Origin of the sequence: Psychrobacter sp. FDAARGOS_221 (assembly GCF_002313155.2) — a bacterium.
Lineage (GTDB): Bacteria > Pseudomonadota > Gammaproteobacteria > Pseudomonadales > Moraxellaceae > Psychrobacter.
Genome location: NZ_NWFK02000001.1, coordinates 3,114,261 through 3,160,997 on the forward strand (window position 1 = coordinate 3,114,261; position 46,737 = coordinate 3,160,997).

The window sequence follows — 46,737 nt, forward strand, 5'->3', positions numbered from 1 at the left end:
CGACCATCCAGAATCGAAGTGCTCTAGCCATAGATGATACACCGCAAGTACTGCGTGTGGCCTTTTTTATCTCTGATGGGACGGCTATTACTGCTGAGACATTGGGACGTTCTATATTAAGTCAGTTTGCCAGTGTGCCTTTTGAAACCCGAGTCATTCCATACGTCGATAGTATAGAGATGGCGCAAGCTGCAGTAACGCATATCAATCAGGCTTATCAGAGCACCGGTATTTTGCCGTTGGTATTCGACACCATTGTCGATCCAGATATTCGCGAAGTGATTAATTCCGCTCAGGCCTGTAATTTAGATATGTATGAGGGCTTAATTGGGCGTATTACTGATGAAATTGGGGTAGAGCCTGATGGACATTCAGGGCATGCGCACGATGATGTTGACTCGGAGACTTATAAGTCGCGCATTGATGCGGTACATTTTGCCTTAGATAATGATGATGGTGCTCGTACTCGACATTATGATATGGCTGATATTATTTTGATTGGGGTATCACGCTCAGGTAAAACACCGACCTCTTTGTATCTGGCGCTACAGTTTGGTATTCGGGCGGCCAACTATCCATTGACAGAGGATGATTTGTTCGATAACCAGCTGCCTAAAGCGTTGCAGCCACACAGAGACAAACTGTTTGGTTTAATCATTGATACCGAGCGTTTACAAAAAATCAGACAAGAGCGTCGTGCCGGCAGTCGTTACGCCAGCTATCGTCAATGTGAGGAAGAGCAGCGTGCGATTCAGGCCATTTATATGACTCAGAATATTCCAAGTTTAGACGTCTCTGAGATGTCGGTTGAAGAGATTGCAACTCGTATTTTACAAATTACTGGCTTAAAACGTCGCATTGGTTAGGCAGATAAATATTATTCCGCCTGCTCTAATTTTTGATTAGTACTCATTAATAACTTTTAATTTTCGTAAGTTAGGTTTCGAATCAAACAAAAAACATCGCTACAACAATCGCTTGTGGCGGTGTTTTTATTTTTTTACAGTGAATGGTTGCTTTAATGTCATTCAACCGGCTTTTACCATGACCTTATTGGGCTAACTTGGTATAATGCCCGTTAATGACCTTTTTAACACATTTTTAAACGCTTTTTTGAAAATCGAAGCACTAACGTCATAGTCATAATAAGAGGGTAGTATGTCAAAAAAACGCAAAAGCGACGAATCTAATGAAGCAACTGATATTGATAATATGAATAATACTAATAAAGAAAACGACGAGTTAACCGCAGATAGCGCTAATGCTAACGACAAGCAAGCGGCAAAAAGCGACACCTTAAGCAAAGCGGCTAAAGACATAGCAAGCTCAATTGATGAAAGCCTATACCATCCTAACCTAATTAGTCCATTAGACAGTGATCGTATTCGTATTAACTCAGGATTCACTCGAGATTCAATACGCATCAAAACTGATGAGCATGACTTTGAATATGACGCGGTCATTATTGGTGCCGGTCCTGCTGGTGAAGCGGCTTCAATGAAGCTTGCTAAAGCCGGTAAAAAAGTAGTGATGGTTGATGCCCGTAATCAGGTGGGTGGTAACTCAACTCACGTGGGTACCATTCCAAGTAAAACCTTGCGTCAATCTGTGTTTAACTTGATTAACTATCGCCGTGACCCTTTATTTTCACAAGGCTTAGACTACTATCAAGTACCACTAAATAAGGTGCTGACTAAAGCCCGTAAAGTAGTACGCAGTCAAGTTGAGACCCATACCCGCTTTTATGAGCGTAACCAGATTGAAGTGCGTCATGGTTGGGCCAGCTTTATTGATAAACATACTCTAAAAATAGAGCTGGGTGATGGTCTTGGCTTTGAAACCATTACCTTTAACAAAGCTATTATTACGGTAGGTAGCCGTCCATACCGTCCAGAATTGTTAGACTTCGATCACCCACGTGTGTTTGACTCTGACAAAATCCTACAAATGGATTATGTGGTCAAAAAGATCATTATTTATGGTGCTGGCGTGATTGGCTGTGAATATGCCTCTATCTTTACCGGTCTTGGTTACAAAGTTGATCTGATTAATAACCATGATGAGTTATTGAGCTATCTTGATAAAGAAATTAGTGATGCATTGGCGCACGACTTCCGTCAGTTCGGTGTATTAGTAAGACATAACGAAGAAATTGAAAAGCTTGAGACCCATGATGATTATGTAGTGCTGCACTTGAAGAGTGGTAAACGCATTAAGTCAGATGCCATCTTATGGTCGAACGGCCGCTCTGGTAATACAGAAAGCTTGAACTTAGAGGCGGTTGGACTAAAAGCCAATAATCGTGGTCAGTTAAAAGTTGATGATACTTATTGTACTGAAGTAGATAACATTTATGCCGCCGGTGACGTTATTGGTTGGCCGTCACTAGCATCAGCTGCTTATGACCAAGGTCGTTGTGCTGCCGCCTTTATGATTGGTGATGAAGATGCTGAGCCAGTATCTAGCGTACCAACCGGTATCTATACCATCCCTGAAATCTCTTGTATTGGTAAGACAGAGCAAGAGCTAACTGATGAAAAAGTACCTTACGAAGTGGGCCAGGCATTCTTTAGACATCTGGCGCGTGCACAGATTATCGGTGAATTAACCGGCGTATTAAAAATCTTGTTCCACCGCGAGACGTTAGAGATTCTGGGTATTCACTGTTACGGTAACCATGCCTCAGAGATTATCCACATTGGTCAGGCTGTGATGAAGTCAGGTAATTCACTTGAGTACTTTGTGAATACCACCTTTAACTATCCAACCATGGCTGAAGCCTATCGTGTGGCTGCGCTAAATGGTTTAAACCGAGTGTTTTAGAGTTAATTTATCACGCTAAATAAAACGTACTTTTTTCAAATACATTATTAGCTGGCTAGGGTTTTCTTAAATAATTACTCGTAAACGCACAGCTATTAATCCAGTGACCGTTTACCATAATGGTCCACTAAAAAACCGCTATTCTGTTATCTCAGAGTAGCGGTTTTTTATTGCTGTCTGTCATAAAATTTTAATAGCGCTTTGTGATAATCGCCATCTCATTATCAAGTTATCAGATTATTAGGGCAAATTATTAATACCGTTATTAATATGACAAGGGCTGGAGAGACATATGCAGAGCCATACCAATCAGGGTAAGACAGTTGCTGTAGGTTCTACTAAAGTAAACCTATTCTTTGGGATACTACTTGCTGTAGTCACCGCTTATTTTATCTGGTGGGGGCTAGAATATACCAATAACTATCCAATTATTTTCATTACCGCCACTGTGTTTGGTGTGTTCATGGCGTTTAATATCGGCGGTAATGATGTTGCCAACTCGTTTGGTACTTCTGTAGGGGCAGGCACCTTAACCATACCACAAGCATTGGGCGTAGCAGCGGTATTCGAAGTCAGTGGTGCGGTCATCGCTGGGGGTGAAGTGACGGATACTATCCGTAAAGGTATCGTTGACTTAAATCCATTATCCATTGAACCGATGCAGTTTGTGTTCTTAATGATGTCAGCGTTGGTTGCAGCCGCATTTTGGCTATTAATAGCGACCAAAAAAGGCTGGCCAGTATCGACAACCCATTCAATCATTGGCGGTCTGGTCGGTGCCTCAATGGTGCTAGGCTTTCAGATAGCCGGCTTTGATGGCTCTGTTGCTACGGTAAAATGGGATAAGATAGGACTGATTGCGGTATCTTGGGTGTTATCGCCGTTATTGGGTGGGGCAGTGTCTTATGCGCTGTTCTATCAGATTAAAAAATACATTTTAAGCTATAACGATTCAGCCGCTGAAGTATTGCAGCGATTGCATGAAAAGAAACGTTTGATTAAACAAGAAGATAAAACTGCTTTTGAGAAATTAAATGAAATTCAAAAGCTAGCCTATACCAGCGCTTTAGCGCGTGATGCTCAGATTTATACCGATGAAGATCTGACTGAAGACGATCTAGATACTGAGTATTTCAAGAAGGTGTATCGACTGGAACGTGAGCGTTATGAAGTCGATGCTTTTAAGGCGTTACAGACTTGGGTCCCTTTAGTTGCAGCCTTTGGCGGAGCAATTATTAGCGCCATGCTGTTGTTTAAAGGTTTAAAAAACCTGCATTTAGGGTTAACGACTTTACATAATTTCCTGATAATGGGTATGGTCTCTGCTGTGATTTGGATGGCGGTATTTATCTATGCCAAATCGCTTGAGAATAATAATAAAAACTTGCCTAAAGCAACCTTCATTCTGTTCAGTTGGATGCAGGTATTTACTGCAGCAGGCTTTGCGTTCAGTCATGGCTCGAATGACATTGCTAACGCCATCGGTCCATTTGCTGCGATTTTAGATGTGTTAAAAACCAATACTATGAATCAGCAGGCAGAGATTCCAACCATAGCCATGGTTACCTTTGGTGTGGCATTAATCGTGGGGTTATGGTTCATTGGTAAAGAGGTGATTCAGACCGTTGGTACTAATTTGACAAAGATGCATCCGGCTTCAGGATTCTCAGCAGAGTTATCGGCCGCAGCGGTGGTGATGGGTGCCTCTTTATTGGGTTTGCCGGTATCAAGTACCCATATTTTAGTGGGTGCGGTACTTGGGATTGGTTTGGTTAATCACAATGCAAACTGGGCACTGATGCGTCCGATTGCCATGGCATGGGTTCTAACCTTGCCAGTAGCGGCGATACTTGCGACCGTGTCGTTTTTACTATTAAACCTGGTGTTTTAACAGCTAGGTTATTTATTAATAAATCAGCTTTAAAAGGACTGCCAATTATCGGCAGTCTTTTTTTATCACTGCGACTTGCACGGTTATCAACTTGAAAAATATTGGTGGTTAGTGTTGAATAACAACGGAACTATAAAATTAGTTGAATTAAGTCGATTTAAATGTAGTAACTAACTTTTAACCCAGTAATTAATTAAATAACTATAAGGAAATATTATGACGATTCAAGCTTATGATGACAGCAATGTGTTTGCAAAAATGTTAGCTGGCGAGATTCCGTGCCACAAAGTATATGAAGATGATAAGACGTTGGCGTTTATGGATATCATGCCGCAAGCAAAAGGCCACGTTCTGGTTATCCCAAAACAAAAAGCGGTTGAGCTTAGCCAGTTAGAGCCAGAATATGCACAAGCGGTGTTAATGACTGCCAAAAAAGTGATGCAAGCACAGCGCACCGTATTTCAACGTGAAGGGGTGATTCAAATGCAGTTAAATGGCGCAGAAGCCGGTCAAACCGTGTTTCACTACCATGTGCATTTAATCCCATCAAACTTCCATGAGCTAGGTAAGCATGCGACTAATCAAGCGGATATGGCTGAGCTGGCAGAACAAGCCAAACAGCTTAGAGAGGCGATTGACGCAGCTTAGTTCATCCCATGGCACAGTAGCGATACGATACATTGATAGACAGTAAGTACAGCCTTACGTTACAGAATAGCCTAAGTATTGTGGCTACTGTGCTCTCATCAGGGTGTTATAAGCATTGAATAGTGTAGATGATGATTTATTAGCTGTATGTTTATACGGATAATTTTATGCTTAATATCCCTATAACCATGATTCATTACTTATGATGGGGTTCTGTTCGGTTGAATAGTAGAGTCGCACAAAGGGGCAGGCTTATTAATCACAGGATGGGTTAATGCTGCTGTTAACGTGATTACTATTAGATTTGTGTGGAGGAAAGGAGTCACTCTTAATATCAACCCATGTTGGTTGAAGCTCGGTACAAAAATAGAGTGTCAGTAATGCTGGCACTTTTTTGAATGGTGTCTTTGGCTGCTATCAGGTTTTGTCATGTAATGTGATTTTTGAGGAAATAAATTAAATGTTTAAATCTTCCAAATCAACCATACTTATACCGGTCTTTGTACCAGCAGTCATTGTGTTGCTGTTGATGGTTTTGGGTACCATAGCGAATCCAGAGCTAGCAGGGGAACTGTTTAGTCAGGCGTTGACCTATACGACTTCAACTTTTGGTTGGTTCTATATGTTGGCGGTTGCCTTATTTTTGATGTTCGTTGTGGTATTGGCGTTCTCATCCTACGGCAACATTAAATTAGGTCCTGATCATGCTGAGCCAGAGTATGACTTCTTAGAGTGGTTTGCCATGCTGTTCTCTGCAGGCTATGGTATCGCCTTACTGTTTTATGGTGTCGCAGAGCCGGTGATGCACTTTTCAGCACCGCCAAGCTCACAGCCTGAGACCATAGCGGCTGCTAAAGAAGCGATGCAAATTGCTTATTTCCACTGGGGCTTTCATATTTGGGCAATTTACGGACTCACCGGTTTGGTGTTGGCCTATTTTGGCTATCGCCAAGGGTTACCCTTATCTATGCGTTCAACCTTATACCCGTTAATTGGGGATAAGGTTTATGGGCCTATCGGTCATATTGTCGATGTGGTTGCGGTACTGGCTACTATTTTTGGTGTTGCCACAACCTTAGGTTTATCAGTAGCACAAATTAACGCCGGTTTAAATTATCTATTGCCGGATCTGGTACCGATAGGCACAATGCCTCAGATTATCAGTATTGCTGCCATTACTGGTGCCGCACTGCTTTCAGTGTTGGCAGGTATGGATAAAGGCGTTAAGCGTTTGTCTGTGTTAAATATGGTATTGGCTACCTCATTAATGGCGTTCGTTTTCGTAGTAGGCCCAAGCGTATTTATCCTAAATGCATTTATGGAAAATACAGGCAGCTATTTAGGCAATATTGTCGAGCGTACGTTTAGCTTACAAGCTTATGTACACAGTGATTGGATTGCCAGCTGGACCTTGTTTATTTTTGCTTGGACCATTGCGTGGTCGCCATTTGTGGGTATGTTTATCGCTAAGATTAGCCGCGGACGTACCATACGTCAGTTCGTGGTCGGGGTGCTTTTTGTACCGACTATCTTTACCTTTTTATGGTTTGCTGTCTTTGGCGATACCGCACTACATCTGATTATGGAACAAGGCTATGACAAGCTAATAACCGAGGTTCAGGCCGACCAAGCGATTGCCTTATTTAAGCTGTTTGAAGTGTTACCTTTTACTCAGCTTATCTCAGCACTAACTGTATTATTGATTATCACCTTTTTTGTGACCTCATCTGATTCAGGGTCATTGGTTATTGACTCTATCGCCTCAGGAGGTCGTCCGACGCCAGCGCTACAGCGTACGTTCTGGGTAGTGATTCAAGGAGTGTTGGCTTCTGTATTATTATTAGCTGGCGGGTTGTCAGCGCTACAAACGGTTGCCATTGTCAGTGCGTTACCTTTCGCTGTGGTATTGTTGATTGCTATGGTAGGGATGTGGCGTGCGCTTGTCATCGAGGAGCATCGAACCGACAGTTTGGCACAAGAAAATCGTTTGCCGCCGCATTTGTTAAATCCAAGCTCATGGCGTGATCGCTTAGACTATTTAACCGACCAACCGACCAAAAAAGAAGTGCTGACTTATATCAAAAAAGTCGCTCAACCTGCAATGGAGCAAATAGCGGGTAGACTTAATGAAAAAGGTTGGGAAGCGGATGTAGAGTATGATGAGGTCAATAGCCGTGTCTATCTAGATCTGAAACGCGGAGAAGAGGTCGACTTTTTATACGAAGTACGCTTGGCTGAACATGAAATTCCAGCATACTATGATAACGACGCAGTAACCGCGGCTCAATCACATCACTATCGTGCAGAAGTATTCTTACGTCGTGGCGGTCAAACTTATGATCTTTATGGCTATAAATCTGATGCAGTGATTAATGATATTATCGATCAACTTGAGAAATATCTACACTTCTTGAATGTATCACCGGACAGTCTGCCATGGCGTATGGAAGAGCATGACGAGGGGTTAGTGGTTGAAACCAAAAGTGAGTTTGACAAATAACATTTGCTCGCATGATTAAACCTAATTAAGCTTGAGTTTTAACGCTCAAGCTTTACAATACTGGCTTATCCTTTGACTCAAAGGGTAAGCCTTTTTTGTTTGGATTTATCATTATCAGTCTAAACTCAAATATTTATTACCATCACTTCAATTATCGATGTAGACTACCATTATGGATCATAGCTTGTTGCAAACAATGACCTCACAGCCTCAGACGTCGCATCCTCTATTAGAGCCGTTGTATATTGGCGGCCTAGAGATACAAAACAGATTGATGGTTGCGCCTATGGCAGGGGTAACGGACAATCCGTTTCGCCGACTGTGTAAGTCTTTTGGTGCCGGGCATGCGGTCAGTGAAATGATGACTGCTGATGCGACCTTGTATGCGCACAAAAAATCATTGTTTAGAGCCAACTTTGATGGTGAGATTGCGCCAATTTCAGCACAGATTGCTGGTGCAGATGTGGACAAAATTGCAGAAGCTGCCCGCTATCAGATCAGTAATGGCGCCCAAATTATTGATATCAACATGGGCTGTCCGGTCAAAAAAGTATGTCGTAAGCTGGCAGGATCAGCGTTACTCAAAGATGAAGAGCTGGTTGCTCGTTTATTAGACGCAACGGTTGCTGCGGTGGATGCACCGGTCACCCTAAAAACACGTCTTGGCTATGAAAACGGTCAAGAAAACATTTTACGCATTGCCAAAAGAGCAGAGGAAGCTGGTATTGCCGCCATTGCTATTCATGGCCGCACACGCGAAGACAAGTATGGTGGTGAAGCCCGCTATGACTTGATACGTGAGGTGAAGCAGCAAGTATCAATTCCGGTGATTGCCAACGGTGATATTGATAGTCCGCAAAAAGCAATTGAGGTGTATGAGCAGACGGGATGCGATGCGATTATGATTGGCCGTGCTGCTCAAGGTCAGCCGTGGTTGTTTCGTGATATCGCTCACTATTTGCAAACCGGTGAGTTATTGGAATCGCCGACTATTGAAGAGTTACGTGAGATTGTGTTGACTCATTTGGAAGAGTTATATAATTTTTATGGTGAGTATTCTGGCTGCCGTATTGCTCGTAAACACATTGCTTGGTATACCACAGGTATCGAAAATTCAAACGCTTTCCGTCAGGCTATGTATAGTGAAGAAACCACAGCCGGGCAGTTTAAAGTGGTTGACAGATTCTTATCGTCACCGCATTTAAAACAAAGTTTTTAAAGCTTATTCCTATCAAAAAAAAGCAGCAACCTGTCTAAGACGAAGTTGCTGCTTTGCTTACAGTCTAAGTATCAATAATAGATATTAGGCAGCGACTGAAGTGAACTGAATCATCTGATTAGGATTCATCGACGAAACCTGCATATCAGAGATTAGTCTGTTATCAGAATTAGAAGCGAAACTGCTAGTAGAACTAATCATCTTATCAAGACTAGATAATGTACCTATATCAGTCAAACCTACGCTTGTTTTCTCGATTAATAGATTATCGAAGCTATCACCTTCTTTGATGGTTTTGAACTCAGAAAGTGCTTTCGCTTGTTTCTCAACATACTCATCAACCACTTTACCAATTTCGTCTTTAGAAATAGTGCTTTTATTTTTAAGTAAGTCATCAATCTGTTGAGCAGTGATTCGCTCACCATTTTTACCAATGATTTCTTCGATTTTCAAATCGTCAGTTTTCTGATAATTTACATAATTTTTAGCATTATCATCTTCTAAGAACCATTGAGACACGGTAATAATTTTTTTATCATTGTGCTTGATAATGAGGTTTGAGCCTTCAACCCTCTCAAAAGTAATCTCTTTTAAGTTGATATCTGCTAAAGACAACTTGTCATTACCGCCGTTATCGGAGATAGAGTCAACCCCATCACCTGTACGATAAACAAAGATATCATCGCCTTTACCACCTGAAATGACATCGTCACCTGTGCCCCCGTCGAGGAAGTCATTGCCTTCACCACCGTTGATGTAGTCATCATCAGCACCGCCGAATAAATAGTCATTACCAGCGTGACCATCTATTCTATCAACACCCTTACCGCCATGGAAGACGTCGCCAAACTTACTACCGTAGAACATATCGTTATATTCTGAACCGATAATCTCTTCAATAGAAGTTAGTTTGTCATTGGTATAGTAGCCGGAATGCTGTTTATTATTACCATGACGGAACTGTATGAGTTCTTCACGTGATCCAGCTCTGACAAGGTGATTGCCAATAACTTCGTGAGCTGCTCTGCCTTCACCAACCCAGCGTTTGACTTCATAGCTACCTGCTGTTGTTTCATTAGTAGCATCAATCCATAAAGCGCCATAGTTACCTCGGCTATAATGAACTTTATCGTAGCCTTCACCGCCGTCAACTTCTAGACGACCACTACCAACAAAGACATTATCATCACCTTTACCTAAGTTAGCAATAATTGTTGTCTCTTTACTTTCAAGAACGTTTCCTGCTTCATCTAATGTAATACCAACACGTTGTAGTACATTGGTGAAGTCAAAAGTAGAGCTTGCATCGCCATCAGTTACGGTCCACTGATTGACACGATTGACGTGAATTTTAGTGATATACGAGTGTTTACCTGTCTTGATACGTTCGCGAGTTTCTGTACCTGCTGTTAGCAATGGTGTGGTAAATAGAATACTTTGGGTTTTTCTTTTAGTTTGACTAACATCGATAACACCGTTAGTAGCATCTAAAACAACAGATTTATCCGCTTGTAGATGTTTGCCTTCTTCAAAAGCATCAACATATGATTTTCCGCTCTTAACATGGGCGCCGAGTCGACTAATACCTGCCAAATCACCGATATTTCTATCCCAGTGTTGTTGAGTAATTGCCACAACTCTTTCGGCTTCTAATACTTTGTTTAAGCCCAAGAAAAATTCCATATTGCTTTCTAAATTGGCTAAATGACGGGCATCATAGCCATTTTCAAAGTAGTTTTTACCGTTTTTAGCTTCCCATTCTAAGATTTTAGAATGTACTTTATCTGCCACATGCTCGAACATAGGCTGTTTGGTGTATTCTAAGATGGTTGTTACCAAACTTGCGACACCAGTGACCAATAAAGCAATTGGCGCACCCACTAAAGTTGCTGAAGAGGCGGCACCAACCCCAGCAGAAATAGCAGAAATCGCGGTGTTAATCGTTGTGACTGAGGCATCAATTGTGCCAGTTTCACGCTGGAAGTCAGCTAATAAAGAATCACCTTCATAGCCAAACTTTTTGAAGTTTTTGGCAAATTCATCAAGCATATTTGCTTGTTTAAATTTATCAGCAACGTTTAAGAAGGCAAGTGGACTAATAGCCATTGCAACGGTTGAGCCAATAAATGCGGCTATTGGGCCAGTTGCAGTTAAACCTGCTGCTGCTCGTTGAGCGATCATATATGAAGAGATGGCTTTGGTCACTGTCCCTAAAGCTTGAGTAGTAAATTCAAAGCCAGCAGCAACTTTTGTATCAGTAGAGGCGTTTTTATCGGCAAGAATAATGGCAATAGAGGCGCTAGATAATAAGCCAGAGATCACATCAAGACCATTAGAGGCATGCTTTAAGACATTGAGGTTTGGATTTTGTAATTTATTACCAAGCCCTCCTAAGCCTTTGATATTTTGTAGTTGTCCACCTATTTTACCAATTTCTTCAGAAAACGTATCGAAGGTTTTTACACCATTTGCTAAGTTATTGATAATAGAGTTGGTAACATCTAGACCTGCACGCGCCAGATCTTCTTGCGCACCACCCTTGCTAATTAGCGTATTTAGACCTTGACCTGCAGAAACCGTTCCTAAGATAGATTTAACACCAGATAAGAACGTATTGAATCGGTTAATCTGGTTTATAGTGCCAGCTACAGAGCCAATTGTATTATATACATGACTGTTTTTCTTTAATAAGTTCTCTAACTGTGGGGCAAATATCACTAACCCGCGCTGAGAAAATCCTAAAATACTTTCGGCTGTAGCAACGCTATTCTTGGCAATAGCAACACCATCTTTACCTTCTCTTTGAACTTCAATACCTAGTTGATTTGCAGAATCTATGATTTCTTTTAATCCATTACCAGTGTTGATATCGTAATCTTTAGGAATGTATAAAATGATTTGTTGAGTACCAGACTTTAAAGCCTGTCCTGTTTGTATTGCCCCATTTCTAATATATCCACCTGCTTGATAGGCACCATTTAGCAAATATTGACCTGCCTTAGTACCACCTTGTTGCAAGGTATATTTTGCTTTGTTAAGATGATCTCTGATGGAGTCAGCAATGTTAGTGGTATTTTGTTGAGATGTAGCCATTATTAAATCTCCTTCATTTTATTCTTAGTATTGTTTTGACTACTTAATTGATTGAATTTTTAATTGATTGACTTTTTTTTCTGCAAGGCAATAGCCAACTCATTTTCATATTGAGCAAACTTTTCCTTGGCATTTTTTACTTTACCTCCTTGAGCATACATTACTCTACCAACGTTTTTATTCTTATCAGTAGATACTCGAATGGCTCGGAATAAGTCTTGGGGGAATAGCTGACGCATATGCTTATAAAGCAAGTCAGAATCACCGAAAGGCGCTATCCAATCAATAATCCATTTTCTATCTCCTGACACCCAATCATCTACGCTTAGTGGTGCAGAATTTGTTACATATTTAACTTCATTTTCAAGATCGAGCAAAGCCCAGCTACAATAAGCAATGGGATAACCATCTCTCATTAATAGTACGAATTGTTGGTTTTCAATAGCAGGAATAACATGCTGTGTGAGGGTGGTAATAGACCAATCTTTATGCATGGGGGAGCTGCCCCATAACCAGGCAATATTGCCCAGTAGGTCAAATGAGTTATTCATGAGGGTCGTCTCTAAACAAAACCATACAGGACGTAGGGTTTATGGGAATTATAAAATATAACAATAGGTTATGACAATAAAAACTTATTTTTTTAGTATAAAAATTTACTTAAAAACGTGTATTTTTTGAGCATTTCCGCCAAACATTTAAACTTATAGAAGTTACTAATTTTTCAAAATTAAGCTTGTCTATGGAAAATTAGTATACTAAACATGCTATGTATAAATATATTTACTAGAATAAATAACCTTATTTAATTCTATAAATTATAAAGAGGTTATTGATGCCTGTTGCTATTGATTTGATCGATTATGCACATTACAACAGGCTCAATGACCTCTGTATTTTTGAGAGGTCTAGCGTTCTTTTAAGCTCTCTGAGAAAGACTCCTCTAGTGGACTGAGTAAGTAGCTAATGACACTACGCATACCCGTTTTAATCTCGACAGTTGCAGTCATACCAGAGGTCAATTCAATCTCATTGCCTTGAGCGTCTATAAGCTTATTATTATCTAAGCTAATAACTGAGCTGAAAACAAGTCCAAGCTGTGGGTGCTCTATCGCATCGTGGGAGATATGCTTTACCTTGCCTGTTAAATAGCCGTAACGACTATAAGGATATGCCTCAACTTTAATAATGGCTTCCTGACCGGGTTTAACAAAACCGATATCCTTGTTTTGAATCAGCGCCGTTACTTCTAAATCATCTGTTTCTGGCGTTATGACCATTAGTGTCTCGGCAGTCGTTACCACGCCACCAACAGTATGTACGTTTAATTGTTGCACAGTACCTGATACAGGGGCTTTAATCATAGCAGCACGTTGTCTTTGCTCACTTCTGTCAACATCAAAGCTTAGCTGTTTTTGATTGTCATCATATTGTTTGAGCTTTTCTAATACATCGCTTTTAAACAGCTGAGTAACCAAATCAATTTCTTTTTTCAAGTGCAGTAAATCATGGTCCAGCTCGCTCAGCTTAGAGCGTTGTACGGCAAGCTCACTTTGAATTTCATTGACTTTGCTTTCTTGTGCTAAAAGCTCATGCTTTGATATGGCCTGTAGTTCTATTAAGCCTTGGTAGTCACGTAACTTTTCACTTTCAATAAGATCAGCACTCTCGTATTTTCTGATATAGCTAGAAACGGTTTGCTTTTCTATTTCCTTATGTTCATAAGATAATATTTTTTGCTGTCTTTGGTTTTGCCACGTTGTAAACTGCTCTTCGATAAGATTTTTAACTCGGGTTTTATCCGCTTCAGACACGGAATCGTATTCAGAACCAGATAAATCTAGAGCTGGTAAAACCCCAGTATCAATAGCTTTAAGTAAAGTTTCGTAGCGATAGTACTCAAGTTTAGACAAAGCTAATGAGGATTGTGCTTTTTGTAAATCTGATTCAGAACCTAGCGCCGATAAATTAATAAGCGCTTGTCCTTTTTCGACGAACTGTCCCTCTTTAACCAGGATATCCTGCACCAGTGCTGTTTCGATAGGTTTAATCTCTTTGCTACGCCCACTAAAGGTGAGGTTACCGTTGGCAACAGCTACAATCTCTACTTTGCCAAAAATTGAAATAAGTAAGGCAATACACAAGCACAGCATAATCAAATAAGCAGCAAGGCGTGGTTTTTTTGAAACTGGAGTTTCAATTAATTCTAAGTGGGCTGGTAGAAACTGATATTCATCAGCCTGTCTCTTAGGGGGGTCTAAATCTTTACGAACACGCCAAACTTCTAACCAAATGTTTTTGTAACGTAAAAAAAACTCATATAACCCCATAATCCATAATTTCATATTGGCTCACTTAATTTGATTGTAATTGGTGTAAGTAGTGATAGATGCCATCTTTGTTTGCCAGTAACTGCTCATGTTGTCCTTGTTCAACAATTTCGCCCTTTTCCATAACAATAATTCTATTTGCCATTTTTACAGTAGATAAGCGGTGAGCAATAATAATCACCGTTCTACCTTGGCATATATGCTGCATATTACGCATAATAATGTGTTCAGATTCATAGTCTAAGGCACTGGTTGCTTCATCAAAAATAAGGATTTTAGGGTTATTGACCAAAGCTCGAGCTATGGCGATACGTTGACGTTGTCCGCCAGAGAGTCCAGCACCTTGCTCACCAACAATCGTGTTATACCCCTCGCGCAGTTCGGAGATGAATTCGTGTGCTCCTGCTAGTTTGGCGGCATGAATGACTCGCTCCATTGGCATTCCTGGATCAGCTAATGCAATGTTATGATGAATACTGCGATTAAGAAGGATATTGTCTTGTAACACTACCCCAATTTGACGACGTAGCCAGTTTGGATCAGCCAGTGCTAAGTCATGTCCATCAATAAGTACTTGACCATTTTCGGGAATATAAAAACGCTGTAATAGTTTGGTGAGCGTGCTTTTCCCTGAGCCAGAACGTCCAACAATACCAATCACTTCACCTTGTTTAATGTCTAGGCTCACATTATTTAAAATAATTGGTGCATCAGGTTTATATCTAAATCGAATATTTCTAAATGACACATCGCCTTTAATTTCAGGTAAGGACATTCGACCTTTATAGTTTTCTGTTGGTGAGTTTAAGACGTCACCCAGGCGAGTGATGGATATGCCGACCTGCTGGAAGTCTTGCCATAATTGGGCAAGGCGTATGACTGGTGCAATGACTTGACCTGAAAGCATGTTAAAGGCAATGAGCTGACCAATACTCATATCGCCAGAGATAACCAAATGTGCGCCAAACCATAAAGTAATAATCATGACTGCTTTTTGAATCAGCTGAACCCCTTGCTGACCGATGGTCGCCAAGGTAGTTACTCTAAAGTTAGCATTCACATAGCTGGCAAGCTGTTTATCCCACGTGTCCGTCATTTGCGGCGATACAGCCATTGCTTTAATCATATTAATGGCAGTAATGGATTCTACTAAGAAAGATTGATTGTCCGCGCCACGGGCAAACTTTTCATCCAATCTGCGACGTAAGATTGGGCTAATAAAGATTGACCACATGATATAAAAAGGCAAAGACAATAGAACCACTATGGTCAGCGTTTTGCTGTAATACCACATGACGGCAAAAAAGATAAATGAGAACAATAAATCTAGGACTGAGGTGAGTGCTTGACCAGTCAAAAAGTTTCGAATTTGATCCAATTCGCGCACACGTGCGACAGTATCACCAACCCGTCTATTTTCAAAATAAGAAATAGGCAGAGCAAGTAGATGGCGAAACAGTTTTGCACCCAGCTCTACATCTATACGGCTTGTACTGTGGGAGAAGATATAGGTTCTAAGACCACCTAATATCACCTCAAATAGCACGACAATGGTTAGTGCCATTGTAATGACATTTAAAGTTGAAAAGCCTTGATGAACCAAAACTTTATCCATCACGACTTGAAAGAATAAAGGCGTAATAAGTGCAAAAATTTGTAAAAATATAGATACCACAAGCGTTTCGATAAATATCTTTCGATATTTAATCACCGCAGGAATAAACCAAGTAAAATCAAACTTAGCCAATTGACCGACAACAGAGGCCCGAGAGGTGACTAAAATAATGGTGCCTTGATAGCGAGCTTCAAACTCTTGTTGTGACAATATACTGGGTGAATCTTGTTCTAAGTCAAAAGTAAGATAGCGATTTTGTTCAGTATCTATTTTAACTAGAATAAAATGCTTGCCATCATCTCGCCATATTAGTGCGGGCAAATTGACAAAGGGCAGACGATTAATTGGTTTTTTAACATTTTTTGCTTTTAATTCGAGAGATTTTGCTGCTAGTAGCCAGGCTGTCAGTGACAAACCGTCTTTATTTAAATCAAACTTATGTTTTATCTCTTCTGGGTTAAAAGAGATATTGTGATATTGCGCAAGTATACCTAGGGCAGCTAATCCAAAATCTTTATTTTTATCCACAATCATCATCCCCTGAAAAAAACGGGCTGTATTATACAGTTAAAGATGCTTTTAAAGTATAAGTAAGCTCAAATTTGGCGCTTAAATTATTAAATTTTTTGAGAAAAATTATTATAAAACAGGTTAGACTAATACAGATTGTAAGCGCTAATCAGTGTTATAAAATGATATTTATCTAAGATAATTAAATATTAACGCTATAAATTTGGTCAGTTATTCAATACTCACTTTGAGACATTCAATATGCCTTCCCAAGAATCATCAAAACCCGTACTAGTCGTTAATGAACTCAGTGTTTTTGCTAATAGTAATGATAAGGCCATTAGTAACACGTTAGTTAATAAATTGTCTTATGAAATACATAAAGGCGAGACGCTAGCTATTGTGGGGGAATCGGGTTCTGGTAAATCACTTTCAAGCTTAGCAATGCTTGGTTTGTTACCCGAAAGCCTAACCGTTGAAGGGCAAGCCAAATTAAATTCGGTGGGTGAGTTGTCGATAGCTCAAAGTCCAGCGCATACGATTAAGCAGTTAAATTCACGAGATAAAAAGTTTAAAACAGTGCGTGGTAGTAAGATTGGCATGATATTCCAAGAGCCAATGACCGCTTTGAATCCTCTGCACACAGTCGGTAAGCAGATTGCAGAAAGCCTGAGATTGGCTGCGACATCGAAGGCGCAACTAAATAAAGCTCACATCAAGCAGCGCAGTATTGAGCTACTCGAAGACGTCAATATCAAAGATGCTGCCGCTAAATTAAGTCGTTATCCACACGAGCTTTCAGGTGGTCAACGTCAGCGAGTGATGATTGCTATGGCACTGGCTCAGAATCCTGATGTATTGATTGCTGATGAGCCAACGACGGCGCTGGATGTCAGCTTACAACATGAGATTTTACAATTACTGGACAGATTAAAGCAGCAGCATGGCATGGCTATGATACTCATCAGCCACGACTTAAATCTGGTGCGTCGTTACAGTGACAACATCATTGTCATGCAGCAAGGTAAAGTCATTGAGCAAGGGCCTAGTCAGCAGATATTCAAACAACCGAAAAGTGAGTACACGCGCTCGCTAATTAGTCAAGATTTCGGACAACTTTTAAGTGTCGTAGATCAGTCAGCAGAAGAGGCAATTGTAGACGTTAGTAACTTGAGTATAGCTTTTGCAGCCAAAAAAACACTATTAGGTAGTGTTAGCGAGTGGATGCAAGCGGTTAACAAGGTCAGCTTTAAACTCATTTATGGCACCTCACTGGGTATCGTGGGTGAGTCAGGATCTGGTAAAACGACGATAGCATTAGAACTGGCAAGACTGCTGAGTAACCAGGCTAAAGTAAGTGGTTCGGTATTAATAGATGGTGTTGATATAAATAGCCTAAGTAAAAAAGAACTGCGCTTATTTCGCTCCCATATCCAAATGGTGTTCCAAGATCCTTTCGCCAGTATTAATCCCCGTTTTAACGTAATGCAAATTATCGAAGAAGGATTATTGGTTCGAGGTGTGGACAAGCCCACACGCACTCAAGCGGTACATGAAGCACTGGCGACGGTTCATTTACCAGCAGACTTTGCCTATCGCTATCCGCATGAGCTTTCGGGCGGTCAGCGTCAGCGTGTGGCATTGGCGCGTGCGCTGATTATGCGTCCTAAGGTTATTATCTTAGATGAGCCAACCTCAGCGTTAGACAGCAGCACCCAAGTTGCTGTGGTTGAGCTGCTTCGAGATATTCAGCAAAAATTTGGTATTAGTTATATATTTATTAGCCATGACTTAAATGTGGTTCAAGCCTTGTGTCAACATATTATGGTATTAAAAAGAGGCGAGTGTGTTGAATACAGCAGCGCGCAGCAGTTATTTAATAATCCACAGCATCCTTATTCAAAACTGCTGATAGAGACCAGTGTTCGTAGTAAAGACTTTGAACAGAAAATGTAGATTTGATATCAAGTTGAAAGCTTTAAATTGTCAAATACAAAAAGCTGACATCATGCGCATGATGTCAGCCAGTTTATGATCGATGATTGAGTTGTGTGTGGTGTTAGCTTACGATTAGAATATTTTAGAGGCTGGTACAGAAGCCAAAAATTCATTACGTACCTGCATATTGGTCTCAAATTCGCCCAACATTGATGTGGTACGGGTGCTTGATAACTGCTTGCTAACCCCACGCATCATCATACACATATGCGAGGCATCCATCACCACAGCCACACCGCGGCAGTCGGTGATTTCGCTAATGGCCTCGGCGACTTGTTTGGTTAGATTTTCTTGAATCTGTAACCGGCGGGCATACATATCAATAATGCGTGCTATCTTAGATAGCCCTAATACCTTGCCATCGGGTAAATAGCCAACGTGTGCAACCCCATGAAACGGCAACAGGTGATGTTCGCATAATGAATAAAACTCAATATTATGCACCAACACCAACTCTGAGTTATCAGTAGGGAAGACCGCGTTATTAGAGACTTCTTGCAACGTTTGATGATAACCTTGAGTCAGATAGCCAAAGGCTTTAGAAGCACGAGTTGGTGTATCTAACAGACCAGGACGTGATAAGTCCTCACCAGTTGATGCAATCAGTTTGGCGTAAAGATCCGGGCTAGGTAGCTGAGGATCTAACTTTTCATTTACAACGTTTGAATTGGAATCACACATAGTTATTAAACAGCAAAATAAAAGAATGCTATAGCTTAACGGTTACAGATAAATTGTAAAGCGCTTTGTCATAAATTTGATGAGTATTTCTCAATTAACCGCAAAAAAAAGTCATAATATAACAAACTTTTGTTGGTTTTGTATTATCATGCACTATGATGTTGATAAATTAAGACAATAACCCATCCCATTACAGCACTAATTGCACAAGTAAATAGATATAATAGAGAATAGTTACACTAGCAAAAATGCAAGTCGCTAGTATAATATTTTGCATCGATTTAGGCTTACTTATGATTTAGGCTTAACCATTAAGCCAATTTGATATGCTGTCTTTAGCTTTAGATGGGTGTCATAGATTATGAGCACTAATCGGCTTGTTAACCCATTAATAGATAAAAAACAATAAAATAGGGAGTTAAACGTATGTTGTTACAAGGAAAGCGGTTTGTGGTGACAGGTATTGCCAGTAAGTTATCCATTGCTTGGGCGATTGCTGAAGCGCTACACAGAGAAGGGGCGTCATTAATTTTGACTTACCCCAATGATAAAATGAAAAAGCGGGTCGATATGGCAGCAGAAAAGTTTGCTGCAGACTTGGTATTGCCGTGTGATGTTGGCTCTGATGAACAAATTAAAGAGTGTTTTGATGCCGTTGCAGATCACTGGCCTGAGGGTATCGATGGCGTGGTACATGCGATTGGATTTGCACCGGCGGAAGAGTTAAATGGCGACTTTACCGAAGTGACTACCCGTGAAGGCAGTGGTATAGCCCATGATATTTCTGCTTATAGCTTTGTGGCGTTAGCCAAAGCCTCTCGTGAATTATTGGCCAAGCGTCAAGGGTCTTTGTTGACTCTGACTTACGAAGGTAGTATCTCAGTATTACCTAACTATAATGTGATGGGGATGGCCAAAGCCAGTCTTGAGGCCAGTGTGCGTTATCTAGCATCATCATTGGGTAAAGACGGTATCCGAGTAAACGCAGTATCTGCGGGCCCTATACGCACGCTTGCTGCCAGCGGTATTAAGTCATTCCGCCGTATGTTAGATATTAATGCTAAGATTGCGCCGTTACAGCGCAATGTCAGTCAAATGGAAGTGGGTAATGCGGCCTTATTCTTATTGTCACCTTGGGCATCTGGTATCACCGGTGAGATCTTATTTGTGGATGGCGGTTTCAACACCGTTGCAATCAGTGAGCAGTTATTAGACTTAGCTGGCACCGAATAATCTATAGTCAGCGAACGACTAAACGGTTACGGTGTTAACCTTTTTAGACTTCTCTGACTATATGTCTAGCTAAAGCCAAACAAAAAAGACGCTAATTTAATTAGCGTCTTTTTTTATTCAAATTTAGTTTTGCTTGATATTCAGTTATTTAGAAGCGATCTATTTGGAGAGTAGAGGGCTTACAACTTACTTTTAATCAGCTTTTGATTGAGCTTCTTCTTCATGATCTTCATGCTCATGCATACCTTGCATCATGGTCAATGCGCAATCATCCGTACGCTGTTGATCCTTCTTATCCAAATGATCTTGGTTAATATCGTTGCGTCTCATTTTTGTTGTTTTGCATGGTTCGTTAGACATTGTTATTCTCCTTGGTTATTGGTTTTCTGTCGTAATAATCTATTGAACTCTGTTTTTTGACTATTATTAACTCTTAACTGTGCTTTTGCTCTATATGCTCTGTGACGCTTTATCGATATCGATTATGCATCGATACGGACTAACTCTTCACTAGAGTCTTCATTATAGGAACTAATGACACAGGTTTGTGTTTACATATGTAAACTAAAGTTGCAAAGATATCCAATAGTAACAGAGGCCTATCACCAATAACCTAGTAATAACTCAGTGATAATCCAACGATTACCCAGTAACAAGTCCGATAATAAAAGTTATAACTGTTTATTAGAAGTCGACCCAAACCCAACTGTTCTCTAACCAACCCATGATGGTTTCTAACGGTAATGACTCAGCATCAATATCTTCCATTGTTAATGATTCGCCATCTGCCAGACGTTTTAATAACTGTGCTTCAGCACTGCTAATGTCATCAAGGCGTTGCCCATTGGCATAAATAACCGGCGCGTTAGTATCTGATTCTGGAAGCTGAGTATAAATAAGACGACTGCTATAATCGGTACGAATGATGCCGCCTTCTTCAAGCACTTGCTGGAGCTGGTCTAAGTCTAACGTATCTTCAGGAACCAACAGCTCGTATTCACGCTTACTGACTACTTCACTGACGGCTTGCGCAATTAAGGCATCGCCTTTATCAGACTGTAGCATCGCTAGTAGCTGAGCTTTAATCTGATCGATGCTGTCTTTGTGCAGCTGACCGGCAGACTGAACACCTTGCTCAAGTAATAGTGGCACGAATAAAGAGGCATCTGTGGTTCCCATATCAACCACACTATCTAATACTTGCATCAGATTTGGGCGGCGAAAGCCAAATGAGAAGGTTAGGCAGTCATCTTGCGCAACCCCATAATGAGATAATTTTGGCGGCACATAAAGCACATCACCTGGCTCTAACACCTCATCAAAAATAAGCGTGCCCATATCATCAAAAATACGAATCGGTTGATCAGGGATAAACTCAGTGGTCTCAGCGCAATATTTGCCCAGTTGCCAACGTCTATGACCATAGCCCTGAGCTAAAAATACATCGTAGTCATCATAATGCTTACCGACAGAACCGCCAGCCGGTGCATAAGACACCATGATATCATCACGTTGCCACTGCGGGATAAAGTTAAACGCATTCCACAGTTGTCCTAGCTCTGGCGACCATTGCTCTAAGTTTTGTACCAGGACCGTCCATTGCTCAGGTAAATCATCGAACATGGCTTCAGACAGTGGACTTTGTTGCAGCTGCCATTGATCTGTTTGCCCCGGAGCTTGATTTTGGGTAATCAGTCGCGCTGTAGCCGCTTCCTCTAGGCTTAAGCCTAAGATATCGTCTGGCTCGAACATCTCTGCCAATTGTGGTAAACCTTGTTTAATCAATAGTGGTTTTTTTTGCCAATATTCAGCCAAAAACTGCTCGGCTGTCATATCATCTGGTAAACAATAACGGACATCAGTCATGGTAAATCCTTTGTAGTGAGTACTTGCTTGATTTTAAGTAAATATATATCTGATCTAAAACTCTATTCGTAAGCACTTTCTCTGCTTTGGTTTTTTATAAATTGCATATTTTATAGATGGTATATTTTATAAGTTGATTATAATAAACAACTTATAGCGGTGAATAAGCATTAAAAAATAATGTGGAGAACCTTTAGAATTTTGCGGTATTGCTTTATCCTTTTTTATGATATGTTGTGCTACCAACAGCTTACTATTTAATTTAAAACCATCTAATTCAGTGTGAGTAAAATATTATATGAAACATCTATACACCGTCATGCTAGTCATCAGCTGTCTTACGTTACAAGGCTGCCTGCATCACGTGGTCACTGTGCCAGCTAAAATCGCTTACAAAACGACCAAAGGCGTGGTTAAGGGTACAGTAGCAGTCACCAAAGCAGTTATTCCAGGCGGTGATGATGACGACGATGACGATTAAAAGATGAAATAGAGGCCTCACTAATGTGTGCTTATTTATTAGCGCTTTCGTATAAGGTCTTATTTGATTGAGATACGGCTTTAAGCTGATAAATAAGGGCACTAACCATACCGCCTAGAAACGCTAAGGCCATGTCTTTTTGTGCATCCCACATATCACCTTGTTGACCATTGTAAGCTTCAGCAGCTTCCGATGATAACCCGATAGCTAATATCCATTCAAATAACTCATATAGCGCACTGCTGGCCAGATTAAACTGTAACGCCAGTAAAATTAAGGTCTTGGTTGACGCTGCCGGAAAAAAGCTTCGCAACACATCACGCATCAATGGCAGCAATAACAGACCATAGCTAAAATGGACCAATCTGTCGTACATATTGCGCTGCCAGCCAAAGATTTCGTTTAAATTGAACGAGAACAGAGCCTGAGTCCACTCATTGTAGGGCACGTACGAATACAAATAGCGAGCCCCTATAATGTGAATCAGGATAAACAAACTGGCATAGGCAAAGGAGGCGGGCTTAGCACCATATTTACGGTAACAGCGCCAAACCATTGCCATAAAAACAATCGTACCTGCTTGATGAAGCAGGTAGTCATTCCAATTTAACGGATGGATGCTTGCTAGAATCATCACCAAGGTGACAATCCCTAAGCAAGCTGTAGTGACAAGACGAGCCTGAGCGATAGGATATGAGGAGGGGTTACCTGATTTATTGATTTGGCTCACTGGCAACGCCCTCATCTGTCTCGCTCAAGACATCCTGTCTGGTTAAAACTCTACAGTTTTGCAATCCACTCTTCGATAGCTTGTGCTTGCTCATCGGCATTACCGATATAGGTCGCAGGCGTTAGCTCACGTAAGCGCGCTTTATCTGCTTCAGGTACTGCGTCAAGCTCATTACCATTGACAAACTCAAGCATTTTTTCACGAGTCATGGCTTGACCACGGGTTAAGGCTTTTAGTTTTTCATATGGGTTTTCAACACGGTAGCGGCGCATAACAGTTTGAATTGGCTCAGCCAATACTTCTTGTGCTTGATCAAGGTCAGCATCTAGGCGCTCAGGGTTCACTTCTAGTTTGCCGATACCTTTTAAGCACGCATCATAAGCAATCATGCTTTGTGCCAGGCCAACACCGATATTACGTAATACGGTTGAGTCAGATAGATCACGCTGCATACGTGAGATAGGCAGTTTTTCACCTAGATGTGCCAACATTGCGTTAGCAACACCTAAGTTACCTTCTGAGTTTTCAAAGTCGATTGGGTTAACTTTGTGTGGCATGGTTGATGAGCCAACTTCACCTTCTTTTAGCTTTTGCTTGAAATAGCCTAAGCTGATGTATTGCCAAACATCACGGTTGAAGTCGATTAGAACCGTATTGAAACGACGTAACGCGTCAAATAACTCAGCGATATAATCGTGTGGTTCAATTTGAGTAGTGTAAGGGTTAAAGGTTAAGCCTAAACGCTCAGTGATAAATTGCTGGGCGTGTGCTGTCCAATCAACATCAGGATAAGCGGATAAGTGAGCGTTATAGTTACCCACTGCGCCGTTGATTTTACCCAGTAACTCTACTTGGTTAATCTGTTTGATTTGACGGGCTAGGCGGTAAGCAACGTTTGCCATTTCTTTACCCAAAGTCGTTGGGCTAGCGGTTTGACCATGGGTGCGTGACAGCATTGGCTGAGCGGCGTGCTCTTTGGCAAGGGCAACGATTGAGTCCGTCACTTGTTGTAATTTAGCAACCACGATGTCACGGCTGTCTTTTAGCATTAACGCATAAGATAGGTTGTTAATGTCTTCTGAAGTACAGGCGAAGTGGATGAACTCTAAGCTGTCTTCTAGCTGCGCATTGCCACGGAATTTGTTTTTAATGAAGTACTCAACCGCCTTAACGTCATGGTTGGTTGTTTTTTCAATGTCTTTAATCGCTTGCGCATCATCTTCGCTAAAGTTGTCAACGATGGCATCCAAAAAGGCGTTGGTGTCTTGATCAAACTTAGCTAATTCGGTGATGGCATCGTTATCCGCTAAGGCTTGTAACCAGCGAATTTCTACAGTGACACGGGCTTTAATCAGACCAAATTCTGATAAAAAAGGGCGCAAAGAGTCAGCACGGCTGGCATAGCGACCATCGATTGGAGATAGGGCAGTTAAAGCAGATAATGAGACAGACATAGTTATCCTTTAGCTCAGTGGGTGAAAATAAATGAAGGTAACGTTAAACTTTTATAACGATAAATAAAAAACAGCTGTCGTGATTGGCAGCAAAAATTCAGACAAAATAGTAAAAACCTAAACCAAAAACAGCTTCTGATTAGCGTGGTCTGCAATTATAACAATTAATAACGCTAAGTGACCTTTAAAGGCTAAAAAAGCAAAATCTAAAAAGTAAAAGCCTAAAAAACTGGCGCTATACCGAAGCAGCGGCATCAAATATAGCACTAATGAATGCATACCATAAGAATAAAGTGACTATCAGGTAAGCGATAGTCAAAACACATAACAAAATGAGTTTACTCTTTGAATAGTCGGGCTTAGCGTTATCAGCGGCATGACTAGTGATGACAATCAAGCCTATCAAAATGGCTAACCAAATAACTGCCAACGTCAGAATAAACGTCAATATCTTATCCTCAACTTATAAGGGTGTAACCGCTTAAAATAAAGTACGGAACTATACTTTAAGGTGCTAAAGCCTTTAAAATGCTAAAGCTACTCAAACGACTCAATCACACCGCCACCCAAGCAAACTTCTCCAATATAAAATACCGCTGATTGACCTGGGGTAACCGCACGTTGAGGTTCATCAAAGATGACTTTTACGCGGTTGCCATCTTCAGAGTCAGCAAATACCGTGCAGCTTTGATCGGGCTGACGATAACGGGTTTTGGCCACACATTTTAGGCCGTCCTCGCTAAAGATGGCTTTAGGTGCAATACGTTCAACCCAGTCAAGCTTGTAAGCGACTAAGCTTTGGCTTAATAGCATCGGATGATCATGGCCTTGACCAACAATTAATTGGTTATTGGTTAGGTCTTTTTGTAGCACAAACCAAGGCTCTTCAGGGCGGTCTTTAACGCCGCCAATACCAATACCGCCACGCTGACCTAAGGTATAATACATCAGCCCATCGTGCTTACCAATCGTGATGCCATCATCGGTGACAATATCACCTGGCTTGGCAGGCAAGTACTGTTGTAAGAAGTCTTTAAAGCGGCGCTCACCGATAAAGCAAATACCAGTGGAGTCTTTTTTCTTCGCCGTGGCTAAGTCATGCTGTTCAGCTATTTTACGCACTTCTGGCTTTTCTAATTCGCCAACTGGGAATAAAGTCTTGGCAATTTTGTCACCACCAACGGCATGCAAAAAGTAGCTTTGATCTTTATTGTTATCTAGTCCACGCATTAAGTGCGCGACTTCAACGCCGTCTTCACGGGTGTAATTCACGCTACGACGGGTGTAGTGACCGGTTGCAATATAATCAGCACCCAAGGTTACGGCATAGTCGAGGAAGGCTTTAAACTTGATCTCTTTGTTACACAAAATATCTGGGTTAGGGGTGCGTCCGGCTTGGTATTCAGCCAAAAAGTGTTCAAATACGCGATCCCAATACTCCATCGCAAAGTTAGCGGTATGCAGTTTGATACCAATTTTGTCACACACCGCTTGCGCGTCGGCTAAGTCTTCCATCGCTGTGCAGTACTCTGTGCCATCATCCTCTTCCCAGTTCTTCATAAACAGGCCTTCCACCTGAAAACCAGCTTGCTGCAATAATACCGCAGAAACAGAAGAATCGACGCCACCTGACATACCGACGATGACCCGAGTTTGACTCGGATTGGGTACATCGCTTAGGCTTAGGGCAGGAAGAGTGGCGTGGTTGTTGTCAAAAACAGGGGATGTGGTCATAAGTCTCACAAACTATGCTAAAATTTGGCTAAATTATAACACTGAAAGGCAAATAATGATAAGAATTGGGCAAGGTATTGACGTACACGCGTTTTGCGATCCAAAAGATGTGATCGATACAGCCGAGCAGTTTGTGACTTTAGCAGGGGTGAATATCCCGCATCCGGTCGGTTTACTGGCGCATTCAGATGGTGATGTGGTATTGCATGCTTTGGCTGACGCGCTGCTTGGTGCATTGGCTCTTGGCGATATAGGGCAACACTTTCCAGATACTGATGAGGCCAATGCTGGACTAGATTCACGTGTGCTGCTGCGTCATGTCTATGATTTAATTATCAAAAAAGGCTATCATTTGGTAAATGCAGATATCACGGTGATGTGTGAGCGACCAAAGTTGGCTAAACACAATCTGGCGATGCGCACCAACATTGCTGAAGATTTAAATACTCAGATTGATAATATCAGTGTTAAAGCAACCACCACTGAAAAGCTTGGCTTTACTGGACGTCAAGAGGGTATCATGGTCAGTGCTGTGGTATTACTGACCCAGACAGACAACGTTTAAAATTAAGCTTAAAGCTAAATAGAAAGTAGTAGCCACTACTCAGTTAGGGGTAATAAAAAACAGCTAGGGCTGACGCATAATATGACTCTAGCTTTTAGCTTTAGGGCTTAGCAACAGCTGTTATTGAAAGCATCCGTTAAGATGTTCGAGATGGCTACAGTTAAAAGTGTGGTTATGCTGGATTTATTATTGTAATTTTAATCAGCATCCCCATAAAAGAGACATTGGCCTAAATTTAAACACTCAGCACATTATTTTAAGTATTATATTTTAGTATTTTATTTTTTAGGTAATCGATTTTCCAAATCAATTAAGGATTTATTATGACAGACCAAGCGCAAGATATTGAAACGTTAATCCGCAATCAAATCAAAGAAAACCCAGTATTGTTATATATGAAAGGTACACCACAGTTTCCACAGTGTGGATTTTCTGCTCGTGCCATTGAAGTGTTAACTCAAATTGGTCGTCCTTTTGCGTTCGTTAATATTTTAGAAAACCCTGAAATTCGTGCGACATTGCCAAAAATTGCCAACTGGCCAACATTCCCACAATTGTGGATTAATGGTGAGTTGATGGGCGGTTCAGACATTATCTTAGAAATGTACCAATCAGGCGAATTAAAGCCATTGGTTGAAGAGCATAGCCCTGCTAGCTAATTGCACTAAATGATTTAAGTTTATATTAGAGTTGTTCAATAAAAAAAGCCTTAGATTCATGCTAAGGCTTTTTTTATTGACGATTGCTTTGGGATTTTTAAAGATAGAGCCGCCTGTTATGTTTTTGTATATGCTCACTTTATAAATGAATCTTTAGCACCACATATAGTAGCAATAGGGCGAGAAGATTGGTTTTTACTTATCGCCTAAGAGTCATTTATGAAAACCTTGAATAAATAATAACCATTAATAACGTTAGGAAATAATCATGAGCAACGATAAATTACAGCAAAAAAGACAAATGCTAGAGGCACAATCAGAAAAGATTCTGGCCATTGCTGAACAAGAAGAACAGTCTTCATTAAAATGTATTCACTTGCTAAGAGTAGCAGGCGGAGCGACCAGTGAGACCTATACTGCTATTGAGCGACGCATCATGCAAGATGAAGATACTCATGGTGCGTATCACTTAGCATTGATGGCTCAGTCAACACCAGATTTGCCAATTGATGCCCGTCAATTGATTGAACTGGTCGTTGCCAAAGGTAATGATACTCAGCTGTTGTCGCTATTGAAGAACTTACCTGTGCCCCCGGTAGAGATGATCAAGCAGCGTATCTTAGCCAATGATGATCCTGAAATTATTGCTGAAATGACGGCTTATCTACAAAGCAATCCTGAAGGCGTTGGTAGCCAAGGTATGATTGGTAGTGGTCAAAATGAACGTATTGTACCGCTTAGCCAGGGTGAGTAGTATTTATAGCGCTTTGATAAAAACCCTTTAAGACACACACTCATTAGGCCACATATTCAATAGTACCCGCGTTTAATCTTGAAGCGGTGCGATAGGTAATAAAATTACCACCTCAACCCCTGAGTTAGTCTCAGGGGTTTTGTTATGTTGCTGACTTTGATCGCTTAGATTATGGATACTGACATAACCACCATGACGTTCAATCACCTGTTTTACCAAGGTTAGTCCCAGTCCGGTACCTTTTTTACCTTGTTGTCTCGGTGCTGGTGAGCTAGGTGTCTGAGCTGGGTTATTGGTGGGCTTATTGTACTGATGCGATAAGCTGAAATAGCGATCAAAGACTTTAGCTAAAGCATACTCAGGTATGGGTTCACCATCATTAATAAAGGACAACTTGATAAAAGGTGCTTTGTTAATTTGCTGCGTAGTCACTGACACCAGTACTTTGTGATGCGCAAAATATAAGGCATTATCAAGCACATTTTGTAAGGCTTGAGTCATCCAAAACTCATCGGCAAAAATAAAGCTTTGATTGGACTGCTTCAGGTCACATTGATAGTCAATCTCTAGATGCTGATACTGACGCTGCATTTCACTGCCGGCAATTAGAGTCTGAACCAGTGCATCTGGATCTATGGCTTGAATCGCTAACTTGAATGTAGGCTGTTCAATTTTTGCCAATAGCAACAAGCGGTCAATCAACGAGTGCAATTTGATACTTTGCTCAGTGATGGTCTGGCTGAGCATTTGTCTGTCTTCACTGTCTAAATCGGTCTCTTCTAATAGCTCACCACTGGCGCGAATCGCCGTCAGTGGGCTTTTTAGTTCATGCGTCAAAGTATGCACATAGTCAGTCACATAAGCTCGATTTTCAAGCCGATGCTTCATGCTTTCAATGGTATCGGTTAGCTCATTAAGCTCACGACCCAAGTAAAAGTAAGGCTTTTTAGTATCTTGTGCCAATGACTGAGTGTAGCGAGTGACCAATAAGGTACTTTGACGCAGCCACCAAGCGACCAAGCCTGCCATGATTAAGGTGACGATACTGATAATCAGTGAGGCAGTTAACATCCGTTGTCGCGTGGCATTTAGGTAAGGTAGCACGGTTGAGGTTGGTTTGCCGACACTGACCACAGCGATGATATCACCGCTACCATCTGAGCTATATATGGGCTGAGCGACATACATCACCGACGTTGATGAATCATTGGGATCACTACGAGTGGTGCGTGCGCCATACTTACCTTGTAAGGTTAGATTGACATCATTCCAACTCGAGTAATCTTCGCCTCTGGCATTTCCTTCTGGATTAGTATGATTGCCTTGTTCCGGCAAAGAGTCATAGATAACGATGCCTTGGTTATCGGTAATATAGACTCGGAAACTACTGCGCTGCTTTTGATGATACCAAGTAGCTTGGGTCTCGAAAGGTAACGCTTTAATCACTGGATTTAAAGGTTGTGACTCATTTGATGACTCAGAATTTACGCTCGAATTAGATGGCTGTGTCTTAATGTTTTCAGATGTGTTGCTATTTTCAGTTGCAGCCGACCCTGAGTCAGATTCAGGAAGTGAAGGGGTCGTGAAAGCTTGATCAAGCATGGCCTGATAGCTGCTGTTATAAATCTCTCCGCTTTCGACCGCAGATTGTAAGCTGGCAGCCAACAGTTTAGAGGTGTCCACTAAAGTATCTTCAATCACTTGCTGGGTGATAGGGCGAACGTAGGTAAACAACTGGTTGAAAACCACAATACCCGAGATGATGACAATCACCCCAACTGCAATCCAAATCCGAAAAAACAAACTCAAATTAAGAATTTTCTCAGGTTTACGGCTAGCAGTGTGAGCGCTACTGTCTTTGCCTATTGGGTGTAGCTTGGCATACCAATTGGGCGGCGTGGATGTGCTACCTGTGTTTCGGTTGTCTTCGTTACTATTGGAATCACTGGTCTGTTGGCTTTGATTTTCAGATTGTGGAGAAGGGGTGTTGCTCATGACGCACAAAGTCCATAACCTAAGCCACGATGAGTGTGAATGATTTCAACATCCTGCTGCTCGCTAATCTGAGCCAATTGCTTACGAATAGATTTAACATGACTATCAATGGTGCGAGCTAAGCGATGATCGGGATAATCACTAATGGCATTTAATAATTGTTCACGACTAAACACTCGATCTGGATTGGCTAATAAGGCCAGTATTAGTTTGCGCTCGGTATTACTGAGCTCTAGCTTATGATCATTCCAATATAGGGTATAAGTCATCGGCTCATAGCGCCAAATGCCTGACTCTAACACAAACTGTTGCGGCTCAGTCTCTTGTTGGCTCTGAGTTTGGGTATCAAGAGTTGCTGATGCGGTAAGTTGTTCACGGCGCCAAATGGCTTTTAATCGAGCAACCAATTCTCTTGGACTAAAGGGCTTGGGACAATAATCATCGCCGCCCATTTCAAGGCCAAGTATTCTATCTATCTCATCACTGCGAGCCGTCAAAAATACGATAGGCAGTTGTTTTAAGCTACCAATCTGCTCACTTCGGCGTATGTCCTGACATAGATTTAGACCATCACCATCGGGCAAACCTACATCTAACACGATACCAGCTAATGGCTGCTGCTGCTCATTAAAGTCAGTCAAAGTGGGTAGCACGCTAGTGGCATTATCCAGCCAAGTCACTTGCCAGCCTTCGCGTTTGAAAGTCACTCTTAACGATGTGGCAATCGCCGGATCATCTTCAACGATTAAAATATGAGGCGAACTTGAATGTACAGGCGTTGATTGTGGCATAGAGGGAGTCATAGTATGAGCCAGATTGAAGAACTATAGTCAGCGAACTACTAAAGGGTTACGGTATTAACCTCGCTAAGCCTACATTTGTAGTACTTGCGCTCGGTTGGCTGGTAACCATTTTAGACTTCTCTGACTATAATAATAAATTTATGAGAAAGCACAACGGGTTAAGCCCCATTAGCTAAGTGCTATCCTAGCATAAACCAAATTGGTGGTTGTGTGATAACTATGAGCGGATGATGAAAAATTGATGAAGAATAAATAGGGTTGAGTATGTCGTTGTCAGTAAATGATTTATAAGATTAAATCAATATTATCAATAATCATAACCAGACCACTGATACTCATCAAAACAAGCAGCGCAGTACGAAACTGAGTAACACTCATGCCGGTCAAAAAGCGCTTACCAATCATATTACCAACAATGGCGCCGACCCCTAACACCAGGCCATAAACCCATAGCGCTGGCGTGAGTACGCCAAAGAAGGCATAACTGCTGATTTGAGCAATACCGACAAAGAATGAATTGGCTGTTTTAGTGGCAATCAAATCCTCTTTGGTGAGGCCTGAATTCATATAAAACGGATTTAAAACTGGCCCTAAGCCGCCAACTAAGGTGCTGACGAATGCAACCAAAAAGCCTAAGGGAATAAAGCCTGATTTTGGCATGTGAAAGGTTTTGTCCACTTTGCCAAATTTGTATTGAAATAAGGTGGATACCAAGAATATACCAACGGCCAGCTGTATCCACTGCGCATTTAAGCGGCTAAATAACAGTCCCGATAACCAAGCGCCGGCAATAGCACTAGGCACGTAATATAAGATAAGACGCCAATCAATATCATGCCAAAACAACAGCATACGTGAAGGGCGTGATAAGAAAGTACCTAGGTTAATGATGGGCGGGGCAGAAGAGGCGCCGGTTAACCAAGACACGGCGGGTATTAATAGCAGTGCGCCCCCACCCCCGGAGATGGTCGATATCACAAAAGCAACCACACCCAGTAAAAATAGTGCCACAAGGTGCCAAAGCGGTAGGCCAAAGCCAACATCTACAAAAGAGGTAATGTCTAAGGCAGTGGCAATCATAAGGCACCTGTATAATAAAAATACGCAGTCGTTAGTTCATGCTATTTTTGCTAAATAGCGGTTTACTGCGTTTATTATAGCCCTTTGCAATTGGCATAGTAAGTAACAGTAGTTGGCCAGTCTGAAAAAATACCTTTTACCCCAACTTGCTGCGCTAAAACATCAATGTAATTATACATATCGCCATCATTATTAATCGCATCCTCAAGCCCGGTATAATACCAGCCGCCGCCATTGGCAAGTGGCCCTGAACGCTCAAGTGACCAAGTGATCATATCAAGTCCAGCGGCTTTGGCCTGCATAGCATACGTTGAAGGTTTTAATTTACCTTGGCCATCACTGCTAACCAATAGCCAAGTGGCCGGAGCAATAATATTGACACCCATTGCTTTCAGCTGCTGTGGTGAGTGCTTCCAAGTGCTCGGATCGTCTTTATTAAAGGTTTGGTTATCAGCGGTTTCATTGCTGTCATCAATCAGATACACCGCATTTTTACCAAACTCTGGATCGTGCTGCTGCCAAGCCAATACGTCTGATAACTGAAAAGATTGTGCAAATACATCATCAGGTGCCACGCCAGCACGGCGATAGGCGTTAATCAGCTGCTGACGATAATCTGCTTGAGTATAAGGCTTACCATCCGACCCTATATGTGGCATATCCACGCTAGGCGCTTTTAGCTCTGGGGTGTGCTTCAATCCCAAAGACTTTGCAAGCGCAATGTGCTCGTCTAAGCTTAATAGCTGTGCATTTTGGTTATAAAGCTCAGTGCGCCAAGTAGGTGTCGCATTCATATAATCGGTTAGGCTAGTCGCCTTTTTATCAGCGGCATCCATTTTGCCATGCAATGATTTAAATTCGGCTAAGCTAATGTCCGAGGTGCGACATTCAATATCACTGGCATTGGTCAAGTTACCCATGGCATCAAATTTAGGCGGCTGAGTACATTGATTGGCCAAAGGTGTGGTCAATATATTGGTGGTGGTATGCAGATCATTTTGGGCATGGCGACATACCAACTCATGGTCTTTAGTAAAGGCCACATCACATTCTAAAACACCTGCGCCCATACGCGCCGCAGCCATATAACCATCAAGGGTGTGTTCAGGATATTGTAGCGGTGCACCACGGTGAGAAATCGAAAAATCGGTTTTTTTCGGGGTCTGAGCTTCACAGGCCTGTAGCTCTTGTTTTAACGGACTATCGTCCATATCATCTATTAAATAAAACGGCCTTGAACCATAGCTGTAGTTGACTTGTTTTGTGCGATTATCTGACTTATTATCCGCGCTATTCTGAGCATGAATTAAAGGGCTATGAGCGGATTGACTATGCTGCTGATTTTCGGTTTGACAGCCGCTTAATGTCACTGAAATCACGCCAAGGCAGGCAAGCCAAGTGCTGTGCTTTTTAAATAGGGTAGGGCTTGTCTTATTATCACAATGGGTACGCGATACGCTGTCCGACAATAACGGTTGCTTTTTTAGAGAGTGTTTTGACCTTTGGGGTAACATGGGCGCTCCTAGCCGAGTGAACTGTTAGTGATGTGATATAGTCTGCTAAATGATAAACTGACTGTGAATGATTTAAGCGGTATCTTTTAAGCTATTGTTAAAACAGTTTTTTTAACGATTATTTTTATAAAATTGTCAGTTTGGTAATAACCCTATAGATTAAAAATAAGCCGGTTAAAATAGCTCATTAAAAACGGGTAAGGGTTAAACTAACCCAACTAATTGACAAGGTTATGACAATCGACACATATAACCGTTTAAACTTAAAATGATTTTAAAATAAGACAAAATAAGGAAGAAATATGACAACCTATTTAGACTGCGTCATTGTTGAACACAACCCACAAAATAAAGCGATTGATAAAGCAGTAATTTGGTTACATGGATTGGGCGCCAGTGGTCATGACTTTGAACCTGTGGTTCCTGAGCTGGGCTTAAACTCAGAGTTAGCGGTACGCTTTGTATTTCCTCATGCACCGCGAATTCCTGTCACTATTAACGGTGGTATGGTGATGCCGGCTTGGTATGACATTCTTGAGATGAGCCTTGAGCGCAAAGTTGATGTTGAGCAGATTCAAAAATCCGCCGCTGCCATTAATGACTTAATCCAGCGCGAAGTGGATCGTGGCGTGTCACCTGACAATATTGTGATTGCTGGCTTTTCTCAAGGCGGCGCAATTGCCTATCAAGTTGCGCTAACTCATCCGCAAAAGCTAGCTGGTTTGCTAACATTATCGACCTACTTAGCCATTGATGATTCTGCCAATTTCAGTGATGCCAATAAAACCTTACCAGTCAAGATTGACCATGGTACTCAAGACCCGGTAGTGCCTGTACAGTTAGGGCAGCGTGCGACTGAGTCATTAAAGCAGTTGGGCTATGATGTTGACTTCACCACTTATCCGATGGCGCATCAGGTGTGTATGCCTCAAATAAAATCAATTGGCAACTGGCTAAATACTGTTTTGACCTAATAAAGATAATCTAATTTAGATCTAGATGGTTAGATTGAAAAACCGTCAAAATCAATCTCATACCATAGGATAAAGGTAACTATGCAACGATTTGCTAAGTTTGTGGCTGGCAGCATGGTGACACTTAGTGCATTAAGCTTGAGTACGCAAGCAATAGCTGCTGAGTACTATAACTGCTCTAACCCCAGTGGTTGTGTGTTGGTTGCAAACGTGCATCCTGATAATGATGCAACAGCGACTCAATATCCTGTGGTACTGGTACATGGACTGGGCGGATTTAACGAAGTATTTGGTATCGTTAATTATTTTAACGGTATCCCAGAGGCGTTAATGCAAGGCGGCACTGATGTCTATGTGACCAAAACTTCTTCCATGCAAGATGCAGAGTATCGCGGCGAGCAGTTGCTACAACAGGTCAAAACCATTACGGCAGTTACCGGCAAACCAAAGGTCAATTTAATCGGTCACAGCTTAGGCGGTATCGATATTCGTTATGTGGCTGAAGTAGCACCAGAGTACGTGGCATCGGTGACCGCTGTTGCTAGCCCTGAGCAGGGCTCGAAGATGGCGGATTGGCTGTTATCTGTGGTATCCAAAGACAACCCAGCGTCAGATGCGCCCAAAGATCGATTTAACTTATTTGGCCGCGCCTTGATTGCGTTTCATAACGCGGTCGGACGTTTGTTTGACTTTGGATCTGGCATTGACGTTAAGCAGCTTCAGCATCAAGACTCTATTAAAGCAGTGATGGGCTTAACCACAGACTATATGACTGGGTATTATAACAAAAAATACCCTGCTGCCATGCCCAGTGAATATTGTGGTCAGCCTCCTGCGGAATATGTGATAAACGGCATTCCGTATTACTCTTTTTCAGGGGTAGGGACAGTGACTAATAGCTTTGATCCCAGTGACTATATGTTGGCTTTAACCGGGCTAACCTTTGATAAAGATGACCCTAATGATGGCCTAGTATCAGCCTGTTCAAGTCGTATTGGCTACGTGATTCGTGATGACTATAAGATGAATCATCTAGACTCAGTCAATCAGATATTTGGTCTTGTCTCTCGTAGTGAGGTTGATCCAGTCTCAGTGTACCGCAGTCAAGTAAATCGTTTAAAAAATCAAGGTTTTTAACAAAGTTTCAATGCAAGGTTTCACTAAGGTGTAAATAAGAGAGACTATGCCAAATCAGTCACAGCAAAATAGTCAGAAGTCGTTCAGTATAAAAGCTGCTAACCCAATTGTTTTGGCGTTGTTGTTCGTATCGATAATCGCGCTGCTTATATGGCTGTTTAAAAGCAAAGAGTCTGCTGATAATACGGATGCTAATATAGACAATACAAAGCCAGTGCAAGCTGTGAATCAGTCTCAGAATGAAAGTGATGATGTGGTGACTGATGAAGTCATCGAAGATTTAGACTATACCCCAGATGCGTTGACGATAGGCGTAGAAAATATGCCCAGATCATTGCAAGGAACACAGGTTGATGGTGATTTAATTGTCAATGAAGAGTATGAGCTGGTAGAGACTCGAGAGCTACGCCGTTTGTTTGATTACTTTTTATCGGCACAGGGTGAAGAAGACAGTGACACCATTAATAGACGCGTTGAGTCATATATTAGCAGTCGCACGCCTGAGCCCGCCGCATCGAAAGCCATTGATTTGTATTATCAATACCTAGCCTATCTACAACAGTTATCAACCATTGATGGTAAATATGGTAATCAGTCTAAACAGGCTAACGAGATGAATGTGCAGCGCATAAAACAACAACAGCGTGAGGTTCAGGCTTTAAGAAGTAAGCTGTTTTCAAAGCAAGCAAACAAGGCCTTTTTCGATGAAGATGATGCCTTGGTTGATTACAATGCGGCGATGTTAAGTATTGCTCAGGATAAGTCGCTCACTCAGGCGCAAAAGCAGCAGGCGCGTGATAAGTATATCAATCAATTACCTGAGTCTGCGATTAAGCAACACGCCAAGCAGCAAGCCAATATCGAGCAGTTATTGACGCGTACCCAACAGTTACAACAGCAAGGCGCCAGTCAAGATCAATTATTCGCGATGCGCTCGCAGATGGTAGGGAAAGAGGCGGCTCAGCGTTTAGCACAGCTTGATGCCGAGACAGCAGACTTTGATCAAAGGTTTGAGCAATATCAGGCCGTTAAGAATAAAATACTAACCGCGACAAAAGATGAGCAAAGCCAACAACGACAAATAGATCAGCTACAAAATAAGCTGTTTAGCAAAACGGAGCAAAAACGCTTAACCGGCTACGCGCTATTTAAACAACAACAACAGTAGTAGGGCGTTTGTGGTCATCGATTGCTGATTGGTTGTAGTTTTTAATCTGTCACCTATTATCTGACTAAGGTTAATTATCAAATAGCAGTTCTTTTTTATAGTTTTATAGTCCAGATTTGAGATAGAGTCTGGGCTGTAGGGTATAAAAATGTCAGATAACGACCGATAAAATCTACTTCACAAACTTCCAATAAAACAAAATAATTAAAATACAGCACACCAATAAAATAATTAGTAAGCGTTTCATCCAATAGGGAATCATTGGTTTTTGATAACCCATATTGTCTAATCTATTATCAACACTGCTTATTAAACGGTTTTGATTGACTTGACGGGTATTCGCTTTAATAGTTTTAGCTTTGCTAGTGCTGTGCTGTTTGTCGGAAATGGCCTGCACCTTTTTGGCTTGTTTTTGCTTTAAATGCTGCTCATAGTCATCGATAATGGTTTTAGCCTCACTCATGCTAATGTTGCGTTCAGCAGCAAGTTCTTTAATGGCCAACACTAGATTATTTTTCTCAACCATTTGAGCGATGTGTTTGGGCAGGTTATTTGTCTTTGACATAACAATTCTCTTAATGTAAAAAAGCACTTTAATAATTTAAAGTGCTTTTTGTCAATACAAGCCAGATTGGTTTAGCTCTGGGTAGAGCAAAGATTATTTATCTTTCCAACGCTGAATGGCTTCTTTGATAACTTCTTTAGCTTCAGCAACATCACCCCAAGACTCAACCACAGTTGTGCCTGGTTTTTTCAGGTCTTTGTAATGGCTGAAGTGGAATTCAAGCTGCTCGATTAAACGTTTTGGTAGATCTTCTAAGCTGTTGTAAGCGTTGCCAGTGGTGCGATCATCAGCTGGAACTACAACGATTTTGTCATCTACTTCGCCATCATCAACAAACTTCATTACACCGATAACTTTTGCTTTTAAGAAAACACCAGTGGTTAATGGCTCATCAGTAATAATTAGCGCATCTAACTCATCGCCATCTTCGTCAAGCGTTTGAGGGATGAAGCCATAGTTACAAGGCTTAGCAAAGATAGCAGGCTCAACACGGTCTAGCTCAAATACAGCCAGTTCACGGTTCCATTCGATTTTGTGGTTACTGCCTGTTGGGATTTCAACAACAACGTTAATCTCGCCGCCATCAACATCGCCTGCATCTAAAATTACGTTAAAATCTGCCATTTTGTTCTCCAATAACAGCGCTTCTGTGAGCACTAGGTGATGATTGTTTAAAAGTCCTGCTGATTATAACAATTTTTGACCGATTGCCAAGTTATGACAATATTCCAAAATAACATTTGTCAGCTTAAATTCGCTAAGGTTTAGTTTCAGGGGCTTATAAATAAAACCCATAAATATATTCATAACTATAAGCATAAATACAAGTACAAATAAAAAAAGCAAATAACCTAGGGCTATTTGCTTTTTTGTTCTAAGGCTCTATTTAAGCTTAGATCTTTTCTTGTACTTTTTCAGCAGATTTAGAAACGCCTTCGCCTGCTTTAGAAACGTCTTGGCCGAAACCTTTGAAAGTGTTGCAACCAGAAAGAACGATTAGAGCAGCGAAAGAGGCAAGAGCTAGCTTTTTCATAGTAAATCCTTAATATAAAGAATAAAAGTTTAGTGGGTCAAAAATAATGTTGTGCGTCAAGGATAACGCAAACTTGATATGCATAACCAGCCAAAATGAATAACCAGTTACTTATATTATACAATCATATCTTTCCTACAGCCATATTATCAACCGAACTTTTAACTGAATATAGAGTTGTTTGGTAACTCTATTGTATAAAAGTGTTGAAAATTAAACTTAATGCTGGATAACTTTAGTTTAATTTTATATAACCTAAATACAATCGATATCCTATAAGTTTTAGAAACATATCAGAGATATAGAAGATATCCTTGGTAACATATTATATTAATATTATGAATAACGACAACACATTAATGTGTGTAATTTATCTAAAACTGTCATAAAATTGTAAATTTAATTTTCATTGTAATGCAAATACGCTTAAGGGCAGATTTATGACCATCCATATTGTACTGGTACATCCTAGAATTCCAAATAATACCGGCAGCGCGATTCGCCTGTGTGCCAATACGGGGGCGCAGTTACATTTGGTTGAGCCGTTAGGCTTTGATTTAGAAGACAAAAAGTTGCGCCGGGCTGGTCTTGATTATCATGAATATGCCAATATGCAAGTACACAAAGACTGGGAGCAGGCTAAGCAGGCTCTAAATCAGGCAGGATGTGAGCGCATGGTGGCATTGACTACTAAGCTAAGTCACCCTTTTTACGAATATGATTTTGCGCAGACAGACAGTGGCGATAAGATTGAAAATATTGCTTTGGTATTTGGTTCTGAAACCGCAGGACTAGCCGATGATATCAGGGCAGATATCGGTGAGAAAAACTGGCTGCGCTTGCCAATGCTACCAGACTCACGCAGCCTTAATTTGGCAAACAGTGTCAGTATCTGTCTGTATGAGGTGTGGCGCCAGCAAGGCTTTGTTGGAGATGAGGGGCGCAGTACCGGCTATACTGAATTAACGCCGTACGACCCTAAATAACCGCTATGATCCTAAATAATAGGCAATGACTTGTCGTCGTAGGTAGCAGTAAGCAGCCAGATGTTAAGTAGGTTATAACCAAATCATAACCAAATTATAAACAGTTAGGCGGTTTAGGCAGTCCGGCAATACGATTGACATGACGAGCAACCAAGCCAGTGTTAAACATTTGCTGTAGTTTTTGGTTGCTAATATCTTGATCTGGCAGTGTTTTCATCAGGTACTTAATCAGTGGCCGGGTCGAAGGCGGGTGATTAAAGTTATTGTGGAATTCTCGAACTTTATGCAACACAGCGTAGTGTTCCGTGGTTAAAGACACGTCTAAAATATCGGCCAGCTGCTGCGCAACCGCTTCACTCCATAAGGTATGATCGACTAAGTGCCCCTCATTGTCTAATGCAATGGGGGTTTGGTTATCAGAGTGAATATTTAAGCCAGCCAGTGCCGTGGTATCTGTGGTCATAGTGTTTTTTAGCTCGTTTTAGTGTAAAGCTCGTTTTATTGTTTAGTTTGACTGCTAAGTCTGCTCAAATCATAAGCTAGATAAAGTTAATCAGTATTTACTAATAAATCTTAGATATTAAGTTATGTCGTAGATAATAAGCTGTACAGTAAGTACTAAGTCGTGGAGTGTAAGGTCACCACACGATGGGTCTTTTGAGTCAGGTTGACCCAATCTAAGTCACTTAATACGGTTACCCCGGTCAAATCTAGGTTTAGTTTGGCGCTGTCATTAAGACGGTCAATATCCTCAGCAAGTACATACCAAGCACTAACACTGTCGATGCTACTTTGAATCTCATCATCGCCATTGAAGTCTTTGATATATGCCTTCGCCCAGGCATAGTAAGCGCTTGATTCGCCAAGTAACAAAATACTGTCACCTGCCTGCCAAAGTGTGCCTAATTCCCTTATAAGCGGTTTTAGGGTATTCATGGTTGCGTGAATTTGAAACAAAGTGGCCATAATCTAAACTCTTTTAATGGGTCAATGTATTAAGACAAAAGGTGAGTTAACTTAATGGGTTAACTGAATAAGATAAAGTGCTATGAGAGCAGCAGTCTGAATTAAAACGAGAAAATCTGCTCAAACTGGCTGGCATCAAAATCCTCAGGAATAAAGTCAATCTGCTCAGTAATCTCATTAGGCACCATGCCGGTCAGCCAGCTGCTAAACACATCATCAGGCAGCCATGCTGGTGGTAAGTCATATAAATCAAGCGATTTAATCATGCCATGAAGTCGACTGTCTGGCTGCATTAATAGCCCAAATACTGAGCTTCCCAACATCAGTTGTACCTGTTGACCAAAGGTCGCTAAGGTCAATGCCAAAGCACAACCTTCATAGGTTGCCGTTTCTGTTGCGGTTGTCAGACGAATTAAAATAGCCACTGCGTTTCCTATTTGTGTGAATGGTTTTAGACGGTCTTATCTTTTTATTTATTATTATTTGGGTTTTACTGTATTTGGGTTTTATTGTCTTTTTTACGCTCAATTAAATACCAATTAAAAACTAAAAAGACACCACTTTTTCAGCGTCTGCTAAAGCGGTTGCAAGATCACCCAATCCAACCAGCTCAAAGCCTGCTGCTAGATTGTCAGCTGCCAAACCATTTGAGGTTAAATCATGGCGTTTGGCATTGTCTTCATCGGTAATCCCACGCGTTAATGCGGTACTGACGCAAACCGGCAACGGCTGATGAAACTGCTCACTTAGTGCTCGCCATTTTTCGGTTAAGTTATCTCTGTCTGCACTCTGCCAGCGTAGTTTATTGGCCGTATGCGCCGCATCAGCATAAAAAAACACGCTCAGTTTTGATGAGCCCGAGTTGTCAGCAGCTTGTGACTGCAAAAAGGCGTGTGCATAACGATAGGCATGGGTGGCAAGCGGATGGCTTGGGTCAGCTGTGATCAGTAGTAGAGTTGAGGCAATAGTCATAATCAGGGCAACTGTATTTAATAAGATTCAGTGAATGTGATGACCTAAGTTAAGTAAATAACCTTTTATGCTAAAACAAGTTAGCTTAATACAGGTTAGGTCATTAAAAGCGTTATGGTTATATTTATTATTAGGGTTAAACCGCATTATCTCAAGAGCCTAGTGTTAAAAGATAGGCATCTATTAAGTGAGGTTTGTCATCAAACTGTGATTAAAGCGCCATAAAACTGTCAACTGCCATCCGTACAGTGAGGGTATAAAAAATATAACTCATTAGAGGACCTTTATGATAACTCGGTATTGGCAGCAAACACAGCAACCACACTTGCAATCACCTATTCAGCGCAAATCAATGCTGGGTGAGTCAGTAGGGCGCATAGAGCCAATGATGTTTTTCACTAAAAACACAACCTCCACTAAAAAAGCAACTTCTGACACATCTAACTTCCACAGTGCTAAGTCTCAATCATTTGAGCCTAATCATTCCGTAGTACAGCCTACTGATATGCCAACCCTGCACGTGCTATTGGTAACGGAAACTTGGTTACCTGACATGAACGGGGTGGCGATGAGCCTACAGCGTATCATGAAGCAGATGGCTGAGATGGGGCATCAAGTCAGTTTGGTAAGACCTAAGCCAAAAATGAGTGGTAACGATAAATACAAGTTGAGTGTTCAGCAGCTTGTAGAACAAAATAGCTTTATTGCAAATGACATACAAGTGAAAGGTATGTCGATTCCAAAGTATGCAAGCCTACAGTTTGGCCTGCCGTCTTATCCTACCTTTATAAAGACTTTAAAGCGCATTCGTCCTGATATTGTACATATTGCGACTGAGGGTCCTTTGGGGCTGGCGGCATTACTGGCTGCCAAGAGGCTTGGTATTTCTGCAACCACTGGTTATCACACTCAGTTTCATGACTTTAGCAAGCACTTTGGCCTTGGCGTCCTTGCTGAGCCGATCATGACTTATTTTAAGTGGCTGCATAATAGCTCTAAAGCAACCTGCGTGCCCAGTCGCAAAACTTACAATGACCTTGATCAGCTTGGTTTTAAACGTCTATACGAAGTGGGACGTGGTGTCGACTTGGTGCAGTTTAATCCGAAGCATCGTAGTAATGTGCTCAGAACAAAATGGGGTGCCAATAAAGATGACACCGTATTGGTGATGGTCAGCCGTTTATCACCAGAAAAAGGCATTGATTTGGTGATTAAAAGCTTTCAAGCTTTAAAGCAGTCTCAACCACAACGCGCACTGAAACTGGTTATCGTAGGTGATGGACCGGATAAACCACGACTGGAGGCTTTGGCGAAAAACAATAAAGCCGATATCCATTTTGCAGGGGCTCAAACCGGTTTGGATTTATCTGAGCATTATGCCAGCGGTGATGCATTCGTGTTTGCCAGTCAGGTAGAGACCTTTGGTAATGTGGTGATTGAAGCCATGGCCAGCGGGCTACCAGTGTATGCCTTTGATGATGCCGCAGCGGGCATGTTGGTAGGCTCTAATCAAACAGCTGAAGTGGATAACCATCCTATAAAAGATAATCCATCTATCAAACAGAGCGATAAAGGGGCATTGGCAGCATTGGGTAATGAGCAAGCTTTTATTAACATGGTCGCAAACCTACCTGAGCAAGCGCGGTTGCACCAGCAAGGTCAACTGGCGACAGCTAGTGTGGCACAATTTTCATGGCAGCGTCCTGCTAAGCAGATGCTGGAGATGTTTTATAACGCCATTGGTAAAAAGGGCTAAACAGGGCATGGCAAAAAACTAACGCAAAAATAAAAACCAAAGCGTTAATACTAAATAAAAAGAGATAATAACAATAATAAAATTAAATAGTAAAAAACGATAATTAAAACAATAAGTTAATTGAATAAATTCAAATAAGGAGTAAGGTTAATAGTAATTATAGGGCAACATAAAATTGGGCTAATGATAAATCAACGTGTGATCGCAATCTAGCAATTACACCAAGATCAATAGGTCAACCAATACAAGGGGATATGACGTGAGACGCAACCACACTAAACTTCCAGATACCAGCAAGCCTCGCACGCTTGCCAAGCAAAGTGTAGAGCCAAGTCCTTTGTTTGATTTATTCACCAAAAACTCCACCATGGCAGTGTATGTCAATCAGTTCATCTCTTGGGATACCAACCTGTGTATCCATATCAATCGATACTCAACCAACTATGTCATAGCCACCTTCTTTAAGGTGGTTAGTCGTTTAGGCGATGGATGGTTCTGGTATTTGATGTTAATTTCCGCTTTTGTATTAAATGGTTTATCGGCAATCATACCTTTAGTATCGACATTGGTTATCAGTCTTAGTGGACTGGCAATTTATAAACTACTAAAAGTTAAAACAGTGCGCCCAAGACCGTATCAAGTGCATCAAGTCATCGTATTGGGTGAGCGACCACTGGATGTGTTTAGCTTTCCCTCAGGGCATACCTTACAAGCGGTTTTATTCACCTCAACCTTAGGCAGCTATTTCCCTGAGTTGTTGCCTATCATGCTCCCGTTTGCTTTATTGGTTGCCTTATCACGTATGGTATTGGGCCTTCATTATCCAACTGATGTGTTGATTGGTGCCTGTATTGGTTATGCACTGTCTTTATGGGTAACCGATGTACAACAATTGATTGAGCAAGCAGTTGTGGTAATCGGTTAGATTTGAATCTAGTGTGGTTTGTATTATACGGCGGCTTTGAAAATTAAATAGTGGTTGTGGTTATAAGATGGAAATAGTTTTTAGATAAATTTAGTTGTTAGATAGCTATATTTATGTTATCAGTATGTCGTTATTAGAAAGCTATCACTGTTAATTATTAAAGCTAAATAGTATCCACTATCAATTGACCAGTAGCCATCATATAGCAATGGAAAGTAATGGATTAATTAAAAAAATATCGCTCACCTTATTTGCAACACAAGCAAAAAAATTAATACAACCAGTCATCTTGTCAATGTCAGTTATGTGGTAGGCTTATAGATATATCAGTACATATTAGGAGCCGAGCCTTGCCATCTGCGAATCACACCTCTCATCTTTAGCTCAAGACAAGCTAGCTCAAGACAAGCTAGCTCAAGATAAACAATCTATTTCATCCAATCAGACCATTCCCGCCAGCGCCATAACGCCTGAGTACATTGAACAATTAAGAATAGCCAGTCCATTTGCGTATCAAATTTGGCAAAGTAGACAATCTGTTTGTCAAAACTTTTTGACCAGCTATCCCTTAGGTGAGTCATTATCACCGCAACAAGTCTGTGATCTAATTGATGACTACACCTTAGACGATGGCCTCGATGGTGAGCTGCAGCGTGCTGATGAAGCAGGGGTCATGAAGGGGCTACGCCGCTTACGAGAGCTGCTAATGCTGCGCTGGATTTGGCAAGATGCACTAGGCATTATCAGTTTGGAGCGCCTAACCGCTGAGCTGTCTTATTTTTCTGATAACTGCATTATCTTTGTCAAAGACTATGTGTGGGAGACGATGGTCAAGCGCTATGGTCGGCCTACTTTTATCGATGCCAAAGGTCAACAACAAGTTGATGATATGGCCATCTATGCAATGGGTAAGCTTGGCGCTCAAGAGCTAAATTTATCCAGTGATATTGACTTGATCTTTGTGCATCGCGCGCGCGGTCAGACCGATGGAGATAAAACGCAAGGAACTAAGTGTATTGATAACAAGCGCTTTATGATCAAACTCGGTCAAGGCATTATTAAGATACTTGATACCAATACTGCTGATGGCTTTGTCTTTAGAGTGGATATGCGCCTGCGTCCATGGGGTGAGGGCAGTGACTTAGCGATTCATTTATCGGCGTTAGAGAAGTATTTTGCTGATCAAGGCCGTGCTTGGGAACGTTTTGCTTGGTTAAAAGCGCGTATTGTCAACGATATTGACAATACTTTTAAACAGAATCTAGACGACATTACCAAGCCGTTTGTGTTCCGCTATTATGTGGATTACAGTGCCTTTGCTGCACTGCGCGAAATGAAGTCATTAATTCAGAACCAAGTGGCGCAAAGGGAAGATTTAGACAACGTCAAATTAGGCGCGGGTGGTATTCGTGATATAGAGTTCGTAGTACAGGCCTTTCAGTTAATTTATGGTGGCCGTCATAGTCAGTTAGAGGTGAAAACCTTGTTTGCAAGCCATGCAAGTGCTACATGAGTTTGACTTTTTAGATGACCAAACCTATCACAACCTAGAAGCTGCTTATCGATTCTTACGTCGTGTTGAACATGGTATTCAAGCCATTCATGATCAACAAACTCAAAAGCTACCCAGTGACCCTGAGTGTCAGCATAACTTAGCCATTACCTTAGGGTTTGACGGTTGGGATGCCTTCTTGCAGCAGCTTAATACGCATCGTAAAAATGTGCATATTCCCTTTGATCGGATGGTTACTGAGCGTCAAAACGGCTACCAATACCAGTGTCGATGCTAAAGATGAGCTACAAAGCCTAACCCGTATCTTAACCGAAGAAAAATAACAACAAGCTGGAGCAGTTTTGGAACAGTAAACTGGTCGCTAATTTGACCCAAGAAGCCAAGAATCGACTGGATACTGCCTATCCGGTGCTGGTGCATGCGCTACTTGAGCATGAGAATAAGCAGGGTAAGGCAAATGTGGCTTTGCCGCGCTTAATCGATCTATTAGAAGCCATTCTGTCGCCGCTCTAATTTACCTGGTGATGTTGGCTGAGAATCCTAATGCTACCGTCAACTTAATTCCC

General features: G+C 41.4%; 42 protein-coding genes. 21 read left to right on the forward strand and 21 right to left on the reverse strand.

Annotated features, from left to right (window positions below; translation table 11 throughout):
• Nucleotides 1–29 precede the first annotated feature (29 nt).
• The 6 genes from A6J60_RS13095 to dusB all read left to right on the forward strand — a co-directional run bounded on the left by A6J60_RS13095 (nucleotide 30) and on the right by dusB (nucleotide 9,081).
• Complete coding sequence (locus A6J60_RS13095) at nucleotides 30–866, forward strand: pyruvate, water dikinase regulatory protein (RefSeq protein WP_193778115.1); 837 nt, start codon at nucleotides 30–32, stop codon at nucleotides 864–866.
• Between the two features lie 292 nt (nucleotides 867–1,158).
• The gene (sthA, locus tag A6J60_RS13100) at nucleotides 1,159–2,823 is read left to right on the forward strand and encodes a Si-specific NAD(P)(+) transhydrogenase (RefSeq protein WP_227526163.1); all 1,665 of its coding nucleotides are present in this window, start codon (nucleotides 1,159–1,161) and stop codon (nucleotides 2,821–2,823) included.
• Between the two features lie 292 nt (nucleotides 2,824–3,115).
• The gene (locus A6J60_RS13105) at nucleotides 3,116–4,714 is read left to right on the forward strand and encodes an inorganic phosphate transporter (RefSeq protein WP_096066365.1); all 1,599 of its coding nucleotides are present in this window, start codon (nucleotides 3,116–3,118) and stop codon (nucleotides 4,712–4,714) included.
• Nucleotides 4,715–4,930: 216 nt separating this feature from the next.
• A complete protein-coding gene (locus tag A6J60_RS13110) occupies nucleotides 4,931–5,362 on the forward strand; it encodes an HIT family protein (protein WP_096066366.1) in 432 nt (143 codons plus the stop codon).
• Nucleotides 5,363–5,822: 460 nt separating this feature from the next.
• A complete protein-coding gene (locus A6J60_RS13115; RefSeq protein ID WP_096066367.1) occupies nucleotides 5,823–7,862 on the forward strand; it encodes a BCCT family transporter in 2,040 nt (679 codons plus the stop codon).
• A 172-nt stretch (nucleotides 7,863–8,034) separates the two neighbouring features.
• Nucleotides 8,035–9,081: a tRNA dihydrouridine synthase DusB gene (dusB, locus tag A6J60_RS13120; RefSeq protein WP_193778068.1), complete on the forward strand. Its 1,047-nt coding sequence runs from the start codon at nucleotides 8,035–8,037 to the stop codon at nucleotides 9,079–9,081.
• Nucleotides 9,082–9,165: 84 nt separating this feature from the next.
• Here the strand turns inward: dusB and A6J60_RS13125 are convergent, their stop codons facing one another.
• The 4 genes from A6J60_RS13125 to A6J60_RS13140 all read right to left on the reverse strand — a co-directional run bounded on the left by A6J60_RS13125 (nucleotide 9,166) and on the right by A6J60_RS13140 (nucleotide 16,647).
• Nucleotides 9,166–12,174 (reverse strand): hemolysin, encoded by a 3,009-nt coding sequence (locus A6J60_RS13125; protein ID WP_102993975.1) that lies wholly within the window; start codon nucleotides 12,172–12,174, stop codon nucleotides 9,166–9,168.
• Nucleotides 12,175–12,233: 59 nt separating this feature from the next.
• Nucleotides 12,234–12,725 (reverse strand): toxin-activating lysine-acyltransferase, encoded by a 492-nt coding sequence (locus tag A6J60_RS13130; protein WP_096066368.1) that lies wholly within the window; start codon nucleotides 12,723–12,725, stop codon nucleotides 12,234–12,236.
• 357 nt (nucleotides 12,726–13,082) lie between these two features.
• Nucleotides 13,083–14,519: an HlyD family type I secretion periplasmic adaptor subunit gene (locus A6J60_RS13135; protein WP_096066369.1), complete on the reverse strand. Its 1,437-nt coding sequence runs from the start codon at nucleotides 14,517–14,519 to the stop codon at nucleotides 13,083–13,085.
• 10 nt (nucleotides 14,520–14,529) lie between these two features.
• A complete protein-coding gene (locus A6J60_RS13140; RefSeq protein WP_319830065.1) occupies nucleotides 14,530–16,647 on the reverse strand; it encodes a type I secretion system permease/ATPase in 2,118 nt (705 codons plus the stop codon).
• Between the two features lie 243 nt (nucleotides 16,648–16,890).
• Here A6J60_RS13140 and A6J60_RS13145 point away from each other — a divergent pair, with 243 nt between their 5' ends.
• On the forward strand, nucleotides 16,891–18,585 hold the full coding sequence (locus A6J60_RS13145) for a dipeptide ABC transporter ATP-binding protein (protein ID WP_096066371.1): 1,695 nt from the start codon (nucleotides 16,891–16,893) through the stop codon (nucleotides 18,583–18,585).
• Nucleotides 18,586–18,699: 114 nt separating this feature from the next.
• On the opposite strand, the gene folE is transcribed toward A6J60_RS13145, so the two are convergent.
• The gene (folE, locus tag A6J60_RS13150) at nucleotides 18,700–19,308 is read right to left on the reverse strand and encodes a GTP cyclohydrolase I FolE (RefSeq protein ID WP_096066372.1); all 609 of its coding nucleotides are present in this window, start codon (nucleotides 19,306–19,308) and stop codon (nucleotides 18,700–18,702) included.
• A 426-nt stretch (nucleotides 19,309–19,734) separates the two neighbouring features.
• Here folE and A6J60_RS13155 point away from each other — a divergent pair, with 426 nt between their 5' ends.
• Nucleotides 19,735–20,541, forward strand: coding sequence for an enoyl-ACP reductase (locus A6J60_RS13155; protein ID WP_096066373.1), 807 nt, complete (start codon nucleotides 19,735–19,737; stop codon nucleotides 20,539–20,541).
• Between the two features lie 192 nt (nucleotides 20,542–20,733).
• Here the strand turns inward: A6J60_RS13155 and A6J60_RS13410 are convergent, their stop codons facing one another.
• Nucleotides 20,734–20,901: a hypothetical protein gene (locus A6J60_RS13410; RefSeq protein ID WP_193778069.1), complete on the reverse strand. Its 168-nt coding sequence runs from the start codon at nucleotides 20,899–20,901 to the stop codon at nucleotides 20,734–20,736.
• Nucleotides 20,902–21,225: 324 nt separating this feature from the next.
• Nucleotides 21,226–22,407: a cupin domain-containing protein gene (locus tag A6J60_RS13160; RefSeq protein ID WP_096066374.1), complete on the reverse strand. Its 1,182-nt coding sequence runs from the start codon at nucleotides 22,405–22,407 to the stop codon at nucleotides 21,226–21,228.
• A 298-nt stretch (nucleotides 22,408–22,705) separates the two neighbouring features.
• Between A6J60_RS13160 and A6J60_RS13165 the strand changes: the two genes are divergently transcribed.
• On the forward strand, nucleotides 22,706–22,888 hold the full coding sequence (locus A6J60_RS13165; protein ID WP_096066375.1) for an NF038104 family lipoprotein: 183 nt from the start codon (nucleotides 22,706–22,708) through the stop codon (nucleotides 22,886–22,888).
• A gap of 31 nt (nucleotides 22,889–22,919) precedes the next feature.
• On the opposite strand, the gene A6J60_RS13170 is transcribed toward A6J60_RS13165, so the two are convergent.
• From A6J60_RS13170 to mnmA, 3 genes are all read right to left on the reverse strand, one after another.
• On the reverse strand, nucleotides 22,920–23,522 hold the full coding sequence (locus A6J60_RS13170) for a DUF2238 domain-containing protein (protein ID WP_096066605.1): 603 nt from the start codon (nucleotides 23,520–23,522) through the stop codon (nucleotides 22,920–22,922).
• Nucleotides 23,523–23,668: 146 nt separating this feature from the next.
• Complete coding sequence (purB, locus tag A6J60_RS13175; RefSeq protein ID WP_096066376.1) at nucleotides 23,669–25,072, reverse strand: adenylosuccinate lyase; 1,404 nt, start codon at nucleotides 25,070–25,072, stop codon at nucleotides 23,669–23,671.
• Nucleotides 25,073–25,609: 537 nt separating this feature from the next.
• A complete protein-coding gene (gene mnmA / locus A6J60_RS13185; RefSeq protein WP_096066378.1) occupies nucleotides 25,610–26,806 on the reverse strand; it encodes a tRNA 2-thiouridine(34) synthase MnmA in 1,197 nt (398 codons plus the stop codon).
• 55 nt (nucleotides 26,807–26,861) lie between these two features.
• On the opposite strand from mnmA, the gene ispF reads away from it, so the two are divergent.
• The 3 genes from ispF (at nucleotide 26,862) to A6J60_RS13200 (ending at nucleotide 28,784) form a co-directional block, all read left to right on the forward strand.
• Complete coding sequence (ispF, locus tag A6J60_RS13190; RefSeq protein WP_096064185.1) at nucleotides 26,862–27,371, forward strand: 2-C-methyl-D-erythritol 2,4-cyclodiphosphate synthase; 510 nt, start codon at nucleotides 26,862–26,864, stop codon at nucleotides 27,369–27,371.
• Nucleotides 27,372–27,694: 323 nt separating this feature from the next.
• Nucleotides 27,695–28,030 (forward strand): Grx4 family monothiol glutaredoxin, encoded by a 336-nt coding sequence (gene grxD, locus A6J60_RS13195; protein WP_096066379.1) that lies wholly within the window; start codon nucleotides 27,695–27,697, stop codon nucleotides 28,028–28,030.
• Between the two features lie 268 nt (nucleotides 28,031–28,298).
• A complete protein-coding gene (locus tag A6J60_RS13200) occupies nucleotides 28,299–28,784 on the forward strand; it encodes a hypothetical protein (protein ID WP_096066380.1) in 486 nt (161 codons plus the stop codon).
• A gap of 72 nt (nucleotides 28,785–28,856) precedes the next feature.
• On the opposite strand, the gene creC is transcribed toward A6J60_RS13200, so the two are convergent.
• From creC to A6J60_RS13220, 4 genes are all read right to left on the reverse strand, one after another.
• Nucleotides 28,857–30,779 (reverse strand): two-component system sensor histidine kinase CreC, encoded by a 1,923-nt coding sequence (gene creC, locus A6J60_RS13205; RefSeq protein WP_096066381.1) that lies wholly within the window; start codon nucleotides 30,777–30,779, stop codon nucleotides 28,857–28,859.
• Nucleotides 30,776–31,582 (reverse strand): response regulator transcription factor, encoded by an 807-nt coding sequence (locus A6J60_RS13210; protein ID WP_096066382.1) that lies wholly within the window; start codon nucleotides 31,580–31,582, stop codon nucleotides 30,776–30,778. Before A6J60_RS13210 ends, creC begins: the two co-directional genes overlap by 4 nt.
• 285 nt (nucleotides 31,583–31,867) lie before the next feature.
• Nucleotides 31,868–32,662, reverse strand: coding sequence for a sulfite exporter TauE/SafE family protein (locus A6J60_RS13215; protein ID WP_096066383.1), 795 nt, complete (start codon nucleotides 32,660–32,662; stop codon nucleotides 31,868–31,870).
• Nucleotides 32,663–32,736: 74 nt separating this feature from the next.
• The gene (locus A6J60_RS13220; protein ID WP_227526164.1) at nucleotides 32,737–34,176 is read right to left on the reverse strand and encodes a glycerophosphodiester phosphodiesterase family protein; all 1,440 of its coding nucleotides are present in this window, start codon (nucleotides 34,174–34,176) and stop codon (nucleotides 32,737–32,739) included.
• A gap of 302 nt (nucleotides 34,177–34,478) precedes the next feature.
• Here A6J60_RS13220 and A6J60_RS13225 point away from each other — a divergent pair, with 302 nt between their 5' ends.
• The 3 genes from A6J60_RS13225 to A6J60_RS13235 all read left to right on the forward strand — a co-directional run bounded on the left by A6J60_RS13225 (nucleotide 34,479) and on the right by A6J60_RS13235 (nucleotide 37,455).
• A complete protein-coding gene (locus A6J60_RS13225) occupies nucleotides 34,479–35,150 on the forward strand; it encodes an alpha/beta hydrolase (RefSeq protein WP_096066384.1) in 672 nt (223 codons plus the stop codon).
• An 81-nt stretch (nucleotides 35,151–35,231) separates the two neighbouring features.
• Entirely contained in the window at nucleotides 35,232–36,287 is a 1,056-nt protein-coding gene (locus tag A6J60_RS13230; protein WP_096064186.1) for an esterase/lipase family protein, read from the forward strand.
• A 46-nt stretch (nucleotides 36,288–36,333) separates the two neighbouring features.
• Complete coding sequence (locus A6J60_RS13235) at nucleotides 36,334–37,455, forward strand: lipase secretion chaperone (RefSeq protein ID WP_096064187.1); 1,122 nt, start codon at nucleotides 36,334–36,336, stop codon at nucleotides 37,453–37,455.
• A 172-nt stretch (nucleotides 37,456–37,627) separates the two neighbouring features.
• On the opposite strand, the gene A6J60_RS13240 is transcribed toward A6J60_RS13235, so the two are convergent.
• The 3 genes from A6J60_RS13240 to A6J60_RS13250 all read right to left on the reverse strand — a co-directional run bounded on the left by A6J60_RS13240 (nucleotide 37,628) and on the right by A6J60_RS13250 (nucleotide 39,053).
• Nucleotides 37,628–38,020: a hypothetical protein gene (locus tag A6J60_RS13240; protein WP_096064188.1), complete on the reverse strand. Its 393-nt coding sequence runs from the start codon at nucleotides 38,018–38,020 to the stop codon at nucleotides 37,628–37,630.
• A gap of 93 nt (nucleotides 38,021–38,113) precedes the next feature.
• Nucleotides 38,114–38,644 carry an inorganic diphosphatase gene (locus tag A6J60_RS13245; RefSeq protein WP_096064189.1) on the reverse strand — a complete coding sequence of 177 codons (531 nt, stop codon included), beginning with the start codon at nucleotides 38,642–38,644 and terminating at the stop codon, nucleotides 38,114–38,116.
• 268 nt (nucleotides 38,645–38,912) lie between these two features.
• Nucleotides 38,913–39,053: an entericidin A/B family lipoprotein gene (locus A6J60_RS13250; protein WP_096064190.1), complete on the reverse strand. Its 141-nt coding sequence runs from the start codon at nucleotides 39,051–39,053 to the stop codon at nucleotides 38,913–38,915.
• 440 nt (nucleotides 39,054–39,493) lie between these two features.
• Here A6J60_RS13250 and A6J60_RS13255 point away from each other — a divergent pair, with 440 nt between their 5' ends.
• The gene (locus A6J60_RS13255) at nucleotides 39,494–40,039 is read left to right on the forward strand and encodes a tRNA (cytidine(34)-2'-O)-methyltransferase (protein WP_096064191.1); all 546 of its coding nucleotides are present in this window, start codon (nucleotides 39,494–39,496) and stop codon (nucleotides 40,037–40,039) included.
• Nucleotides 40,040–40,133: 94 nt separating this feature from the next.
• Here the strand turns inward: A6J60_RS13255 and A6J60_RS13260 are convergent, their stop codons facing one another.
• The 4 genes from A6J60_RS13260 to tusD form a co-directional block, all read right to left on the reverse strand.
• Entirely contained in the window at nucleotides 40,134–40,502 is a 369-nt protein-coding gene (locus A6J60_RS13260; protein ID WP_096064192.1) for a TusE/DsrC/DsvC family sulfur relay protein, read from the reverse strand.
• 155 nt (nucleotides 40,503–40,657) lie between these two features.
• Nucleotides 40,658–41,005, reverse strand: a complete 348-nt coding sequence (locus A6J60_RS13265) for a hypothetical protein (RefSeq protein WP_096064193.1) — start codon at nucleotides 41,003–41,005, stop codon at nucleotides 40,658–40,660.
• A 101-nt stretch (nucleotides 41,006–41,106) separates the two neighbouring features.
• Nucleotides 41,107–41,430, reverse strand: coding sequence for a hypothetical protein (locus A6J60_RS13270; protein WP_096064194.1), 324 nt, complete (start codon nucleotides 41,428–41,430; stop codon nucleotides 41,107–41,109).
• A 121-nt stretch (nucleotides 41,431–41,551) separates the two neighbouring features.
• Entirely contained in the window at nucleotides 41,552–41,977 is a 426-nt protein-coding gene (tusD, locus tag A6J60_RS13275; RefSeq protein ID WP_096064195.1) for a sulfurtransferase complex subunit TusD, read from the reverse strand.
• A 286-nt stretch (nucleotides 41,978–42,263) separates the two neighbouring features.
• On the opposite strand from tusD, the gene A6J60_RS13280 reads away from it, so the two are divergent.
• From A6J60_RS13280 to A6J60_RS13770, 5 genes are all read left to right on the forward strand, one after another.
• Entirely contained in the window at nucleotides 42,264–43,733 is a 1,470-nt protein-coding gene (locus A6J60_RS13280) for a glycosyltransferase family 4 protein (protein WP_227525999.1), read from the forward strand.
• Between the two features lie 259 nt (nucleotides 43,734–43,992).
• Nucleotides 43,993–44,658: a phosphatase PAP2 family protein gene (locus tag A6J60_RS13285; RefSeq protein WP_413772350.1), complete on the forward strand. Its 666-nt coding sequence runs from the start codon at nucleotides 43,993–43,995 to the stop codon at nucleotides 44,656–44,658.
• A gap of 553 nt (nucleotides 44,659–45,211) precedes the next feature.
• Entirely contained in the window at nucleotides 45,212–46,171 is a 960-nt protein-coding gene (locus A6J60_RS13760) for a hypothetical protein (RefSeq protein ID WP_413772369.1), read from the forward strand.
• The gene (locus tag A6J60_RS13765; RefSeq protein ID WP_413772388.1) at nucleotides 46,155–46,448 is read left to right on the forward strand and encodes a hypothetical protein; all 294 of its coding nucleotides are present in this window, start codon (nucleotides 46,155–46,157) and stop codon (nucleotides 46,446–46,448) included. Before A6J60_RS13760 ends, A6J60_RS13765 begins: the two co-directional genes overlap by 17 nt.
• 89 nt (nucleotides 46,449–46,537) lie before the next feature.
• The gene (locus A6J60_RS13770; RefSeq protein ID WP_413772370.1) at nucleotides 46,538–46,684 is read left to right on the forward strand and encodes a hypothetical protein; all 147 of its coding nucleotides are present in this window, start codon (nucleotides 46,538–46,540) and stop codon (nucleotides 46,682–46,684) included.
• Nucleotides 46,685–46,737 lie beyond the last annotated feature (53 nt).

What these genes read in the sequence shown, in the direction of transcription:
- dusB (WP_193778068.1), top strand. Translation starts at nt 8,035, where the DNA reads ATGGATCATAGCTTGTTGCAAACAATGACCTCACAGCCTCAGACGTCG.
- A6J60_RS13235 (WP_096064187.1), top strand. Translation starts at nt 36,334, where the DNA reads ATGCCAAATCAGTCACAGCAAAATAGTCAGAAGTCGTTCAGTATAAAA.
- creC (WP_096066381.1), bottom strand. Translation starts at nt 30,779, where the DNA reads ATGAGCAACACCCCTTCTCCACAATCTGAAAATCAAAGCCAACAGACC.
- A6J60_RS13130 (WP_096066368.1), bottom strand. Translation starts at nt 12,725, where the DNA reads ATGAATAACTCATTTGACCTACTGGGCAATATTGCCTGGTTATGGGGC.
- A6J60_RS13260 (WP_096064192.1), bottom strand. Translation starts at nt 40,502, where the DNA reads ATGACCACAGATACCACGGCACTGGCTGGCTTAAATATTCACTCTGAT.
- A6J60_RS13135 (WP_096066369.1), bottom strand. Translation starts at nt 14,519, where the DNA reads ATGAAATTATGGATTATGGGGTTATATGAGTTTTTTTTACGTTACAAA.
- A6J60_RS13210 (WP_096066382.1), bottom strand. Translation starts at nt 31,582, where the DNA reads ATGACTCCCTCTATGCCACAATCAACGCCTGTACATTCAAGTTCGCCT.
- A6J60_RS13410 (WP_193778069.1), bottom strand. Translation starts at nt 20,901, where the DNA reads ATGTCTAACGAACCATGCAAAACAACAAAAATGAGACGCAACGATATT.
- A6J60_RS13280 (WP_227525999.1), top strand. Translation starts at nt 42,264, where the DNA reads ATGATAACTCGGTATTGGCAGCAAACACAGCAACCACACTTGCAATCA.
- A6J60_RS13765 (WP_413772388.1), top strand. Translation starts at nt 46,155, where the DNA reads ATGCAAGTGCTACATGAGTTTGACTTTTTAGATGACCAAACCTATCAC.
- A6J60_RS13110 (WP_096066366.1), top strand. Translation starts at nt 4,931, where the DNA reads ATGACGATTCAAGCTTATGATGACAGCAATGTGTTTGCAAAAATGTTA.
- A6J60_RS13165 (WP_096066375.1), top strand. Translation starts at nt 22,706, where the DNA reads ATGAAACATCTATACACCGTCATGCTAGTCATCAGCTGTCTTACGTTA.
- A6J60_RS13105 (WP_096066365.1), top strand. Translation starts at nt 3,116, where the DNA reads ATGCAGAGCCATACCAATCAGGGTAAGACAGTTGCTGTAGGTTCTACT.
- A6J60_RS13225 (WP_096066384.1), top strand. Translation starts at nt 34,479, where the DNA reads ATGACAACCTATTTAGACTGCGTCATTGTTGAACACAACCCACAAAAT.
- A6J60_RS13265 (WP_096064193.1), bottom strand. Translation starts at nt 41,005, where the DNA reads ATGGCCACTTTGTTTCAAATTCACGCAACCATGAATACCCTAAAACCG.
- ispF (WP_096064185.1), top strand. Translation starts at nt 26,862, where the DNA reads ATGATAAGAATTGGGCAAGGTATTGACGTACACGCGTTTTGCGATCCA.
- A6J60_RS13145 (WP_096066371.1), top strand. Translation starts at nt 16,891, where the DNA reads ATGCCTTCCCAAGAATCATCAAAACCCGTACTAGTCGTTAATGAACTC.
- A6J60_RS13115 (WP_096066367.1), top strand. Translation starts at nt 5,823, where the DNA reads ATGTTTAAATCTTCCAAATCAACCATACTTATACCGGTCTTTGTACCA.
- A6J60_RS13215 (WP_096066383.1), bottom strand. Translation starts at nt 32,662, where the DNA reads ATGATTGCCACTGCCTTAGACATTACCTCTTTTGTAGATGTTGGCTTT.
- tusD (WP_096064195.1), bottom strand. Translation starts at nt 41,977, where the DNA reads ATGACTATTGCCTCAACTCTACTACTGATCACAGCTGACCCAAGCCAT.
- A6J60_RS13200 (WP_096066380.1), top strand. Translation starts at nt 28,299, where the DNA reads ATGAGCAACGATAAATTACAGCAAAAAAGACAAATGCTAGAGGCACAA.
- A6J60_RS13160 (WP_096066374.1), bottom strand. Translation starts at nt 22,407, where the DNA reads ATGACTGATGTCCGTTATTGTTTACCAGATGATATGACAGCCGAGCAG.
- mnmA (WP_096066378.1), bottom strand. Translation starts at nt 26,806, where the DNA reads ATGACCACATCCCCTGTTTTTGACAACAACCACGCCACTCTTCCTGCC.
- purB (WP_096066376.1), bottom strand. Translation starts at nt 25,072, where the DNA reads ATGTCTGTCTCATTATCTGCTTTAACTGCCCTATCTCCAATCGATGGT.
- grxD (WP_096066379.1), top strand. Translation starts at nt 27,695, where the DNA reads ATGACAGACCAAGCGCAAGATATTGAAACGTTAATCCGCAATCAAATC.
- sthA (WP_227526163.1), top strand. Translation starts at nt 1,159, where the DNA reads ATGTCAAAAAAACGCAAAAGCGACGAATCTAATGAAGCAACTGATATT.
- A6J60_RS13220 (WP_227526164.1), bottom strand. Translation starts at nt 34,176, where the DNA reads ATGTTACCCCAAAGGTCAAAACACTCTCTAAAAAAGCAACCGTTATTG.
- A6J60_RS13245 (WP_096064189.1), bottom strand. Translation starts at nt 38,644, where the DNA reads ATGGCAGATTTTAACGTAATTTTAGATGCAGGCGATGTTGATGGCGGC.
- A6J60_RS13125 (WP_102993975.1), bottom strand. Translation starts at nt 12,174, where the DNA reads ATGGCTACATCTCAACAAAATACCACTAACATTGCTGACTCCATCAGA.
- A6J60_RS13170 (WP_096066605.1), bottom strand. Translation starts at nt 23,522, where the DNA reads ATGATTCTAGCAAGCATCCATCCGTTAAATTGGAATGACTACCTGCTT.
- folE (WP_096066372.1), bottom strand. Translation starts at nt 19,308, where the DNA reads ATGTGTGATTCCAATTCAAACGTTGTAAATGAAAAGTTAGATCCTCAG.
- A6J60_RS13250 (WP_096064190.1), bottom strand. Translation starts at nt 39,053, where the DNA reads ATGAAAAAGCTAGCTCTTGCCTCTTTCGCTGCTCTAATCGTTCTTTCT.
- A6J60_RS13240 (WP_096064188.1), bottom strand. Translation starts at nt 38,020, where the DNA reads ATGTCAAAGACAAATAACCTGCCCAAACACATCGCTCAAATGGTTGAG.
- A6J60_RS13255 (WP_096064191.1), top strand. Translation starts at nt 39,494, where the DNA reads ATGACCATCCATATTGTACTGGTACATCCTAGAATTCCAAATAATACC.
- A6J60_RS13230 (WP_096064186.1), top strand. Translation starts at nt 35,232, where the DNA reads ATGCAACGATTTGCTAAGTTTGTGGCTGGCAGCATGGTGACACTTAGT.
- A6J60_RS13155 (WP_096066373.1), top strand. Translation starts at nt 19,735, where the DNA reads ATGTTGTTACAAGGAAAGCGGTTTGTGGTGACAGGTATTGCCAGTAAG.